General features: G+C 65.4%; 41 protein-coding genes and 1 pseudogene (1 of these 42 only partly in view). 21 read left to right on the plus strand and 21 right to left on the minus strand.

The window, feature by feature from the left end; translation table 11 throughout:
* The 8 genes from ACYCAX_RS09695 to ACYCAX_RS09730 form a co-directional block, all read left to right on the plus strand.
* Positions 1-649: the 3' portion of a type II and III secretion system protein family protein gene (locus ACYCAX_RS09695; RefSeq protein WP_460247871.1), read on the plus strand. 584 nt of this gene lie to the left of the window's left edge; the window shows 649 of its 1233 coding nt (coding positions 585-1233); the start codon falls outside the window, past its left edge; it ends in the stop codon at positions 647-649.
* A gap of 65 nt (positions 650-714) precedes the next feature.
* Entirely contained in the window at positions 715-1899 is a 1185-nt protein-coding gene (tadZ, locus tag ACYCAX_RS09700; protein WP_460247872.1) for a type 4b pilus Flp biogenesis protein TadZ, read from the plus strand.
* A complete protein-coding gene (tadA, locus tag ACYCAX_RS09705; protein WP_015475918.1) occupies positions 1896-3152 on the plus strand; it encodes a type 4b pilus Flp biogenesis ATPase TadA in 1257 nt (418 codons plus the stop codon). The genes tadZ and tadA overlap by 4 nt, the downstream gene beginning before the upstream one ends.
* Complete coding sequence (locus ACYCAX_RS09710) at positions 3149-4039, plus strand: type II secretion system F family protein (protein WP_015475919.1); 891 nt, start codon at positions 3149-3151, stop codon at positions 4037-4039. Before tadA ends, ACYCAX_RS09710 begins: the two co-directional genes overlap by 4 nt.
* 11 nt (positions 4040-4050) lie before the next feature.
* Positions 4051-4959, plus strand: a complete 909-nt coding sequence (locus ACYCAX_RS09715) for a type II secretion system F family protein (RefSeq protein ID WP_367275998.1) — start codon at positions 4051-4053, stop codon at positions 4957-4959.
* Positions 4956-5732: a tetratricopeptide repeat protein gene (locus tag ACYCAX_RS09720; protein WP_015475921.1), complete on the plus strand. Its 777-nt coding sequence runs from the start codon at positions 4956-4958 to the stop codon at positions 5730-5732. Before ACYCAX_RS09715 ends, ACYCAX_RS09720 begins: the two co-directional genes overlap by 4 nt.
* A 20-nt stretch (positions 5733-5752) precedes the next feature.
* A complete protein-coding gene (locus ACYCAX_RS09725; protein WP_015475922.1) occupies positions 5753-6034 on the plus strand; it encodes a DUF3613 domain-containing protein in 282 nt (93 codons plus the stop codon).
* Between the two features lie 17 nt (positions 6035-6051).
* Entirely contained in the window at positions 6052-7818 is a 1767-nt protein-coding gene (locus ACYCAX_RS09730) for a pilus assembly protein TadG-related protein (protein WP_460247873.1), read from the plus strand.
* Positions 7819-7832: 14 nt separating this feature from the next.
* Here ACYCAX_RS09730 and ACYCAX_RS09735 read toward each other — a convergent pair whose 3' ends face one another.
* Together ACYCAX_RS09735 and ACYCAX_RS09740 are read right to left on the minus strand one after the other, a co-directional pair.
* A complete protein-coding gene (locus ACYCAX_RS09735) occupies positions 7833-8654 on the minus strand; it encodes a response regulator transcription factor (RefSeq protein WP_294971415.1) in 822 nt (273 codons plus the stop codon).
* Between the two features lie 146 nt (positions 8655-8800).
* A complete protein-coding gene (locus tag ACYCAX_RS09740) occupies positions 8801-9280 on the minus strand; it encodes a prepilin peptidase (RefSeq protein WP_041711756.1) in 480 nt (159 codons plus the stop codon).
* Between the two features lie 207 nt (positions 9281-9487).
* Between ACYCAX_RS09740 and ACYCAX_RS09745 the strand changes: the two genes are divergently transcribed.
* Together ACYCAX_RS09745 and ACYCAX_RS09750 are read left to right on the plus strand one after the other, a co-directional pair.
* Positions 9488-9949, plus strand: coding sequence for a TadE/TadG family type IV pilus assembly protein (locus ACYCAX_RS09745; RefSeq protein ID WP_294971424.1), 462 nt, complete (start codon positions 9488-9490; stop codon positions 9947-9949).
* An 8-nt stretch (positions 9950-9957) separates the two neighbouring features.
* Entirely contained in the window at positions 9958-12741 is a 2784-nt protein-coding gene (locus ACYCAX_RS09750) for a PAS domain-containing sensor histidine kinase (RefSeq protein ID WP_460247874.1), read from the plus strand.
* 52 nt (positions 12742-12793) lie between these two features.
* Here ACYCAX_RS09750 and ACYCAX_RS09755 read toward each other — a convergent pair whose 3' ends face one another.
* Positions 12794-14263, minus strand: a complete 1470-nt coding sequence (locus ACYCAX_RS09755) for an inorganic phosphate transporter (protein WP_015475928.1) — start codon at positions 14261-14263, stop codon at positions 12794-12796.
* A 291-nt stretch (positions 14264-14554) separates the two neighbouring features.
* Positions 14555-14776 carry a hypothetical protein gene (locus tag ACYCAX_RS09760; RefSeq protein WP_015475929.1) on the minus strand — a complete coding sequence of 74 codons (222 nt, stop codon included), beginning with the start codon at positions 14774-14776 and terminating at the stop codon, positions 14555-14557.
* 400 nt (positions 14777-15176) lie between these two features.
* On the opposite strand from ACYCAX_RS09760, the gene ACYCAX_RS09765 reads away from it, so the two are divergent.
* Positions 15177-15482 carry a PsiF family protein gene (locus tag ACYCAX_RS09765; RefSeq protein ID WP_015475930.1) on the plus strand — a complete coding sequence of 102 codons (306 nt, stop codon included), beginning with the start codon at positions 15177-15179 and terminating at the stop codon, positions 15480-15482.
* A gap of 279 nt (positions 15483-15761) precedes the next feature.
* On the opposite strand, the gene ACYCAX_RS09770 is transcribed toward ACYCAX_RS09765, so the two are convergent.
* From ACYCAX_RS09770 to dmeF, 3 genes are all read right to left on the minus strand, one after another.
* The gene (locus tag ACYCAX_RS09770) at positions 15762-15896 is read right to left on the minus strand and encodes a hypothetical protein (RefSeq protein WP_015475931.1); all 135 of its coding nucleotides are present in this window, start codon (positions 15894-15896) and stop codon (positions 15762-15764) included.
* A gap of 77 nt (positions 15897-15973) precedes the next feature.
* The gene (locus ACYCAX_RS09775; RefSeq protein WP_294971435.1) at positions 15974-16903 is read right to left on the minus strand and encodes a pseudouridine synthase; all 930 of its coding nucleotides are present in this window, start codon (positions 16901-16903) and stop codon (positions 15974-15976) included.
* A gap of 85 nt (positions 16904-16988) precedes the next feature.
* Entirely contained in the window at positions 16989-17924 is a 936-nt protein-coding gene (gene dmeF / locus ACYCAX_RS09780; protein WP_460247875.1) for a CDF family Co(II)/Ni(II) efflux transporter DmeF, read from the minus strand.
* Positions 17925-17983: 59 nt separating this feature from the next.
* On the opposite strand from dmeF, the gene ACYCAX_RS09785 reads away from it, so the two are divergent.
* The gene (locus ACYCAX_RS09785) at positions 17984-18259 is read left to right on the plus strand and encodes a metal/formaldehyde-sensitive transcriptional repressor (RefSeq protein ID WP_015475934.1); all 276 of its coding nucleotides are present in this window, start codon (positions 17984-17986) and stop codon (positions 18257-18259) included.
* A gap of 8 nt (positions 18260-18267) precedes the next feature.
* Here the strand turns inward: ACYCAX_RS09785 and ACYCAX_RS09790 are convergent, their stop codons facing one another.
* Positions 18268-18498, minus strand: a complete 231-nt coding sequence (locus ACYCAX_RS09790) for a DUF2789 domain-containing protein (protein WP_294971442.1) — start codon at positions 18496-18498, stop codon at positions 18268-18270.
* Positions 18499-18689: 191 nt separating this feature from the next.
* Here ACYCAX_RS09790 and ACYCAX_RS09795 point away from each other — a divergent pair, with 191 nt between their 5' ends.
* Positions 18690-19892 carry an MFS transporter gene (locus tag ACYCAX_RS09795; protein ID WP_294971445.1) on the plus strand — a complete coding sequence of 401 codons (1203 nt, stop codon included), beginning with the start codon at positions 18690-18692 and terminating at the stop codon, positions 19890-19892.
* On the opposite strand, the gene ACYCAX_RS09800 is transcribed toward ACYCAX_RS09795, so the two are convergent.
* Positions 19893-20495 (minus strand): glutathione S-transferase, encoded by a 603-nt coding sequence (locus ACYCAX_RS09800; RefSeq protein WP_015475937.1) that lies wholly within the window; start codon positions 20493-20495, stop codon positions 19893-19895. It abuts the gene before it with no gap.
* A gap of 201 nt (positions 20496-20696) precedes the next feature.
* The gene (ppk2, locus tag ACYCAX_RS09805) at positions 20697-21515 is read right to left on the minus strand and encodes a polyphosphate kinase 2 (protein WP_460247876.1); all 819 of its coding nucleotides are present in this window, start codon (positions 21513-21515) and stop codon (positions 20697-20699) included.
* A gap of 266 nt (positions 21516-21781) precedes the next feature.
* Between ppk2 and recC the strand changes: the two genes are divergently transcribed.
* The 8 genes and pseudogenes from recC to ACYCAX_RS09845 form a co-directional block, all read left to right on the plus strand.
* A complete protein-coding gene (gene recC, locus ACYCAX_RS09810) occupies positions 21782-25249 on the plus strand; it encodes an exodeoxyribonuclease V subunit gamma (protein ID WP_460247877.1) in 3468 nt (1155 codons plus the stop codon).
* Positions 25246-28932 (plus strand): exodeoxyribonuclease V subunit beta, encoded by a 3687-nt coding sequence (gene recB / locus ACYCAX_RS09815; protein ID WP_460247878.1) that lies wholly within the window; start codon positions 25246-25248, stop codon positions 28930-28932. Before recC ends, recB begins: the two co-directional genes overlap by 4 nt.
* Positions 28929-30965, plus strand: a complete 2037-nt coding sequence (recD, locus tag ACYCAX_RS09820) for an exodeoxyribonuclease V subunit alpha (protein WP_460247879.1) — start codon at positions 28929-28931, stop codon at positions 30963-30965. Before recB ends, recD begins: the two co-directional genes overlap by 4 nt.
* 467 nt (positions 30966-31432) lie before the next feature.
* Positions 31433-34279 (plus strand): response regulator, encoded by a 2847-nt coding sequence (locus tag ACYCAX_RS09825; RefSeq protein ID WP_460247880.1) that lies wholly within the window; start codon positions 31433-31435, stop codon positions 34277-34279.
* Entirely contained in the window at positions 34258-35454 is a 1197-nt protein-coding gene (gene pvrR / locus ACYCAX_RS09830) for a response regulator cyclic di-GMP phosphodiesterase PvrR (RefSeq protein WP_460247881.1), read from the plus strand. Before ACYCAX_RS09825 ends, pvrR begins: the two co-directional genes overlap by 22 nt.
* Before the next feature lie 145 nt (positions 35455-35599).
* The gene (locus ACYCAX_RS09835) at positions 35600-38839 is read left to right on the plus strand and encodes a hybrid sensor histidine kinase/response regulator (RefSeq protein WP_460247882.1); all 3240 of its coding nucleotides are present in this window, start codon (positions 35600-35602) and stop codon (positions 38837-38839) included.
* 98 nt (positions 38840-38937) lie between these two features.
* Positions 38938-39588, plus strand: coding sequence for a response regulator (locus ACYCAX_RS09840; protein ID WP_041711761.1), 651 nt, complete (start codon positions 38938-38940; stop codon positions 39586-39588).
* A gap of 107 nt (positions 39589-39695) precedes the next feature.
* Positions 39696-39821, plus strand: a pseudogene (locus ACYCAX_RS09845) (IS5/IS1182 family transposase); the annotation flags it as partial.
* Between the two features lie 205 nt (positions 39822-40026).
* On the opposite strand, the gene ACYCAX_RS09850 reads toward ACYCAX_RS09845, so the two are convergent.
* The 11 genes from ACYCAX_RS09850 to ACYCAX_RS09900 all read right to left on the minus strand — a co-directional run.
* Positions 40027-42636: a T6SS phospholipase effector Tle1-like catalytic domain-containing protein gene (locus ACYCAX_RS09850; RefSeq protein WP_460247883.1), complete on the minus strand. Its 2610-nt coding sequence runs from the start codon at positions 42634-42636 to the stop codon at positions 40027-40029.
* Complete coding sequence (locus ACYCAX_RS09855; RefSeq protein WP_460247884.1) at positions 42621-43160, minus strand: DUF3304 domain-containing protein; 540 nt, start codon at positions 43158-43160, stop codon at positions 42621-42623. The genes ACYCAX_RS09850 and ACYCAX_RS09855 overlap by 16 nt, the downstream gene beginning before the upstream one ends.
* Positions 43145-43684, minus strand: a complete 540-nt coding sequence (locus ACYCAX_RS09860; protein WP_460247885.1) for a DUF3304 domain-containing protein — start codon at positions 43682-43684, stop codon at positions 43145-43147. Before ACYCAX_RS09860 ends, ACYCAX_RS09855 begins: the two co-directional genes overlap by 16 nt.
* Positions 43669-44208, minus strand: a complete 540-nt coding sequence (locus ACYCAX_RS09865) for a DUF3304 domain-containing protein (protein ID WP_460247886.1) — start codon at positions 44206-44208, stop codon at positions 43669-43671. The genes ACYCAX_RS09860 and ACYCAX_RS09865 overlap by 16 nt, the downstream gene beginning before the upstream one ends.
* Positions 44193-44732 (minus strand): DUF3304 domain-containing protein, encoded by a 540-nt coding sequence (locus ACYCAX_RS09870; protein WP_460247887.1) that lies wholly within the window; start codon positions 44730-44732, stop codon positions 44193-44195. Before ACYCAX_RS09870 ends, ACYCAX_RS09865 begins: the two co-directional genes overlap by 16 nt.
* Positions 44717-45256: a DUF3304 domain-containing protein gene (locus tag ACYCAX_RS09875; RefSeq protein ID WP_460247888.1), complete on the minus strand. Its 540-nt coding sequence runs from the start codon at positions 45254-45256 to the stop codon at positions 44717-44719. The genes ACYCAX_RS09870 and ACYCAX_RS09875 overlap by 16 nt, the downstream gene beginning before the upstream one ends.
* The gene (locus ACYCAX_RS09880; protein ID WP_460247889.1) at positions 45241-45780 is read right to left on the minus strand and encodes a DUF3304 domain-containing protein; all 540 of its coding nucleotides are present in this window, start codon (positions 45778-45780) and stop codon (positions 45241-45243) included. Before ACYCAX_RS09880 ends, ACYCAX_RS09875 begins: the two co-directional genes overlap by 16 nt.
* Positions 45765-46304 (minus strand): DUF3304 domain-containing protein, encoded by a 540-nt coding sequence (locus tag ACYCAX_RS09885; RefSeq protein WP_460247890.1) that lies wholly within the window; start codon positions 46302-46304, stop codon positions 45765-45767. Before ACYCAX_RS09885 ends, ACYCAX_RS09880 begins: the two co-directional genes overlap by 16 nt.
* Positions 46289-46852: a DUF3304 domain-containing protein gene (locus ACYCAX_RS09890; protein WP_460247891.1), complete on the minus strand. Its 564-nt coding sequence runs from the start codon at positions 46850-46852 to the stop codon at positions 46289-46291. Before ACYCAX_RS09890 ends, ACYCAX_RS09885 begins: the two co-directional genes overlap by 16 nt.
* Positions 46849-47628 carry a DUF4123 domain-containing protein gene (locus tag ACYCAX_RS09895; protein WP_460247892.1) on the minus strand — a complete coding sequence of 260 codons (780 nt, stop codon included), beginning with the start codon at positions 47626-47628 and terminating at the stop codon, positions 46849-46851. The genes ACYCAX_RS09890 and ACYCAX_RS09895 overlap by 4 nt, the downstream gene beginning before the upstream one ends.
* Before the next feature lie 22 nt (positions 47629-47650).
* On the minus strand, positions 47651-49728 hold a 2078-nt coding region (locus ACYCAX_RS09900), incomplete at its 5' end, for a type VI secretion system Vgr family protein (RefSeq protein WP_460247893.1).

The raw sequence follows: 49728 nt of genomic DNA on the forward strand, positions 1-49728 counted from the left end.
CAAATGGCTGGGCTTCATCAACGCCCTGGAGGGCAGCGGCTTCGCCTACACCCTGGCGCGGCCGAGCCTGGTGGCGACCAGTGGGCAGAGTGCCTCGTTCCTCGCCGGCGGCGAGTTTCCCATCCCGGTACCCAACGGCGACAACGACAACATCACCATCCAGTACAAGGAGTTCGGCGTCCGCCTGACCCTGACCCCCACGGTGATGAGCGACAAGCGGATCGCCCTGAAAGTGGCACCGGAAGTCAGCGAGCTGGATTTCAGCAGCGGCATCCGCACCAACGACATCGCGGTGCCGGCCCTGACCGTACGGCGCACCGACACCAGCGTGATGCTGGCCGATGGCGAGAGCTTCGTGATCAGCGGGCTGATCAGCAGCAGCACCATCAGCAACGTCGACAAGTTCCCCTTCCTCGGCGGCATCCCGGTGATCGGCGCGCTGTTCCGTTCCTCGAACCTGGACAAGGACGACCGCGAACTGCTGATGATCGTCACCCCGCACCTGGTCCAGCCGCTGGCGGCGAACGCCGCGTTGCCGACGTTGCCGGGCGAGGGCCTGCGCAAGTACGACCCCGGATTCGGCGAGTTCTATTTCCTCGAGGACGGCCGCTTCGACCAGCGCAAGGCCAGCAGCGGGATGTCGCGCTGATGGACAGCTATGACGCGGTATCCCGCCAGAGAGCGGGCCGCAAGGAACGGCAAGGGAGCGGCAGCATGAGTCAGACATTCGTGGCACTGGTCCAGCATCCCGGCGAGCAGGAGTGGTTGCAGAACAGCCTGGCCAACTGCGGGCAGGTGGTGGTGGCCAACAGCGGAACCCTGGAAGAGTTGCTGGCGCTGCTCGATGTGACGGGGGCCAGTGTCCTGTTCACCAGCCTGAACAAGGCCAACCTGGTGACACAGAGCTCGCTGATCGAGGGGCTGGTGTCGGCCCGCCCGCTGCTCTCGGTGGTGGCCGTGGGCGATGGCCTGGACAACCAGTTGGTGCTGGCGGCCATGCGCGCCGGCGCCCGCGATTTCGTCACCTACGGCGCCCGCGCCAGCGAACTGAGCGGGCTGACCCGCCGTCTTGGCGGACGCCTGCCCAGCGTGCCGGTGAGCGCCGCGCAACAGGGCGAACTGGTGAGCCTGGTGAGCGCCCGGCCGGACGCCGACGGTGCGTTCGTGGCGCTGCACCTGGCGCTGGCGCTGCAACGCCAGGCGGATCACCGCGTACTGCTGGTGGACATCGGCCAGCCCAGCGCTGAGGCCCTGGCGATTCTCGGCATGGAGTCGGCGTTCAGTTTCGCCGATGCGATGCGCAACCTGCGCCGGCTCGACCAGACCCTGATCGACAGCGCCTTCACCCGCCACGAGTCCGGGCTGCGCGTCCTCAGCCTGTCGGACGAGCCCGGCATCCTGGAGCGGGTCACCACCGCCGAGCTCTACCTGCTGCTGGGCAACCTGCGCAGTGCCTTCACCCACGTGCTGGTCAACCTCACCGGTGTCGCCGAAGGCGAACTCAGCGCGCAACTGCTGGCGCAGGCCAACCGCGTGCTGTGGCTGGTGGACCAGAGCGTGCCGTCCTGCAAGAAGGGCCTGGAGCGCCTGCGCCGGCTGCGCGAGCGCAGTCCCGCCCTGCCGCGCATCGAACTGCTGATCGAGCGCTACTGGCCGTCGGTTCCGCCGGATGCCCCGGCCCTGGGCAAGATGTTCGGCCTGGAACTGTTCGGCGTGCTGCCGGCCTCGCCCGAGGCGCGCCTGCGGGCGAAGAACATCGGCCAGAGCCTGTTCGACCTGTCGCCGCGCGACCCGCTGACGGTCAAGCTGCGCGACCTGGCGGACAACCTCGGCGCGAACGTCAGCGAACGGCCGCGACGCTTCGCCTGGCTCGGCTGGCCGAAGGCGGCGCGCCCATGAACTACGGCAGCGGCGGTGGCATCGGCCTGTCCGGCCATCATGACCAGGACCTGCAAGCGCTGAAGATGCGCCTGCACCGTTACATCATCGACGAGATCGACGAAGACGGCATGAACCTGCTGGAGGGCGCCCGCCCGGCAGTGGCCCAGTACGTCTCGGAAAAAGTCTGCGAATACGCCGCGCGCCGCCAACTGGCGATTTCCCGCTACGAGCTCGACCGCCTCGCCGAGGAGGTCGTGGACGAACTGACCGGCTTCGGCCCGCTGGAAATCCTCCTGCGCGACCCGAACATCTCGGAAATCCTGGTCAACGGCCCCGACCGGGTGTTCGTCGAGCACGAAGGCCGGCTGTACCAGAGCGACCTGCGCTTCATCGACGACCACCATGTACAGCGGGTGATCCAGCGCATCCTGGCGCCGTTGGGGCGGCGCCTGGACGAATCCAGCCCGATGGTCGATGCGCGCCTGCCCGACGGCAGTCGGGTCAACGCGATCATTCCGCCGGTAGCGCTGGACGGGCCCTGCCTGTCGATCCGCAAGTTCAGCAAGGAACTGCTCAAGAGCGCCGACCTGCTGGGTCACCAGAGCGTCGACGAGGCCATGCTGGCGTTTCTCCGCCAGGCGGTGGTGAACCGCTGCAACATTCTCATCAGCGGCGGTACCGGTACCGGCAAGACCACGCTGCTCAACGTGATGAGCAGCTTCATCGACGAGCGCGAACGCATCGTCACCATCGAGGACACCGCCGAGCTGCAACTGGGCCACAACCATGTGGTGCGCCTGGAGACCCGGCCGCCGAATGCCGAGGGGTTCGGCGAGGTCACCGCCCGCGAGCTGATCCGCAACGCCCTGCGGATGCGCCCGGACCGCATCATCCTCGGCGAGATCCGCGGCGTGGAGGTGCTCGACGTGCTGCAGGCGATGAACACCGGCCACGACGGTTCGATGAGTACCGTGCACGCCAACTCCGCTATGGATTCGCTGCTGCGCCTGGAAATGCTGGTCGGCCTCACCGGCCAGCGCGTGCCGGAGCAGACGCTGCGGCAGATGCTCTGCTCGGCGCTGGACATCATCGTGCAGATCACCCGCCTGTCCAGCGGCCGGCGCTGCATCAGCGAGATCATCGAAGTGCTGGAAGTGCGCGACGGAGTGTACGTCACCAACGCCTTGTTCAGCCTCGATCGCCGTGGCAGCGGACAGTTCGTTCGCACCGCCCAGCCATCCGGGCTGAAGTTCCGGCAGGTCCTGGTATGAACGGCACCTTGCTGCTGATCGCAGTCAGCCTGGTGCTGGGCCTCTTCGGCCTGCTGACCGGCGTCATGGCCTGGCGCACCCGGCACAACGAGCAGGTGCTGCGGCGCCTGAGCGGCAGCGGCGCGCAGCCGGCGGAGGCGGGGCGCGGCCGCAGCAGTCACTGGCTGGCCCGGCGCATGCGCCGGGCGGGCGTCGCCGATATGCGCCGCTGGCTGTTGTGCTTCGGCGCGGTGGCGCTGGTGCTGGGCCTGCTTGGCGCCCGCCTGGGTGGCGTGCCCGGAGCGCTGGGCGCGGTGGCGCTGGCGCTGGTTGGCGGACATGTGCTGCTCAACCTGCTGTACCAGCGCCGTCTGCAACGGATGATCCGGCAGATGCCCAACTTCCTCGACCAGGTGGTGCGCAGCCTGCATTCGGGGCGCACCCTGGGCGACGCCGTCGCCCAGGCGGTGAGCGCGTCGGACGACCCGCTGCGGGAGATCTTCGCCCTGGCGACCAACCATGTGCAGCTTGGCATCAGCCTGCCCGAGGCCCTGCAGGAAGTGGCGGAGCTCTATGACCAGGAAGAGCTCCACGTGTTCGCCCTCGGCGTGGCGGTGAACCACCGCTACGGCGGCAACACCACCGACCTGTTGGAAAACATCATCAAGGTCATCCACGAGCGGGAAAAACTCAGCCGGCAGTTGCGCGCGATGACGGGCGAGACCCGTCTCAGCGCGCTGGTGCTGGCGGTCCTGCCGGTGGGGCTGGGAGGCTACATCCTGGTCACCAACCCGGGCTACCTGATGAACATGTGGCTCGACAGCGGCGGGCGTTGGCTGCTGCTGACATCCCTCGGACTGCAAGTGCTGGGCTGCTACACGCTCTGGCGCATGCTCAAGAGCGTCTAGGAGGCCGGAAAATGCCCATGACCTACGGTCTGCTGGTGGTGATCCTGGTACTGGCCGCGGTGCTGCTGGCGCTGTCGCAAAGCCGGGCCGCCGGACGCGAGCAGCGGCTGATCGAGCAACGCCTGGGCGGCGGTCCCTTGCCGCGCTCCGGTGGCCGGCACCTGGCCGGTCTGCTGGAACGCCTGGGAGGCAGCGGTCTGGCCCAGCGCCTGCAACTGCGCGACGACGAGGTCCGCCTGTTGCTGGAGCAGGCCGGCTGGAGCGGCAACACGCCACGCAGCATCTACCTGATGGCGCTGCTGGTGTGCCCGCTGCTCCTGGCCGGCCTGGCGCTGGCCGCGAGTCTGGCACCCAAGCCGCTGTTCGCTTCGCCACTGCTGCCGGTGGCGTTCGCGGCAGGCGTCGGCTTCCTCCTGCCCAAGCGCGTGCTGGCCCATTTCGCCGGCAAGCGCCGCGAGCGGCTGGCCGAAGAAGTGATCGTGTTCATCCAGTTGATCCGCATTCTGTTCGATTCCGGCCTGACGGTGGAACAGAGCCTGCGCGTGGTGCGTCAGGAAGGGCAGGGCATCGTCCCGGTGTTGGTCGAGGAGCTGGAAACCGTGCTGGCGCACATCGACAGCGGCCTGGACCTGGCCGACGAACTCGACCTGCTCAACAAGCGCCTGGGGGTGAGCGAACTCAGCGACTGCTGCAACGTGCTGCGCCAGATGGTGCGCCAGGGCGGCAGCGCGCGCGGCTCGCTGCAGACGCTCAAGCAACTGTTCGAGGACCGCCGCTTGACCAGCATGCAGGAGAAGGTCAGCAAGCTGTCGGCGAAGATGAGCCTGGTGATGATGCTGCTGCTGTTTCCGGCGTTGCTGATCATCCTCGCCGGGCCGGGCTTCCTCGCGATTACCAAGGCACTGGGGGGCATGAGATGAGAAACGCAATCGCAGTCGGCCTGCTGAGCCTGACGCTCGGCGGCTGCGCCAGCCTCGGCGCGCTGGGCGGCGGCCAGGTCGGCCAGGCGTGCAGCGAGCACCTGGGGCAGTCGGTAGAACTGCAACTGAACCTGGCGCGGGAAATGCTCGACCAGGGCCGCGCCCACGCCGCGCTGGCCAACCTGGAAACCCTGCCGCAGGACGCGCTGGACGTGCGCGAGAGCAAGGCACTGGCGTTGCGGCGTATCGGCAGCCCGCTGGCGCGGGTCGAATACCAGGCACTGCTGGGCACCTGCAAGGCCGGCGAGGCGCACCACGGCCTGGGCCTGATCGCCATGCGCAACGGCAACCGCATCGAGGCCGAACGCGAGTTGCGCGAAGCCGCGCGGCTGCAACCGACCGATAGTGACTTCCGCAATGACCTGGGCGTGGTGCTGCTGGAGCGTGGCGAGCGCAGCGGGGCGCGCTTCGAGTTCATTACCGCGCTGGAGCTCAGTGAAGGCGGCAAGCTGCCGGCCACCAACCTGCTCAGCCTGATGTACCTGGAGGGCGAGAGCACCCAGGCCGAGGGGCTGATCCAGCGTGTCGGCCTGTCCGCCGACGACGTGCGCGAAGCCCATGAGCGTGCCGATGCGCTGCGCTCGCCGGGCTCCCCGCCGGCACCGGCGGAGAGCCTGAGCCGGCAAACGCCGCCGACGGACGCCAGTCCGCTGGCGCAGGCCAACCCCCCTGCCGCGGCGCGGGACGCCGGGCTGCTGGTCAAGGCCCGTTGACACGGGCAAGGAGGACGACGATGAACGCATGGATTCTCGCCGGCGCGCTGCTGGCCGCTCCCGCCCTGGCCCAGGCGGTGGACACTCCCGCCGCGCAACCGGGCACCGTCGCCGGCGACCAGCGGGAGGTGCTCACCTGGCTGGACCTGCAGCGCAGCGGCCGCGCCGCCTCGCCCTATCCACAGAGCGCCACCCCCGCCGAACGTGACCGCGCCTACCAGCGCTACCTGAAGAGCTACACCCGCGAAATCCCCGAATACCTGCTCGACGACAGCAACGATTTCAGCACCGGGAAGAACTGATTCATCGGGAGCGGAGCATGGGACGCGAACGGCAGCGAGGCGCAATCGGCATCATGGCGGCAGGGACGCTGCTGCTGGCGCTGGTCTGCCTGGCGCTGGTGATCGACACCGGTCGCCTGTACTACGAGCAGCGCAAGTTGCAGCGGGTGGTGGACATGGCGGCGCTGGAGGCGGCGGCGCAGAGCGGTCTATGCGGCTCGCAGAGCACCGGACAGATCAACGCCTACGCCATGACCAGTGCAGCGTCCAACGGGTTCGTGCCGGGCACCGGCGATTCGCTGGTTGCCACCTTGGGGACTGTCGGCTTCAACAATGACAATACCCGTCGAGTGTTCTCCGCGGGCGGAGTACTGGCGGACTCCGTGGAAGTGCAGGCTGCGCACATGGTGCCATCGAGTCTGGTGCTCAATGTCGCCAGCCTCTTCAGTGGTGCGTCGGCACAGACTCTTCTCCGCGCCCGTGCGGTGGCGCGACGCACCGCAATGGCAGGTATCTCGGCGGGAAGTGGGGTGCTTGCGCTGAACTCGGGCAACTCGGCGTTGCTCAACGCCCTATTGGGCGGCCTGTTGGGTACTGATCTCAATCTGGATCTGGTGACCTATCAGGGCATTGCCGGGGCGAACATTTCCCTGCTTGCGCTGAGCGAGCAGCTCCAGGCGGCAGGGGTCAATCTGGAGCTTGGCAATATCGATAGTCTGCTGGGGGCCAACGTAACTGCTGCCCAGTTGCTGAACGCCGTGGTCAATGCCGCCGATGGCTCGCAGTTGGCGGGGGCGGACGCGTCGCTTCTGCGCACGGCGCTGGCCAGCATCACTGTCTCGGGCGCGCAATTGAGCCTGCAACAGATCATCACCGTCGTTGCGCCTGGCAGCGTTCGCGACAGCGCACTCAACGCCGATATAAATCTGTTCGACATGCTGATGGCCACAGCGATGTTGGCCAACAAGAACCATGCGGTGACGATTCCGGCTCAGAAACTGTCAATCAAGGGCTTGCTTACCCAGGAGCTCTCGCTCGATGTGATCAGCCCGCCGCAGATTGCCATCGGCTATCCCGGACGAAACTCCGATGGCAGTTGGCGAACACAGGCGTATTCCAGCCAGGTTGATCTGACGCTGAAGACGAGATCCGATCTGCTTGGGCTTGGGCTGGTGCAGGCGGATGTTACGCTGGGGGCAAGTGTCGCTCGGGGGTATGCTGCCCTGGACAGCATCAAGTGCGGTGGGATTGGCAAACCCGTTGAGGTGACGGTTCAGGCTCATCCTGGTGTGGTTACCCTGAGTCTGGACGCCTCGGTGAAGGCGTTGACGACTCCTACAGGCTACCTCGCCTCCGCCACTGCAAAGACCCCCAATGGGCCGATTGAAGTCGCCGGGCTAGGCGAGATACCGTTGTATTTCGAGGTTGACGACCCAAGCAAATTGCCCAGCGACGTCCAGCGTACTCAGAGTCCGCTGGGGGCGTCATTGGGAGAGGGGCTGGACAATCTGAACAGTCAGTTGGATATCGACGTGGAGCTGGGGACCAAGGGCTTGCTGTGTGAGGCGCCACTCGTGGGCTGGTTGCTCTGTTCGCTGGGAGATCTTGTCGATTCGCTGGCAGGAGCTGTATTGCATTCGGTCGCTGATCTGGAGGGGCTGTTGACTCAGGCCCTAGCGGACCTAGTGACGAAACTTGGCATATCGCTGATCGACCCGCTATTGGAACTGCTGGGAGTTCAGACTGGCGTCCTTGATGTCCGCCTCATCGACCTCCAGACCAGCAGCACGGCGCTGCTGATCTGACGGTCCGCGCGCCCTCAGTGCACCGCGCTGCTGGGCGAGGCGCTGGGGGAGAGTGCCAGGGCCAGTTGCGTGCGGTTGTGCATGTGCATCAGGCGCAGCACCTGGGAGACGTAGAGCTTCACGGTGTTTTCCGTGATGCCCAGGTCGTAGGCGATCTGGTAGTTGGTCAGGCCCTTGCTGACCAGCCGCGCCACCGCCTGCTGGCGGGGGGAGAGCTTGTTGAACAGCGGGTTGTTCACCACCGGCGCGATCTGCTCGGCGCTGCTGGGCAAACTTTCCGGCGCCTCGGACGCTTCCTGCTTGAGGACGCTGGGCTGGCCGCCACCGTGCACCTCGTACTTGATCTTGTGGATGTCCCGCGAGATCGAGTTGAGCGATTCGGCGAGGTACTCCAGGCGCTGGTTCACCTGGCTCAGGCTGAGCTGGCTGCGGATGCGCTCGTGCAGGCGCGCTTCCAGGCGCTCCAGGCCCTTGAGCAGGTCCACTGGCGCGACCGGCTTCTGGTAATAGTCGGCGACGCCGACGCGCATCGCCTCGATCACTTCCTGGCTGCCCTGCTGACCGGTGAGGATGATGGTTTCGAAGAAGCGCCCGTTGCCGGCGATCTCCTTGAGCGCCTCGACCACGCGGATGCCGTTGTCCCGTCCCAGCCCCAGGTCGCAGATCACCAGGCCGATGGAGCTGTCGTTGCGGAACTTCTGCAGTGCGCTGTCCTTGTTGTCGCTGACGACGCAGCGGTAACCACTGTTTTCCAGAAGTTCGGAAAGCTCGGCGGTGACCTGGGGTTCGTCGTCGATAACCATCACGCTGAAGCGACGATTGGCCGGTTTGTCCATGACTGCACGCTCCTTGAAGGCATATTGCTTAGTTCTTATCGTCCGGCCATCGAGGTTCCGCAGCCGGTTTTTATATCAGGTGACGGATGGTATTAACCCATAGCATATAGTCGTTAAGTTTGAGGGGCGCCATGTGAAGAATTTGTTCAATGGAAAAATGAGAGGTACGTCAGAAGTCCGGCGAACAGGGAAAATATAAAAGGGAATGCCTTGAACCTTGACGGTAACAGTCGCGCCAGTTTCGTCTGGAAATGAGCCGGAAGCCGATCCGAACCGATCAAGAGTTTGCTGACAAGCATCAGTACCAGGCTGATCAGGCTCGCCAGTGCCAGCACGTAGAGCAGCAGTTGCGGGTGGCTGGCCAGGGCCAGGGCGACCAGCGCCTTGACGTCGGCGGCGCCCAGTTTGCCCAGCAGGTAGCCCGGTACGCTCAGCAGTAGCGCCAGGAGGGTCGCAACCAGTGCGGCCTGCGGTGTGTGGCCGGTCAGCGTGTGGCCTTCGACCAGCAGGAAGGCGGCGGCGAGCAGCGCGCCGCCGAGGGTCAGCAGGTTGCTCACGCGCAGACGCGTCAGGTCCTGGTAGGCGCACACCGCGAACCAGCCCAGCAGCAGGAGTTTGGCCAGCATCGGGAACATCCCTATTCACACCAAAGAATTAATACCTTATACCGGGAATGTCTCTTCGCCAGCAGCATCTAGTATTGATCGATAAGTGTCGGTGTCCGCCAGAAGTTTCTTCAGGAATCTTTCCCGCGGCCGATAAGCTGAATGAACGATCAATTATAAAAACCGAGCGATCGATCAACTATCGAAGTTATTCGAGGAGTGCTGCGCATGAAAGGAATCGGAAGTTCCCAGGGGCAGCGTGGGGCGGTGGCGATCGAGTTCGCCGCGGTTTTCGTATTGTTCTTCGCGGTACTCTACGGTTTGCTCGGTTATTGCGTGCCACTCTTGATGCTCCAGGCCTTCAACGATGCCGCCGCCTCCGGTGCGCGCGTGGCCATTTCAGTCAATCCGCCGGGCCAGTCCGAGGACTACCAGGTCCTGTTGCAGGAGGCGGTCAGAAAGGAAGTGGACCATCGCCTGGGATGGATGCCGACCGACTGGCACCAAGGGTGTTTCAACGGCGACTACCTCGGTCCGCTGGCCAGGGAGGGGGACTTCACCCGTATCCAGGTGTGCGTCAGCTATCCCTATGCCGAATCGCCCATCGTGCCGTTGCTGAGCTTGCCGGGCATCGGCACCATTCCGCGTCTGCCGGCGGTGCTGACCGCCCGGGCCAGCCTGCTGCTCTAAGGACCGCGATGTTCGATTTCTTCCGCTCCCTGACGGGCTCCCGGGACGATGAGCCTCCGGCCCCCGCGCCGAACCGCCCGCTGGCCGCGCGGCGGCGCCCGGCGCTGACGGCCGAGGAAGTGGCACCGCCGACGGCCGCGGCGCACTGGGATATCTGGCTGGAGCTGGACGGCCGTGATCGCGTGGTGGCCCACGGCGGTCGGCAGGTGCATCGGCTGCTGTTGCCCGCCGGCGGCTCCCTGGCGTTGCCCGTACTGGGAGACTATCTGGAGCGCCGGGTGCCCGGCAGCATGCCGTTGACCGGCCTGCGGGGCGGCGAGCGGGTCGACCTGGCGCTGCGCAGCACCGGCGATCTGCCGCTGGTGTGCCGCTTCCAGGCGGTCCTGCAGGCCGACGAGCACTGCCTGTTGCTGGGCACCGACATTTCCGACCTGAACTGGCAGTCCGACAACCAGCAGCACAAGCTGCAATGCCTGAACCTCAGCAAGCTGCTGCTGGCGCGCCTGCGCCATAGCTCGCAGCGGCGCCTGAACGACGCGGTGGGCGAGGTGCTGGAGTCCTTCTGTGGGGCGTTCCAGATGCGCTCGATGGCGTTGGCGCTGGAGTCGGTGGAGGGCGTGCTGAAGGTCTTCGCCTGTCATCTCCAGCCGGGTGTCGACAGCCTGCTGCGCGAGGGCCTGACGCTGCCCGATGGAGAACTGAGGCGGGCCACCGGCGCTTACCTGCTGGAAACCGCTGCAGGCCCCTCCGAACTGTTGCGGATGCTCTGCTGCGAGTGCCTGTACCTGGTGCCGGCGCCGGTCCGTGGCGGCCGCCTGGCGGGGTTGCTCGCCGAACCCGCGGTGCCGGGCGGCAGTGGGGCAGGGCCGCAGCCCGGCGACTGGCAGTACCTGGCGGAAATCCTCGCCAACCTGGTGCATGAACGTTCCGAGCTGCACAGCCTGCGCGACAGCAGCCGGCGTCTGAACCTGCTGCAGGACATGGTCGGCGGCGGCTGGTGGCGGATGCGCATGGCCGAGGGAGTGTTCGAGTTGTCGCCGGCGGTGGCGACCTGCCTCGGGCTCGCCGCCGGGCAGGGCGAGCTGGCCCTGGCCGACCTGCTGCCGATGCTGCACCCGGCCGATGCCGATGAACTCAGCCTGCGCCTGCGCAACCTGCAGCCCGGCGCGCGACTGGTGCAGGACCTGCGCCTGCGCGCCCGGGCGTCCACGCAGACGCGCCGCTGGCTGCGCCTGCAAGGTCGGATGCAGGCGCGGGCCGGCGACCAGATGATGGATGGCGTGCTGCTGGACATCAGCGAGGGCAAGCTGCAGGAAGAACAGGCCCTGGCGGCCCACGCCCGGCTGCGCAACCTGATCGATAGCGCCCCGGTGGTGATCTATGTGCAGCGGGTGGAGGAGGGTCACCTGATCCCCGAGTTCTACAGCGAGAGCGCCGGCAACCTGCTGGGGCTCGACCTGCAGGGGCAGAGCTGGCAGGCGCTGGCCGAACGGGTGCACCCCGAGGACCTGGAAATCTTCCTCGCCCGTGGTCGCGAGCTGCTGCGCGAGGGGCGGGTCCGCAGCGAATACCGCCTGTGCGACAGTGCCGGCGAGTGGCACTGGCTGTATGACGAGGCCAAGCTGCTGCGCGACATCCAGGGCCTGCCGCAGGAGGCGGTCGGCCTCTGGCTGGACGTCACCGAGCAGCATCTGGCGGCGCTGCAGATCGCCGAAAGCGAGGAGCGCTACCGGGTGCTGGTGGAAGACTCGCCGGCGTTGATCTGCCGCTACGCCCCGGATCTCACCCTGACCTTCATCAACCACACCTTCGCCCAGGTGCTGGACGAGCCGGTGGAGGCGCTGCTCGGGCGGCGGCTGGACGAATGGGTGTCCGCCCAGGATTGCAGCGCCCTGCGTGCCCGCCTGGTGGGTGGCGACGTGCCGGCGGCCGGCGATGATTCCTGGGAACTGCGTTTCAGCCTGCCGGGCCAGCGCAACCTCTGGCTGGTGTGGGCGGATCGCCCCTTGCTGGATGCCGACGGGCGCCTTCTGGAGGTCCAGGCCGTCGGGCGCGACAACACCGCCGTGCGCCGTGCCCAGCAGCAGTTGGCGCAGGGTGCGAAGATGGCCAGCCTGGGCGAGATGGTCAGCGGCATGACCCATGAGATGAAGCAGCCCCTGCACGTGATGCGCATGGCGCTGTACAACGCCCGCCAGCGCCTGGAGGATGTCGGGTACCTGACGGAGAAGATCGAGCGGGCGGATGCGCAGATCGACCGGCTGTCCCGGGTGGTCGGCCACATGGGCGTGTTCAGCCGCACCTCCGAACTGGAAATGTCGCCCTTCGATCCCTTCCAGGCCTGCGAGGGCACGCTGGAGCTGATGGGGGACGGCCTGACGCAGCAGGGCATCCTGCTGGAATGCCGGCCACCGGCGCAGCGAGTGACGGTCTGCGGTTTCTCCGATCAGTTGGAGCAGGTGCTGATCAACCTGCTGGCCAACGCGCGCGATGCGCTGCTCGGTCGGGAAGGCGAGGGCGCGCGCTGGATCGGCCTGTCGCAGGAGCCCTGTGCCGATCCGGGATGGGTCGAACTGCACGTACGGGACAACGCCGGCGGTATCGACGAGGCCCTGATGGAGCGGATCTTCGAGCCGTTCTTCACCACCAAGCCGATCGGCAAGGGCACCGGCCTCGGGCTGTCGGTGAGCCATGACCTGATCCGCAACATGGGTGGCAGCCTGTCGGTGGACAACTACAAGGGCGGGGCGCGCTTCAGGGTGCGCCTGCCGCTGCAGCCAGCGATCGGCTGAGCAAAAAAAAACGCCTGCGGATGCAGGCGTTCTTCCGGGTGCCGGGGCGGGCTCAGACGAACTTCGAGGTGAGCCAGAACAGACCGGCGGCCAGGCTCATTGACGCGGGCAGGGTCAGCACCCAGGCCAGGACGATGTTGCGGACCGTGCTGCCTTGCAGGCCGCTGCGATTGGCTACCATCGTGCCGGCCACGCCCGAGGACAGCACGTGGGTGGTGGAAACCGGCAGGCTGTAGATGTTGGCCAGGCCGATGGCGGCGGTGGCTGTGAGCTGGGCGCTGATGCCCTGGGCATAGCTCATGCCCTGCTTGCCGATCTTCTCGCCGACGGTGAGCACCACGCGCTTCCAGCCGACCATCGTGCCGATGCCCAGGGCCAGGGCGACGGCGATGATGACCCAGAACGGCGCGTATTCGGTGGTGCTGGTCAGGTCCTTGCGCAGCTTCTCGAGGTCCGCCTTCTCACGGGACGGCAGCTCGGCCAGCTTGCCGACCTTCTTCGCGGTGTCGTCCAGGCACAGCAGGTAGCGGCGTACCTGCACGCGGGCGTCGCTGCTCAGGTCGGCGTAGCTGGAGATGCCGCGCAGGTCGCCCAGCAGGCCATTGAGGGTGGCCTCGGTCTGCTTCGGATCGCAGCGGTAGAGGTCCGGCATGTCGGAGCCGCTGGTCTTGCCCAGGGCCAGCATTTCGCCGAGGGTCTCGGAGTGGCGCTGGTAGAACTGCTGCAGGTGGGTGGCGGAGTCGCGGGTACGCTCGATCTGGTAGGTGGTGCTGTTCAGGTCGAGCACGAACTGGGCCGGGACGATGCCGATCAGCACCAGCATGATCAGGCCGATGCCTTTCTGGCCGTCGTTGGAGCCGTGCACGAAGCTCACGGTCATGGCCGAGATCACCAGCACCAGGCGGTTCCAGAACGGCGGGTGCTTCTTCTCGTCGACGTCGCGACGGGTTTCCGGCGTCTTGTGCATCTTCGACAGCGGATACATCCACTTCAGGCCGATCAGCAGCGCGGCGGCGACCAGGAAGCCGGCCAGCGGCGAGAAGATCAGCGACAGGCCGATGTCGATCGCCTTGCCCCAGTTGATCCCGTCGGCCAGCGGCACGTCGGTGATCAGTGCATTGGCCAGGCCCACGCCGAGGATCGAGCCGATCAGGGTGTGCGAGCTGGAGGCGGGGATGCCGAAGTACCAGGTGCCGAGGTTCCAGGTAATGGCGGCGGCGAGCAGCGAGAACACCATGACCAGGCCGTGGCCGGTGTTCACGTTGATCAGCAGCTCCACCGGCAGCAGGTGGACGATGGCGTAGGCGACGCCGACACCGCCGAGCAACACGCCGAGGAAGTTGAAGATGCCGGAGAGGATCACCGCGCGGTAGGGCGACATGGCCTTGGTGTAGATGACCGTGGCCACCGCGTTGGCGGTGTCATGGAAGCCGTTGATGAACTCGAAGGCGAGTACGAACGCCAGTGCCAGCACCAGGCTGACACCCACCCAGATATCGAGTCCGCTGAAGAGATCGAACATGAAGTTTCTATGACCGGTCGGAGACGGGGCGGCGATTATGCCAGAAGCGATGAGCACCGTATTCAGCCTGAAACGGTTTCTCGAATTTGCGCGACGCCACGTCGCACGGCGCTTTCAGGCAGGGTGGAAAAAACTTGCAATGCTTCCACACCGGGCCGCCGGCCCGTCGAATGAATGTTTTGAGGTCAGTACCGGACTCCCCCACGGAGTCCTCCCCACCCGGTAGCGACGACCTTCCCACGGTAAAGAATCGGCTGGGTCGGCTGGCCACGGGAGCGTTCGTACCCGGACCTACGGTTTAAGGGAAGTAGCTTCCTGTTCCTTTTTCAGTCGTTGTTCTTCGATCTTTTCCAGTTCCCGGTCGAAGGCCTTGTCGAGCAGGTTGCGGCGCTTGCGCCACGGCTTTCGTTCGGGGTCCGGCTGGGCGGCATACAGTGTGACTTCGCCGCCGTACACATCCTTGTAGCGTTGCTCCTGGCGCTCCAGTTCCGCGCGCAGTTCGTCTTTGGTCACGATGTGTCCTGATGACAGAGATAGGTCGTTGCCGGTGGGCATCCCGCCTGGACACCGCCCGAGGCAGTGTAGACGGTGGCCATGACAGCGCCGGGACGACCGGAAACGGCGCGGATTATAACCTCTCGCAGGGGTCGCCCGGACGAATACCGCCGACGGACGGCGCCAGGCCAGGAACGGCGGGCCCTGCAGAGAGGCTCAGTCGGGTGCGCTTGCAGCCCGGGCGCTGACAGTGTTCCTCAAGGAGGAACTCGGCGACGACCGCGTCGGCCAGGTTGACGTTGGTGGCCGCGCCTCCGCACGTTGATCGGCGCCGAGGTGCCAGCATTGGCCCCTCGGGTCGCCAATGTGGGCGTGCGAGCTACGCTGAGAAAGGCAATCCATCCTGGGAGACCTCTCCATGACCATCGTTCGCATTCCGCTGCTTGCACTGGCCCTTCTGTTTTCGGTGCAGGGTTTCGCTGCCACCGCCGCGCAGACCGCGCAGCAGGAAAAGATGAAGACCTGTAACGCCGATGCCACCACCAAGGCACTCAAGGGCGATGAACGCAAGGCGTTCATGAGCAAGTGCCTTTCGGCCGGCAGCGATGCCAAGGCGATGACGCCTCAGCAGGCAAAGATGAAGACCTGCAACGCCGACGCGACCGCCAAGGCGCTCAAGGGCGACGACCGCAAGGCGTTCATGAGTACGTGTCTGAAGAAGTGAGGATGGCGCGCGGCAGTGCCGCGTGGGACGTGACAAGGGCAGCCTGGGCTGCCCTTTTTCTTTCTTGGGGAAAGCCCGGAGCCGGGTTCGCGCGCAAGAACTAGGTGCTCCCTCGTTCCTGCGAAGAGCGCCGGAGTAAGGCCCACCTGCAGGAGCGAGCTTGCTCGCGAACCCATCCGATCGCTCAGATGCCGGAAAACACCAGCCAGACGCTGATCAGGGCGTAGGCCACGGTCTCCGCATCGTTCCGCAGGCCGGGCGACAATCGCCGGAGCAGGTTCATTTCCTGGCCACCGCGGACCAGAAGCCCTGGGCATTGCGGAACGGCTGGCGAGCCATCTGTTCGGGGCGGGTGATGCCATCGGCCAGCAGGGCGTTGACGAGGGCGGAAAAGGACTTGGCGCTGTAGCTCATGTTCGGCTCCTGATGCTTTCTCTCCGTTGCTGGAGCTATGAAAACACCGGAGCCACTATCGACGGAAATGGATAGCCTTAACGGTGACCATCGATGAAATTGATGGAAGGCCAGGACAGCTCGAGCTGGCTCTGGAAGAAGCGCGGCTCGCCCGTGAGCGGGTCGATGAAGGCCAGTTGGCGGGCCAGCAGCTTCAGCGGTCTCTCGTAGTCCTCCGGCGGACGTTCGTCACGCGGTGGCAGGGTGGGGTAGAGGGGATCGAAGCACAACGCCGCGCCGAGGGCCGACATGTGCACGCGCAACTGGTGGCGCTTGCCGGTCAGCGGATGCAGGCCGTAGCGCCATAGCGCGCCGCGCTGCTCCAGCACCTCGATGCGCGTTTCGCTGTTGGGCACGCCTTCCACTTCCTGCATTCGGATGAAGGGATCGCCATCCACCATCCGCGATTTGCGCACATGGGGGAACGCCAGCTGCGGCAGCGCCGGGGCGATGGCCTCGTACATCTTGTCGATGCGCCGTTCGCGGAACAGCGCCTGGTAGGCGGCGCGGCTGTCGGGGTTGGCGGAGAGCAGCACCAGTCCGGCGGTGAGCCGGTCGATGCGGTGCAGCGGCACCAGCAGCGGGTTGTCCAGGCGCCTGGCGAGGCGGGCCAGCAGGGTGTGCTCGACGTACTGGCCGGAGGGCGTTACCGGCAGGAAGTGCGGCTTGTCCGCCACGACCAGGTGCTCGTTGGCGTACAGGATCGATTCCTGGAACGGCACCGGCGTTTCCTGCGGCACTTCGCGGAAGTAGTGGATGCGCAGGGCTTCGCGGTAGGGATGCTCGGGGCCGATGGGCTGGCCGTCGCTGTCCAGCACCTTGCCGCGCGCCATGCGGTCCAGCCAGGTATCGCGGCTGATCGCCGGGAAGCGTGCGCACAGGCAGTCCAGCACGGTCGCCCAGGGGCCGGCGGGCAGGTGCAGGGTGCTGGCGCGTTGCTGAGCGGCGGAGAAGCGGGGACTGGACATCTTCGGAAGCGACCGGGGTTCGACAGGCTGCGCATTAGGCCGCAGCGGCGTGGCGGTCGTCAAAGCCGCCACGACCTCCGGTCGGTCAGACGTGGACCGGGTTGATCTCCACCGTGATGTGCGCCAGTTCCTCGTGTACCTGCAGGCGCTGGCGCACCAGCTCGGGCGTCAGGTCGCCGGCACTGGCCAGGCTGAGGATGCAGGCATAGCGCGATTTGCCCACGCGCCACAGGTGCAGGTCGGTGATGCGTGCCGGCTGCGGCAGTTCGGCGACCACTTCGCGGATTTCCTCCACCACCGGGTCGTTCATCTCCGCATCCAGCAGCACCCGGCTGCTCTGCTTGAGCAGGCCGACCGACCAGATCGCCACCAGTACCGCGCCGACGATGCCCATCAGCGGGTCGAGCCAGGCCGCGCCCCACAGCCGTCCACCGATCAGCGCGACGATGGCGGCCACCGAGGTGGCGGCGTCGGCGATCACATGCAGGTAGGCGGCGCGCAGGTTGAGGTCATGGTCATGGCCGTGGTGGTGATGAGCGTGTCCGTGCCCGTGATCATGGTGGTGGTCGCCGCGCAGCAGCCAGGCGCAGACCAGGTTCACCAGCAGGCCGAGCGCGGCGATGGCGATGGCTTGCTCGTAGTGGATCGGCGAAGGGGAGAGCAGCCGCGCCACCGACTCGAAGAGCATCAGGCCGGCCACGCCCAGCAGCAGAATGGCGCTGGTATAGCTGGCCAACACCTCGATCTTGAAGGTGCCGAAGGCAAAGCGCGCGTCACCCTTGAAGCGCCGCGCCGCCACGTAGGCGAAGAAGGCCAGGCCCAGCGCCAGGGCGTGGGAGCTCATGTGCCAGCCGTCGGCGAGCAGCGCCATCGAGTTGAAGATCCAGCCGCCGACGATCTCCACCACCATCATCACCACGGTCAGCAACGCGGCGCGCAGGGTGTTGCGTTCGGCCAGGGGATTGTCTTCGTGGAACCGGTGGTCGTGGCGACCGTCTTGCGAGTGGGTGGCGTGCTGCATGATGATGGTCCGTAAGAGAAGCTTGGATACTATACCCCAGTATACTTTGGAGTGTTGACGTGGGACATACGATCAAGGACCAGAAGAAGCTGTTGACCCGGGTGCGCCGCATCAAGGGGCAGAGCGAGGCGCTGGAGCGAGCGCTGGAACAAGGCAGCGAATGTGCGGCGATCCTGCAGCAGATCGCCGCTATCCGCGGCGCGGTGAACGGCCTGATGGCCGAGGTGCTGGAAGGCCACCTGCGAGACCACCTGGGCGCCGAGGACCGCACGGCGGCGCAGCGCCAGGAGGATCTGGAGCAGGTGGTGGGTGTGCTGCGCTCCTACCTGAAGTGAGCGATGGCTCAGCCGGACAGGCGCACCGCCAGTTCGTCGACTTCCTCGGCCCAGTCCGAGTCGTCCGCCAGGGCCTCGCGCAGGAACTGCGCCTGGGCCGGGCTCCAGAACGGCGCATCCGCCAGCGCCTGGCCTGCGGCCAGCCGATGGCTGCCGAGAAACGCATCGATGTCCTGCCGCCCGTTGGGCAGGCCGAGTTGCTTGAAGAGTGCGCCGAGCGTGTGCGGGCTGGTATCCATAGGGACCTCCTGTGAACCCGTTGGGAACGAGGGACGCGTCGCGCGGACGCGGGTGGCTGCAACAACTATAGGTGCATCTGCCACGTGGCAGCACCGTAATCGGGCGGCTTGCGCGGAAATAGATAGCCAGCTTTCAATTTTCCCGGTGCCGCGTAATCATGGGTGCCGCCCACCCACCGCCAGGTCTGTCCATGAGCTCTTCCGAGCAGCGAACTGCCTCCGTCACCCTGCGGATACTCGCCACCGTCGTCTTCACCTTCATCCTGTTCCTGAGTATCGGCCTGCTGCTGCCGGTGCTGCCCGGTTTCGTCCACGAAGGCCTGGGCTATTCCACGGTGGTCGCCGGCGTGGTGATCGGCCTGCAGTACATCGCCACCCTGGTCTCGCGCCCGCTGGCGGGTTACCTGACCGACACCTGCGGCGCCAGGCGTGCGGTGCTCTACGGCCTGGTCGTGCTGGGCGCCGGCGGCCTGCTGGTGCTGGCGTCCACCGCCCTGGCGTCCGTGGCCTGGCTCAGCCTCGCGCTGCTGCTGGGCAGCCGCCTGCTGTTCGGCCTGGCGCAGGGGCTGCTGGGGATCGGCACGGCAAGCTGGGGCATCGCCCTGGTCGGCACGCAGAACACCGCCAGGGTGATTTCCTGGAACGGCATCGTCAGCTACGGCGGCATCGCCATCGGTGCGCCGCTGGGCGTCTCCATGTCCGCTTCGCTGGGGCTGTGGAGCCTGGGCATGAGCATCCTGCTGCTGACCGCCCTGGGCCTGCTCGCCGCCCGCGGCCGGGAGGAGGTGCCGATCATCCCTGGCGCCCGCATGGCCTTCCATGCCGTGCTGGGCCGCGTATTGCCCTACGGGATGTGTGTGATGCTCGGCTCCATCGGCTTCGGCACCCTGGCTACCTTCATCACCCTGTATTACGGCAGCCAGGGCTGGGCCAATCCGGCGTGGTGTCTGACGGCGTTCGGCGTCTGCTTCATCGGCGCGCGGCTGTTGTTCTCGGGCATGGTCAACCGTTTCGGCGGTTTCGTCGTCGCGGTGGTCTGCCTGGCGGTGGAAACCGGTGGCCTGCTCCTGCTCTGGCTGGCGCCCGGACCGGGCTTTGCCTTGCTGGGCGCGGCGCTCACCGGTTGCGGCCTGTCGCTGGTCTATCCGTCGCTGGGCGTGGAGGCGGTGCTGCGCATCCCGGCCAGCAGTCGCAGCGCCGGGCTGGGGGCCTACGCGCTGTTCTTCGACCTGGCGATGGGCGTGGCCGGCCCGCTGATGGGGCTGGTCGCCGCCCGCCACGGTTACGCTGCGATCTTCCTCGTCGCCGCCGGCCTTGCGACCTGCGGCTTTGTCATCTGCCTCGGCCTGCTGCGCTGGACGCGGCAGCGCCACGAGGAACTGCCGCAGGAGTGATCACACCGGCGGGAAGGCCTTGAAGGCCTCCAGCGACTCGGCGTAGGCGGTCCAGTCGTGCAGGGCGGGGTAGGTATCCGCCGGAATGTACTGGACATGCAGCAGCTGGATGAAGGTCCAGGCCACGGCGATGCTCAGGCCGGCCTGATCGAGGCGCCCATCGCGCGGCAGCGGGTGTTCCTCGAGGTCACGCTCCAGCGCGGCGCAGGCGGCATGCAGCTGTTCCTCGACCCGCCCTTGCCACGGCATGTGCTGCTTGTCCTCCGGGCGCTGCTGTTCGTAGTAGCGCTGTACCGCCTTTTCCATCGCTGCTAGCGCCAGGCCCAGCAGGCGGGTGGTGCGTATCCGCGCGGTCGATTCGCCGGGCATCAGGCTCCGCCCGGACTCATGCTCGATCAGGTCGATGATCAGGGTGGAATCCATCAGCGTCTGGCCGTCGTCGAGGATCAGCGTCGGTGCCTTGACCACCGGGTTGATCCGGCGGAAGTCCTCGTAGGTGCTGAACACCGAGAGCGGGCGATGCTGGAAATCGACGTCCAGCAGACGCAGGGTGATGGCGACGCGGCGGACGTAGGGGGAGTCGAGCATTCCGATCAGTTGCATGGGCGCATCCTGTGATTGGCGATGACATGGCGGTGGCGCGTGAATCCGCGCAATGGCCTTGAATCGGCTGGGGCGGAACCGGTCAGGCGAGCTTTTCGTGGCCGGATGGCGTTCGCGCGGTGCGGCGGGAGCGGCGGTCGAAAGCGCCGCTCGACGCGGGTTGATCCAGGGGCGGCGCGGTGGGCGCGCCGGCCCCTGGGATCAGTAGACGTCCTCGACGTAGCGGTAGGGGTAGTCCGGGCTCTTGTAGCGGCCGATCTTGCCGCGCTTGGGCAGTTCGACCTTCTCGCGCGGCACCTCCTTGTACGGGATGTGCTGGAGCAGGTGGTCGATGATGTTCAGCCGTACGCGCTTCTTGTCCTCGGAGTGCGCGACGAACCAGGGCGCCCAGGGCGTGTCGGTGCTGGCGAACATCAGGTCGCGGGCGCGGGTGTACTCGTCCCAGCGGGTGAAGGATTTCACGTCCATCGGCGACAGCTTCCAGATCTTGCGGCCGTCGTTGATGCGATCCTCGAGACGGCGCGCCTGCTCCTCGGGCGTCACCTCCAGCCAGTACTTGAGCAGGATGATCCCCGACTCGGTCATCATCCGCTCGAACAGCGGCGTGACGGCAAGGAACTTGTCGGCCTGCTCCTCGGTGCAGAAGCCCATCACCCGCTCGACCCCGGCGCGGTTGTACCAGCTGCGGTCGAAGATCACCACCTCGCCGGCCGCCGGCAGGTGGGAGATATAGCGCTGCACGTAGAGCTGCGATTTCTCGCGCTCGGTGGGCGCCGGCAGCGCCACGGTGCGGAACACCCGCGGGCTGACGCGTTCGGTGATGGCCTTGATGGTGCCGCCCTTGCCGGCGCCGTCGCGCCCTTCGAAGATGATGCAGACCTTCAGGCCCTTGTGCACGACCCACTGCTGGAGCTTGACCAGTTCGACGGTGAGTTTCTTCAGCTGTTCTTCGTATTCCTTGTTGCCAAGTTTCTTCGGCTTCTCCGCCGCAGAAGCGCTCGACTTGCTCTTCTTGCCCATCATTTCCTCCGTTTCCGGTCTCAGGCGACCGTTGGCTGAGCATAGCTGCTCGCCAGCGGGAAAAGCCTTGCCCGAGTCGATTTCGAAGATATAGGAGGCCGCCGGTTACCGGGGCGTATGTGCGGGGCGACGGGCAGGTCGATTCGTGCCTCGGATGGGAATCCGCGGGGAGGATGGGAAAAAGGCTGCTCCGGCCCGCGCTTTTTGGTGAAATGCGGAGCATTCCACGCGGGCCCCCACGATGTCCGCCCGAACCAGGAGAGACGATGAGCGAGCAGCCACTGACCCCCGGCCTGATGGTGATCCACGGCAACCATCCGGAAGCGCTGCGCGACCTGCTGGTGCAGTGGATGAGCCTGCACCCGCTGGGGCCGCTGGAGAACGAAGTCATCCTCGTGCAGAGCAACGGCATCGCCCAGTGGCTGAAGCTGGCGCTGGGCCGCGATGTGGAGGAGGGCGGCTGCGGTGTAACCGCCGCGCTCGACGTGCAGTTGCCCGCGCAGTTTCTCTGGCGCGCCTATCGCGCGGCCCTGGGGCGCGACGAGATTCCCGAGGTTTCGCTGCTCGACAAGGGCCCGCTGACCTGGCGCCTGATGCGTCTGCTGCCGACTTTGCTGGAGCAGGACGCGTTCGCCACCCTGCAGCGCTTCCTCGCCGACGACGCCGACCTGCGCAAGCGCCATCAACTGGCCGAGCGCCTGGCCGACCTGTTCGACCAGTACCAGGTCTACCGCGCCGACTGGCTGGAGGACTGGAGCCGGAACCTCGACCAACTGCGCCTGGCCAACGGCAGTGTGCGCGAACTGGATGCCGACAATCGCTGGCAGGCCGCCTTGTGGCGCGCGCTGCTCGACGACGTCGGTGCCGAGGGCCTGGCCACCAGCCGCGCCGGCGTGCACGGACGCTTCATCGAGCGCCTCAAGGCCGCCGGGCATCCGCTGCCGAACCTGCCGCGCCGGGTCGTGATATTCGGCATCTCCGCCATGCCGGCGCAGACCGTCGAAGCCCTCGCCGTACTGGCGCGCCATGCCCAGGTGCTGCTCTGCGTGCACAACCCCTGCCGTCACCACTGGGCCGACATCGTTGCCGACAAGGACCTGCTGCGCCACGAATACCGCCGCCAGCGCCGCCGCGCCGGCACCCCGGAACTGCTCAGCGACGACCAGCAACACCAGTACGCCCAGCCGCTGCTGGCCGCCTGGGGCAAGCAGGGCCGCGACTACATCAACCTGCTCGACCAGTACGACGACCCGGACAGCTACCGCGCGCGCCTGGGCGCGGTGAGCAACGGGCGCATCGACCTGTTCAGCGAGGAGGCGCCGCGCAACCTGCTCGGCCAACTGCAGGACGACATCCTCGAACTGCGTCCCATCAGCGAGAGCCGTGAACACTGGCCGGCGCTCGATCCGCAGGCCGACGACTCGATCCGCTTCCACGTCGCCCACAGCGCCCAGCGGGAAGTGGAAATCCTCCACGACCAGCTGCTCGCCCGCTTCGACGCCGACCCGACGCTACGCCCGCGCGACGTGATCGTCATGGTCCCGGACATCAACCCCTACGCGCCGCACATCGAAGCCGTGTTCGGCCAACTGTCGCGCGACGACAAACGCTTCATCCCCTACACCCTCGCCGACCAGGGCCAGCGTGGCCGCGAGCCGCTGCTGGTCGCGCTGGAGCACTTGCTGCGCCTGCCCGACAGCCGTTTCGCCGTGAGCGAAATCCTCGACCTGCTGGACGTGGCGGCCCTGCGCGAGCGCTTCGGCCTGGCCGAGACGGAGCTGCCGCTGCTGCGGCGCTGGATCGATGGCGCCGGCGTGCGCTGGGGCCTCGACGGCCAGCAACGCGAACGCCTCGGCCTGCCCGCCGCCGCCGAGGCGAACAGCTGGCGCTTCGGCCTGCGGCGCATGCTGCTGGGCTTTGCGGTGGGCGAGGGCGAGGCCTTCCAGGGCATCCAGCCCTACGCGGAAATCGGCGGGCTCGACGCCGCCGCGCTCGGCCCGCTGGCCGGGTTGCTCGGCGCCCTGGAGCAGGCCTGCTCCAGCCTCGCCGAGGAAACCGCGCCGCAGCTCTGGGCGGAGCGCCTGCGGGCACTGCTCGATGCCTTCTTCCGCGTCACCGACGACCACGATGAGCTGCTGCGGGAGAAACTGCTGGGCTTGCTCGATGACTGGTTGCAGACCTGCGAATACGCCGGTTTCAGCGATCCGGTACCGCTCTCGGTGGTGCGCGAGGCCTGGCTTGGCGGCCTGGATGCGGGCGGTCTGAACCAGCGTTTCCTCGCCGGCGCGGTGAGCTTCTGCACCCTGATGCCGATGCGCGCGATTCCCTTCCAGGTGGTCTGCCTGCTGGGCATGAACGACGGCGACTACCCGCGCCCGCAATCGCCGCTGGACTTCGACCTGATGCGCAACGACTACCGCCCCGGCGACCGCTCGCGCCGCGAGGACGACCGCTACCTGCTGCTCGAGGCACTGCTCTCGGCGCGGCGCCAGCTCTACGTCAGCTGGGTCGGGCGGAGCATCCGCGACAACAGCGAGCGGCCGCCCTCGGTGCTGATCGGCCAACTGCGCGATCACCTCGCCGACGGCTGGCGGCGCGCCGATGGCGGTGACCTGCTGCATGGCCTGACCCTGGAACATCCGCTGCAACCCTTCAGCCGCGCCTACTTTGCCGGCGCGCCGGGCCAGGGTGTGGATGGCCTGTACACTTACGCCCGTGAATGGCGCGACGTGCACCATGAGCACGACGCCGAGACGGACGACACGCCACTGCCGCCGCTGGCGCTCGATGCGCCCATCGGCCTGCGCGTGCTGGCCGACTTCCTCGCCAATCCGGTCGGCGCGTTCTTCCTCCAGCGACTCAAGGTGCGCTTCGCCGAGCAACAGCTCACCAGCCAGGATGAAGAGCCGTTCGAACTCAATGGGCTGGATGTCTGGCAACTGCAATTCGAGCTCTGCGAGCGCATGCGCCCGTGGGTTGAGCAGCACTGGCAGGACGATCGACTGGCCACGCAACTGAGCGAACAGGTGGAGCGCCTGCGCCGCGAAGGCCGTCTGCCGCTGGCGGCCTTTGGCGAGTTCTCCGCCCAGTCGCTGGTGGCGCCGCTGCATGACCTGCTGGCGCGCTACCGCGAACAACTGGAGCACTGGTCGCAGGTCGAGGACGAGCAACGTGAACTCGGCCACGTCCATGCCGGCATCGAGCTGGCCGACTGGCTCGGCGGCCTGCGCCGCAACGCCGCTGGCCAGCTTGCCAGCCTGCAACTGGTCAGCGGCAAGCTCCATGAAGGCCGGGGCTACAAATGGCATGGACTGGTGCGTCCCTGGGTGCGTCACCTCGCGCTGCAACTGTGCGGTGAGCCGGCGACCAGCGTGCTGGTCGGTCTCACCGGCACCCTGGAGCTGCCGCCGCTGCCGGCGGAACAGGCCCGTGCCGAACTCAATGGCCTGATGGATGCCTGGTTCCAGGGCATGAGCCGGCCGCTGCCGGTGGCCTGCAAGACCGCTTTCGCCTGGCTGGCGGCCGGCGAGGATGAGGACCGCGCCAGGCGCGAGGCTGCCAAGCGCTATGACGGCGGCTACAACCTCAGCGGCGAGGCGGCGTCCTCGGCGGCGCTGGCGCGGGTGTACCCGGACTTCGCCCGCCTGAATGCCGGCGAAACCTTTGGCGCCTGGGCCGAAGCGCTCTACGGACCGTTGTTCGAAATACTCCAGCGCAAGGAGGACGCCGCATGAGCGCCGTCGAGCTCGACCCGCTGGGCTTCCCGCTGCACGGCAGCCGGCTGATCGAGGCCAGCGCCGGCACCGGCAAGACCTTCACCATCGCCTTGCTCTACGTGCGCCTGGTCCTCGACCACGGCGGCGAACAGGCCTTCGGCCGGCCGCTGAGCCCGCCGGAAATCCTCGTGGTGACCTTCACCGAGGCCGCGACCCAGGAACTGCGCGAACGCATCCGCGCGCGCCTGGGCGAGGCCGCGCAATGCTTCGCCGAACCCGAGGGCGAGCACGATGGCCTGTTGCTGAAGCTGCGCGCCAGCTATCCCGCCGAGCGCTGGCCGGGCTGCGCGCGCCTGCTGCGCCTGGCCGCCGAATGGATGGACGAGGCGGCCGTCTCCACCATCCACAGCTGGTGCTACCGCATGCTGCGCGAGCATGCCTTCGACAGCGGCAGCCTGTTCACCCAGGACCTCGCCGCCGACCAGAGCGAACTGCTGGCCGAGGCGGTACGCGACTACTGGCGGCGCAATTTCTATCCGCTGGGTGCGGCGGCGGCCAATGCGGTGCGCCATTGCTTCGCCGGTCCCGAAGCACTGATGCGCGCCGTGCAGCCGCTGCTGGCGGCGCAGGAAGCCGGCTTCCGCTACGGCGACCGGCCACTTGACGCCCCGGCCTCGCTGGGCGAGCTGCTGGAGTCCACCGGCCAGTGGTACGACCAACTCGCCGCCGCCGAAACCCATGCCCGCGCGGCCTGGGCCGCCGACCGCGCGAACCTCGCCGAACTGTTGCGCAACCTGCGCGGGGACCTCAACGGCAACAGCTATCGCGGCAAGGACGACGATGCCGTCTTTGGCGGCTGGCTCGATGCGCTGGACGCCTGGAGCGAGGGCGCCGACGCGCCGGACAACCTGGCCAGGTTCGGCCAGACACGGATCAAGGTGAAGGCCAAGGCCGTGGTGCCGGAACACCCGGCATTGCGGGCCATCGACGCCTGGGCCGAGCGTGCCGAGCAGCGCCCGGACATCGCCCCGCAACTGTTGCTGCACGCCCTGGGCGAGGTGCGCCAGAGCCTGGAGGCGGAGAAGCAGAAACGCGCCGAACTGGGCTTCGACGACCTGCTGGCGCGCCTCGACCGCGCCCTGGCCGGCAGTGGCGGCGAGCGGCTGGCCGAGCGCATCCGCGAGCAGTTCCCGGTGGCGCTGATCGACGAATTCCAGGACACCGACCCGCTGCAGTACCGCATCTTCGAGCGCGTCTACCGCATCCCGGAGAGCCCGCGGAGTCTGGGCCTGTTCATGATCGGCGACCCCAAGCAGGCGATCTACGCCTTCCGTGGCGCCGACATCCACACCTACCTGCGCGCCCGCGCCGCCACCGCCGGGCGCCACTACACCCTGGGTACCAACTTCCGCTCCACGCGGGCGATGGTGCGGGCGGCCAACCGCTGCTTCCTGTTCGCCGAGGAACATCCGCGCGGCGCCTTCCGCTTCGCCGAGGACGGGCAGGACAATCCCGTGCCGTTCCTCGAAGTCGGCGCGCGCGGGCGTGACGAAACGCTGTGGCTGGAGGGGGCCGCGGCCCCGGCCATGACCTTCTGGCAACTGGACAGGAACGGGGAGGTCTGCCGCTCCGGCGAGTACCGGGATGAGATGGCCGCACGCAGCGCCAGCGTCATCCGGCGCTGGCTGAGCTCGGCGCAGAGCGGCTTTCGCGGGGACGATGGCCGCTGGCGCGCGTTGCGTCCGGCGGACATCGCCATTCTCGTGCGTGGCCGCAGCGAGGCCGAGGCGATCCGCGCCGAGCTGGCGGCCCGCCGGCTGGCCAGCGTCTACCTGTCCGACCGCGACTCGGTGTTCGACAGCCCGGAAGCCGCCGACCTGCTGCACTGGCTGCGCGCCTGCGCCGACCCCGGCGACGACGGCGCGCTGCGCATTGCCCTGGCCACCCGCAGCCTGGCGCTGGACTGGACGACCCTGGAACGGCTGAACCAGGACGAGCGCTTCTGGGAAGAGATGGTGTTGCGTTTTCGCGGCTACCGCCTGCTCTGGCAGCAACAGGGCGTGCTGCCGATGCTGCGTCGCCTGCTCGCCGACTTTGCGCTGCCGGCGCGCCTGCTGCGACAGGTCGACGGCGAGCGCAGCCTGACCAACCTGCTGCACCTGGCCGAATGGCTGCAGCGCGAGGCGGTGGAGCTGGACGGCGAACACGCGCTGCTGCGCGTGCTCGCCGAGCAACTGGAAAGCCCGTCGAGCGAAGAAATCCTCCGCCTGGAAAGCGACGCCGACCTGATCAAGGTGGTGACCATCCACAAGTCCAAGGGCCTGGAATACCCGCTGGTGCTGCTGCCCTTCATCTGCAGCTGGCGCGAGCTGGACGGCAAGAGCGCCACCCCGCCGAGCTTCCAGAGTGGCGAGACGCGGGTGGTGGAGCTGTCGCGCGACAAGGAGCAGGCCAAGGCCGCCTATCAACTGGCCAACGACGAACGCCTGAGCGAGGACATGCGCCTGCTCTACGTGGCCCTGACCCGCGCGCGCCACGCCGTGTGGCTGGGCGTGGCGCCGCTGGTGATGAGCAACAGCAAGAGCCCTGAACTGCACAGGGGCGCGATGGGCTACCTGCTTGGCGGCGGCAACGCGCTGGGCGTGAACGACCTCGCCGCGCGGCTGGGCGAGTTGCAGGCCGGCCACGCCGACATCGTCCTCGATGCGGCGCCCGTCGCCGATCTGCAGGCGTTCGTCGGCCCGCCGGCGGGTGAGCTGGGCGCGGCCCGCGAGCCGCGTCGGCGGGTGGCGGAGAAGTGGTGGATCGCCAGCTATTCCGCCCTGGCGACGCTGGCCGGCGATGAGGACAGTGAGTCGCCCGCAGCCACGCCGGCGGCGGATGAGCCCACCAGCGCCGGCGAAGACCTGCTGCGCGAAAGCAGCCTGGAAGAGGCCCGCGAAGCCGACGCCGTGCCGGCGTCAGGCAGCCTGCACGCCTTCCCCCGTGGGGCCAATCCCGGCAGCTTCCTCCACGGTCTGCTGGAATGGGTGGCGGACGAGGGCTTTGGCAACTGCGCCCCCCAGCAGTTGCGCGACCAACTGGCGCGGCGTTGCCAGGTGCGCGGCTGGGAGGCCTGGATCGAGCCGCTGCACGCCTGGCTGACGCAACTGCTGCACACCGGCTTCCGTCTGCCCGATGCGGCGCCGGTCAGCCTCGCCGGGCTGGCCAGCTACCAGAAGGAAATGGAGTTCTGGTTCGCCACCCGCCGGGTGGACAGCCAGCGCCTGGACCGCATCGTCACCCGCCACACCCTCGGCGGCGCGGCGCGCCCGGCGCTGCAGGCGAACCAGCTCAACGGCATGCTCAAGGGCTTCATCGACCTGGTATTCGAGCATGAGGGCCGCTACTACGTGGCCGACTACAAGTCCAACTGGCTCGGCGCCGATGACGAGGCCTACACCGAACCGGCCCTGCGCGAGGCGTTGCTGGAGCACCGCTACGACCTGCAGTACGCGCTCTACCTGTTCGCCCTGCACCGCCTGCTGCAGGCGCGCCTGCCGGACTACGACTACGAGCGGCATGTCGGCGGGGCGATGTACCTGTTCCTGCGCGGCAGCCAGTCGGCGACCCAGGGCAGGTACCTGGAGCGCCCGCCGAAAACCCTGATGGAGGAACTGGACCGCTTGTTCCGCGCGGTCGACGAGGAGATGCCGGCATGAGTGCGCCGTTGAAAACCGCCGGTGAAATGCTCGAACTGATCGGCCGCTGGGCCGAGCGCGGCTGGCTGCGCGAGCTCGACCGCGCCTTCGCCGGCTTCCTGGTGGAGCGCGTGCCGGACGCGCATCCGCTGCTGATCCTGGCCGCCGCGCTGGCCAGCCACCAGCTCGGTCGCGGGCACGTCTGCCTGGACCTGGCGGCGACCCTGGCCGACAGCCGCTTCGCCCTGTCGCTGCCGCCGGAAGGCGATTCCGCCAAGGACGCGCCCGAGCTGCCCGACGTGCTGCTCGACGGCATGGTGCTGGAGGCCTGGCAGGCGGCACTGGCCGACCCGCGCCTGATCGGCGAAGGTGCCGGCGATACGCCGCTGGTGCGCGTCGGCCGGCGCCTGTACCTGCGGCGTTACTGGCAATACGAATGCGCGGTGCGCGCCGGGATCGACCAGCGCCTGCGCCAGGGCGAGGCGTTGCGTGCGAAGCTGCCCGCCGCGCCATTGCGCCAGGCGCTGGACGCGCTGTTCCCGAAGAAGCCTGGCGCGCCGGCGGACTGGCAGAAACTGGCCTGTGCGCTGGTCGCCGGCAACGCCTTCGGCATCGTCACCGGCGGCCCCGGTACCGGCAAGACCACCACCGTGGTCAAGCTGCTGGCGCTGTTGCAAAGCCTGGCGCTGGGGGAGGGTGGACGGCCGCTGCGCATCCGCCTGGCCGCGCCTACCGGTAAGGCCGCCGCGCGCCTCAATGAATCGATCGCGGGTGCGGTGAAGAGCCTGGCGCTGGACGCCCTGCCCAACGGCGAGGCGGCGCGGGAGGCGATCCCGACGGAAGTCACCACCCTGCACCGCCTGCTCGGCAGCCGCCCGGACAGCCGCCAGTTCCGCCACCATGCCGGCAATCCGCTGGCGCTGGAGCTGCTGGTGGTGGACGAGGCGTCGATGGTCGACCTGGAAATGATGGCGGCGTTGCTCGCCGCGCTGCCGCCGCGTGCACGCCTGATCCTGCTGGGCGACAAGGACCAGTTGGCCTCGGTGGAGGCCGGCGCGGTGCTCGGCGAGCTGTGCAGCCGCGCCCGCGAAGGCCATTACCGCCCCGCCAGCCGCGACTGGCTGCAGGCGGTGACCGGCGAGCACATCGATCCGGTGCTGCTGGACGAGCAGGGCAGCGACCTCGACCAGGCCGTGGCCATGCTCCGTCACAGCCATCGTTTCAGCGTCGACAGCGGCATCGGCCAGTTGGCCGAGGCGGTCAACGCTGGCGATATCCCGGTCTTGCGCGAAGTGTGGAAGGCCCGTCACGAAGACCTCGCCCGTATCGCCGTGGACGCCCAGGACACCCGCAACCTGCGGGGCCTGGTGGTGGACGGCGGACGTGGTGGGGACCTGTTCGGGCCGGTCGGTTACCGTCATTACCTCAGCGTGCTGGCGGCCAGGCGGCCAGCCGAGAATGCCGGCCAGGCGGCGCTGGATGAGTGGGCCCGGCTGGTGCTGGATGCGCATGGGCAGTTCCAGCTGCTCTGCGCCTTGCGCCGTGGACCCTGGGGCGTCGAAGGGCTCAATACACTGATCACCGAACTGCTGCATGGCGAAGGGCTGATTCCCTCGACGCACGCCTGGTTCCTCGGCCGTCCGGTGCTGGTGACGCGCAACGACTACGGCCTGGGGCTGATGAATGGCGACATCGGCATCACCCTGGCGCTGCCGCAGACCGCGGCCGACGGCAGCGTGCACTGGGTGGCGCGCGTGGCCTTCCCGGCGGGCGACGGTAGCGACGCCATCCGCTGGATCCTGCCCAGCCGCCTGCAGGCGGTGGAGACGGTGTTCGCCATGACCGTGCACAAGTCCCAGGGCTCGGAGTTCACCCACGCCGCGCTGCTGCTGCCTGACAGCCTCAACCCGATCCTCACCCGCGAGCTGGTCTACACCGGTATCACCCGCGCGCGGAAGTGGTTCACCCTGGCCAGCGCCGGGCGCGGCTGGCAGGTACTGGAGCAGGCGACGGAGCGGCGGGTACAGCGGGCGAGCGGATTGCTGGAGCGTTGAGCGCCCGTTCATGAGCTGCCGCGCGCCTGCTTGGCCGCGTTGCAAGGCAGGCTCGTGCGCGCGTCCGATCGGAGTGCTCATTTGCAGTTCGTAAATTGCGCTTCGCCATCCGTCCGGTTCGCTGTCACTTGTCCTTCGGGCCAGCCTCTGGCTGATGCTGCCATTGACCGTTGCGCCGTGCTCCGGGGTTCTGAACTGGCGCCGAGGGAGGCTGCAGGTAGACGGGGCCTCGATCCACTGCGCCGAACAGCGGTGGGCGCGGCAATGGGGCGACGGTCGCGAGTGTTGCCCGTGGGTGAACGCTCCGTGCCGCAGCTGGGCCATGCGCCGGACTTCGCTCTCGGAGAAGGAGGGCAGGCGTGGCGGGAAGCACGAATCCGGCCAGGCCCTGTGTGTTTGCTCCCGATTTTGAACTTTTTAGATTTGTCTGATGTTCCTCTCGCTGGCGATCCACGAGGCTGGCGACCATGAAGCTCAAGCAGTTCCTTCGACCCCAGGATTCGTCGTTCTCCACTCCAAAGGCTGCACGCAAACTGTTATTCCTGCTGGCCTGGATGGTTCTGGTCTGTTTGATCTGTGCATTGGGTCTCTTTCTCAATTCGGCGCTGAACAACGAGATATCGCAACTGCGCCGGCAGATGAATGCCGCCATGTACGATGCCCAGGAGTATTTCGACCAGCGCGAGTCATTGCTGGAGCACATCAGCCACGGCGCCGCCTACGGGGCGCGCGAGCCGCAGGTGCAGTGGCGCCAGTTGGGCGCGCCGGTGCCTGCCCACGAGCATATCTACGTGAACCTCGGCGATCCGCTGCGGAGCTGGAGCCTGTCCCTGTCCGGCCGCGACATAAGCGAGCTGGAGCAGGAACGCCTCAACCTGCTCTACGTCTCGCCCGGCGTCGACCGCGAGGTTTCCTGGCTCTACAGGTCGCCAGCGCTCAACGCCGTGGTGCCGGCCCTGGTGCTCGCCGCCCTGGCTACGCCCGGCACGGAAAAGGAAGAGCGGACGGTACGCTGGCTGGCGGACCCGGCCGACCCTCAGTCCCGGCAGTACCTGTTCACCCGCGTGACCAGCGAACAGGACGCCGGCTGGCTGGGCCTGGAAATGCTCGGCTCCGACCTCGGCGCCGCCTTCAATGTGCCCGGGGCCGGGTGCTTCCTGCTGATGGACCGCGAGCATCGGGTGATCCTCGGCAGCGCCGTCACGCCCCACCTCGGGGAGCAGTTCAGCGACCTCTGGGAACGGGACAGTTTCGCCTTCAGCGGGCCGGGCCTGATCCCCCGGCATCTGGCGCTGCTCAAGCACCTGGGCAGCTCCGACTGGTCGCTGATCTACTACTTCGACCTCTCCAGCGTACTGGTACCGCTTTGGCCGAAAGTGCTGGTCTCGCTGCTGCTGTTCATGGGCGGGAGTCTCACCGCCTGGGGTCTGTACCGGCGGATCAATCGCCGGTTGATCGTTCCGGCGCAGCAGCGCCTGGAGGCGCTGGTGGATAGCGAGCGCTTTTCCCGCGCGATGATCCAGACCGCCCCGGTCGCTCTCTGCGTACTGCGTCGCCGCGACGCCGCGGTGGTGCTGGAGAACCGCCTGGCGCAGCAGTGGCTGGGCAGCGGCGAGGCGCGCCGGCAGTGGAGCTGCGGCTGGCTCGAGCGCGCTTTCGAGAAGGACAATGAAGGAGGTTTCGAGGAGATCGATACCTCCACCGGCAAGCATCTCTATCTGTGTTACATGCCAACCCGCTACAAGGGGGAGGAGGTACTCTGCTGCGCCTTCAGCGACATCAGCGCGCGCAAGCAGACCGAAGAGGCGCTGGCCGAGGCCAAGCGCCTGTCGGATGCCGCCAACGAAGCCAAGACCCTGTTCCTGGCCACCATGAGCCATGAGATCCGCACCCCGCTGTACGGCGTGCTGGGCACCCTCGAACTGCTCGGCCGCACGGCGCTGGACCACCAGCAGTCCGGTTACCTGCGGGCCATCCAGCGCTCCTCGTCGACCCTGTTGCAACTGATCAGCGACGTGCTCGATGTGTCCAAGATCGAAGCTGGCCAACTGGGCCTGGAACCGGTGGAGTTTTCGGCGCTGGAACTGACCCAGGATACCGTGCAGTCCTACGCCGCCGCCGCGCGGGCCAAGGGCCTGCAGATCTATGCCATCTGCGATCCGCAGATGCCCGAGCGGGTATATGGCGACGCCCCGCGTATTCGCCAGGTGCTCAACAACCTGCTGAGCAACGCGGTGAAGTTCACCGACAGCGGACGCATCGTCATGCGGGTACGCGCCGAGCCGGGAGAGGGCCGCCAGATGCTGGTGCACTGGCAGGTCACCGATACCGGTATCGGTATCCCGCAGGCGCTGCAGTTGCGCCTGTTCGACCCGTTCTACCAGGTGACCAATCCCTCCCGCATGGACGGTGGCACCGGCCTGGGCCTGTCGATCTGCCGACGCCTCACGGAGCTCATGCATGGACAGCTGCGGGTGGTCAGCGACATGGGCTTGGGCAGCAGTTTTTCCCTCAGCCTGCCGTTGCTGCGAGTGGATGTGCTGCCCAGCGCCGAGCCGCGCCTGTGCGCCTCGCCGGTCTGGGTCCACACGCCGATCCGCGAGCTCTCGGAAAACCTGTGTAGCTGGATCAACCGCTGGGGAGCGCGGGGACGGGTGGCGCCGCTGGACCAGCTGTTCGACGAGGACCCCGAGGCGGTGCTGCTGGACCTGCGCTTCAATCCCCACGACCGGACGCCGTTCCCGGCCTGGAAGGGCTGCCGGGTGGTGGTCTCCGACCTGAGCGGCGAGCAACCGCGCAAGGAAGACTGCGACTGGCACGTCGGACGCTACAACATCAGCGGGATCTGCCGCGCCATCGGCCTGGCCCAGGGGTGCTGCGCCGGCGATTCCCTGCGCCAGCTCGAATCGCCCAGCGATGGCCCGCTGGGGCTGCGGGTAATGCTGGTGGAGGACAACCCGATCAACCAACTGATCCTGCGGGACCAGTTGGAGACCCTCGGCTGCAGCGTGGAGCTCACCTCCGATGGCAAGCAGGCCCTGGGGCGTTGGCGCGATGGTGAGTTCGACGTGGTGCTGACCGACGTCAACATGCCCAACATGAACGGCTACGAGCTGACCCGCACGCTCCGCCGGCGTGGCTGCCGGGTGCCGATCATCGGCGCCACCGCCAATGCCATGCGCGAAGAGAACGAGCGCTGCCTGGCGGCGGGCATGGACCTGTGCCTGCTCAAGCCGGTGGACCTGCGGACCCTGCGCCAGTGCCTGACCACCCTGCCCACGGAGGCGCACGCATGCGATCCCAGCGAATCCTGATCGTCGAGGATCAGCCGTTCCAGCGCGAGTACCTGCTCAACCTGTTCCGCGAACTGGGCGCGGAGGACCTGCGTGCCGCCGAGGATGGCGACGACGCCTTGCGCTGCCTGGCGGAGGAGCGTTTCGACCTGGTGCTCAGCGACCTGATGATGCCCGGCCTGGACGGCGTGCAGCTGATCCAGCGCCTGGCGGCGCTGGAACGCCCGCCGCTGCTGGCGATCATGACCTCCGCGCCGCGCCGGCTGATGGGCAGCGCCTGCATGGTGGCGCGGGCGCACGGCATCAGCGTACTGGAACTGATCGCCAAGCCGGCTCGCGCGCCGGCCATCCGCCGGCTGCTGGAAAAGCTCTCCGCGCGCCTGGAGCGCTGTGAGCGCCGTGCCCGGCCAAAGCTGCCCCGATTCGGCGGCGAGGAGCTGGAGCGTGCCTTGCGCGAGGGGCAGATGTGCGCCTGGTTCCAGCCCAAGTCATCGCTGATCGACGGCCGTATCGTCGCCGCCGAAGCGCTGGTGCGCTGGGAGCATCCCGATTACGGCGTACTGCGCCCCGGCAGCTTCATGGGCGCGCTGACCGAGGCCGGGCTCGACGAGGCGTTGCTGTGGCATGTGCTGGAACAGGCCATCAAGACGCAGCTGGAGTGGGCGCGGCTGGGCTTTCGCCTGACGATGGCGGTGAATCTGCCGACTCACCTGCTGGACGATCCGGAACTGCCGGACCGGTTGGCGCTGTTCGTCGCCGAGCAGGGCGGGGTCCCAGCGCACATCGTTTTCGAGCTGCTCGAATGCAGTTGCACCGTGACCCTGGCCAACTACTACGCCGGCACCTGCCGCCTGCGCATGAAGGGGTTCGGCCTGGCCCAGGATGACTTCGGCCAGGGCTACAGCTCGTTGTACAACCTGGTCTCCACGCCGTTCACCGAGCTGAAGATCGATCGCGCGCTGGTCCACGGCTGCGTGGACGACGAGGGGCTGGTGGCAGCACTGGAAAGCATCATCAAGCTGGGGCGCCAACTGGGCCTGGAGGTGATCGCCGAAGGCGTCGAGCATCCCGAGGAGCTGGCCTTGCTGCGCCGCCTGCGCTGCGACTGCGCGCAGGGCTACCTGATCTCCGAACCGGTACCGCCCGCCGTGTTCACCCGCCTCCTGCGCCAGGAGCGGCAGGCGATGGCCCGGTGATGCAGAACATGAATCAGCGGATTGCCTGACGCGGCCCCCCTGCCAGAGGCCGGGCAGGTCGCCGAATTACCCTCCCACATCTACAGTTTTCGGGTAGTTGGCGATCAGCCTCCGCCATTTTCCGCCAGACCGGATGCATTTCTGCATGAAGGAACATGACCACGGTTCGATCCGCAAGTTGGCGAGCAATTCGCTGCGCCTGAACATCGCTCTGCTGGGGGTCGTGTCCCTGGCCTTGCTGCTGGTCGGTGCCTGCTACTGGGCGCTGGGCCGCGTCGTGCAGGAAGAGCGCGACAAGGTGTACTTCCATTTCAGCCGCCTGGTGGGCGATATCCACGAACACGAGGCTTTTCTCTACCGTATTGCCCAGCAGAGCGACGAGTCGACCCAGCGCCTGGATCTGGATGTGATCCCCCTGCAGCGCCGTCTGCTGATCCGCGAGGACGGCATGGAAATCCACGAGGGGCGCGAGTTCTCCTTCGCCCTGCCGTTCACCCTCGCGCAGCAAGTCCGCGACCTCGACACGCGGGAGAAGCCCGGCACCTTCTCCTTGGGAGTGCTGCTGGCGAATTTCTACAGCAGCTACTGGAGCGGCTCGGCGTTTCCCGCGCCGCAACTGCTGGTGATCGACCTGCATGGCCCGACCAGCATCGCCGTGCCCTCCATTGGCAATTCCCGCGATCAGCGCCCGCTGACGCGGCGCAGCTACCTGCCGGTGATCGAGCGCGTGCGCCAGGTTCTGGAGGCGCACAAGCCGCAGCGCAGCGATGCCCAGGTGCACTGGGCGCCGGCGCAGAGCTATACCGGCGGCGCCAGTCGGGAGTTGCTGGCGTACGTCAGTCTCGACCTGCCCGATGCGCTCTGGTGGGAGTCCGACCTGGATCGCCGGGTCGTGGCCGTATCGGTGCTGGACCTGGAACGGATCAACGATTTCGAGCAGGTTCTCGAGCGCCCTGTGTTCGACGAACTGGAACTGATCTCCCCGCGCGGCGACCTATTGATCGATATCGTGGGGAAGGCGGATGACTACGAGGATGGCCTGAACATCGGCACCAGCGGGCTGGTGATCAAGGTGCGCAGCGAGTTCGACGGCGGCTGGACCGGACTCTACCGTCTCAATTACCGGAACTACTTCCGCTATGCCAAGTGGCAGTTCCTGGGTGGTCTGGCGCTGATCCTCGGCAGCCTGGCCGGCGGCTGGCTCGCCATCCGCTGGTACGCGCGCCGGGTAGTCGGGCCGGCGCGCCAGGCGCACCTGGACATCGTCGAGAGCGACATCTTCAGCCGCGCGGTGATCCAGACCGCGCCGGTGGCCCTGTGCGTGCTGCGCCGCGATAACCACCAGGTGGTGATGCAGAACCGCCTGGCCGAACTCTGGCTGGGGGATGCCGAGTCGATCACCCGCCTGAGCCGCGACTGGGATCTTTCCGGTAACGCCGAGGAGGTCGCCAACGAGTTCGTCCTGCAGGTCGAGGAACGCTACCTGCATGCCATCTTCGCCCTGACCCGCTACAAGGGCGAGGCGGTAGTGCTCTGTACCTTCAACGACATCAGCGCGCACCAGCAGGCGCAGAAGGTGCTGTTCGAGGCCAAGCATTCGGCGGACGCCGCCAGCGCGGCCAAGTCGGTGTTCCTCGCCACCATGAGCCACGAGATACGCACGCCGCTGTACGGCGTGCTGGGTACCCTGGAACTGCTCGGCCTGACCGAACTGAGCCGCCAGCAGTGCGATTACCTGAACACCATCCAGCGCTCCTCATCCACCCTGCTGCAACTGATCAGCGACATCCTCGACGTATCGAAGATCGAGGCCGGGCAGATGGCGCTGGAACCGGTGGAGTTCAACCCGCTGGAGCTGGCCGAGGATGCGGTGGCCGCCTACGCCGCGCTGGCCGATGGCAAGGAACTGCAGCTCTACGCCTGCATCGATGCCGACCTGCCCGGCCTGATGCTCGGCGATGCGGCGCGTATTCGGCAGATTCTCAACAACCTCCTGAGCAATGCCGTCAAGTTCACCGATATCGGCCGCGTGGTGCTGCGCCTGAAGGTGACCGCCAGCGAGATCGACCAGGTCACCCTGCAATGGCAGGTGACCGATACCGGCATCGGTATTTCCCAGGAGCAGCAGCGCCGCCTGTTCGAGCCCTTCTACCAGGCGCACGGCCAGGAGCATACGGTGAGCGGCACCGGTCTGGGCCTGTCGATCTGTTCGCGGCTGAGCGAGCTGATGGGCGGCCAACTGCGGGTGGTCAGCGAGACGGGGCTGGGCAGCAGCTTCACCTTCACCCTGTCGCTGCCGGTACTGGACGCGCGCCAGCCGGTGTGCCGGAACACGCAACTGCTGCAGGACTCCATCTACATACGGGCGCCGGTCAAGGAGCTGGCACAGAGCCTGGCGGCGTGGATCGAGTGCTGGGGGGCGCAGGTGCTGGTGGTCGACACGCTGCCGCTGGAGACGCCACCCAACGCGGTACTGTTCGACCTGCTCGGTTGCGATATCGAGCCCCGGTGGCCGGCAGCGCGGGTCTGCGCGCTGGCCGAGCCCGGCCTGCCGCTGCAGGCGACTCCGCAGGGCTGGACGGTAAGCCTGTATCATCTGGCGGGTATCGCCCAGGCCCTGTACCTGGCGCAGCAGGGCGGTGTTGGCGAGGCGGAGCCGGCGCCGCGGCCGACGCGTCTGGGCAAGCTGGGTCTGCGTGTCCTGGTGGCCGAGGACAACCCGATCAACCAGGCGTTGCTCAAGGAGCAACTGGAGGAGCTCGGTTGCCGCGTCACCCTCACCGGCAACGGTCGGGAAGCGTTGCTGCGTTGGCAGCCGGGGGCGTTCGACGCGTTGCTCACCGATGTCAACATGCCGATCATGAATGGCTATGAGCTGGTGCGGGAATTGCGCCAGCAGGACGGCGAGCTGCCGATCATCGGCGTGACCGCCAACGCCTTGCGCGAGGAGGGCGAGCGCTGCATGGCGGTGGGCATGAATGCCTGGCTGGTCAAACCGATGAGCCTGCGCACGCTGTACGACGGCCTGCTCAAGGTCAGTGGCCATCTGGTGGAGGTGCTGGAGGAACCGGTGGCGGAACCGGACGAGAAGCCGCCGATGAGCGATGGCATCCAGGTGTCGGAAAAGATGCGCGATCTGTTCATCCGAACCATGCGCCAGGACATGCACGGCGTGCAGCAGGCTCTGCAGGATAACGATCTGGCCACCGTCCGTCAGCAGGTCCATCGCCTGCGTGGTGCGCTGGCGGTGGTACAGGCCCATGTCCTCAGCGACGCTTGCAGTGCGGTGGAAGAGGCGCTGGTCACCCAGCCCGCCGGGCCGGAGCTGACCGCGGCGGTGACGATGTTGATGGAGCGTATCGAGAGCGCGCTGGCGCACCTCTGAGAGCCGGATACGATCAGGGACTACTCTAAAGAAGAAGATTAGCCGTTCCTGCAAGTGTCCAGGTACCGATATCCAATGTTGGAACCCAAGAAGAACTCATGGACAAAGTCAGAATAATAGTGGCGGACGACCATCCCATCGTGCTGATGGGCGTGCGCGAGATGATAGAGCGGGATGATCTCTTCGAGGTGATCGGCGAAGCCCACAACTCCAGCGAGCTGGTGGCGTTGTGCCGTGACCTGCGGCCGGCCATAGCGATCACCGATTTCAACATGCCCGGCGACCAGACCTATGGCGACGGCCTCAAGCTGATCGAGTACCTGCTGCGCAATTTCCCCGATACCCGCATCCTGATTCTCACCATGCTGTCCAACCCGCTGATTCTCTCCAGCCTGTACGACCTGGGCGTGCAGGGGGTGATCCTGAAGAACGGCGACCTCAACGAGATCCTGGTGGCGCTCAGGGCATTGTCCCAGGGGCGGGTCTACCGTGGGCCGAGCATGCAGTCGGCGAACAGCGTGCTGGCCAGCAAGGACGACGTGGATGGCCGTATCGCCAGCCTGTCGGTGAAAGAGTACGAGGTACTGCGCCACTTCGTTTCCGGCCTGAGCGTGCGGGATATCGCCCAACTGCTCAACCGCAGCATCAAGACCGTCAGCGCGCAGAAGATTTCCGCCATGCGCAAGCTCGACGTGGATACCGACCAGGCACTGCTGACCTTCTGCGTGAAGGCCAACCTGTTCCAGTGAGTACCCGAGGCCCGGTACGAAAGCCGCCGGCTTTCGTACCGGGCTTGTTGCAATCCCTTGACCGAAGCTCTCTATCCCATGCGGCTCTATTTCTTACAACCTTTTCAAGGGGCGACCGGGGTTTGTCGCTGCGCCAAGGCACGGTCGTCAACGCGGCGCTGATCCACGCGCCCAGTTCGACCAAGAACAACGCCGGCAAGCACGATCCGGAAGTGCACCAGAGCAAGACGGGAACCAGCACTACTGCGCGAATTTGCCCTATCGAATCTGTGGATGGCCCGCCGGCATCTGCTAACCAGTACAGGAGAAGTGCACCTGTAGGGCGCCTCCAGGAAACGGCCCCTTACTGTAAAGTCGCCGCGCCCCCGGTCCTCCGGAGTCTCGCCCATGCCCAGTCTGTTTGTGCTCGTCACTGCCTGGCCAGGATGCACTCCGGCATCAAGCGTCAATGCCGAGCCCTTTGTGGATCGCCTTTTCGAGAATGGAAGGCTGAAGCGAGGGCAAAGAATTATCAGTCGATCCCGCTACCTCGCCGAGCAATGCTCCGGCTTGATCGAGCCAGCCAGATTCTTTCGGTTCCTGGGCATCCGCAGTGGTGTTCCGAGCGTCGTCGGCTTGTTGGTGAGCCTTGAGAATTTCCTGCAAGGCCGGCGTAACGGCGGTCGCAGCCGTGAGAGCGACGGGGGCAGGCAGCGCAGCGGCCATCTGCTGTGCAGTTGAAGTGTCTTTGCTGAATGCCCGCAGTTCGCTGGCGACCTCCACCATCGGCAGCGCAAGGCCGGTAAGCGGATCGAAGGCGCTGATCTCCGGGAAGCCGACTTTTCCACGCATCACCGGAATCCCCAGGGAAGGCAGGAAGAGCCCCACCAGGTACTTCGGATTACGGCGTTTGACGCTCAAGCCAATACTGGCGAGAGCGATCCCCACCCCGACAACCTGCATTCCCCTAGCCAGCAGGGAAAGGTTCCGGTTGGACTCCTGATCGAAGAAGATGCAGCGATAGCGGAAGTAGTCGCTCCAGAATTCGCGCTCGTTCATCTGGGCATTCATGAACCAGGCCCGCGAGTCGTGCACCTGATCATCGAACAATGCGATGAGCTGAGCAGCCGTCTCGTTGACCGGGAAGCCAGCCGGGGTGAAGAGCTTCTTGTAGGCTTTCTCTCCACCTTCACGCAGCGTGGCGTATTCCTCGGCCTCGTCCACATCGTTGGTCATGTAGATCAAACCACCCAACAGCACGTTCATTGCCGTGCCGGTACTCCAGCCACCGTCACCACCGAATGACCACTCCGGGATATAGTCGCGGCGAAACTCCTTGGCGGCATTCGCCAGTTGGCGCTGTTCGAGGGGCGGATCGAAGGTCTTGTTGGTGTTCAACGGAGCATTTGCATCACCGCCGACATCCGCTTCATACCGAGCCCGGATGGCCTGTGCATCGTCTCGCTTCTTCTGGTCAGCAGGGCTGAGTACAGGCAAATCCTTACCGGCACGGGCAGCGGCATCTTCGGCCAGTTGATACTTGTGCAGTGTTTCGAAGGCCTCGACTTCCGCTGGGGTCATATCGCGTTGTTTACCGCGCGGCTGGGCATATGCCTGGCGCACCTGGCCGCCGTAGGCAAATCGATCGATACGCCAGCCGGTGATCAGGCACAGTTCGTTGAACATGACGCGTTCGAGCGGGCCGCTGCTCAGTTGGTCGACCCAGGTGTTGAAGCGAGTTACGAGCCCATCGGCGATTTCAAATTCCTTACTTGTACTCAAACTCATTGCGAGCCAAGACCATTTGTCGTGCTGCTCTGGATTAAGGGCAAGCTGAGGGACCTGCAATGGTGCTCCAGCTTGGTAGGCGGCGTTGTACATGTGGTGCAGTGCCACCTGAGACAAGACGAATTTTCCACCGGCGACGGCCTTCCCCTGATCACCTGGGGGATAGCCCCCACCGACATCGGAATGCATGCCGGGATAGATGAACTCCTGGGTACCTGCGCGGTAGGTCGAAGGGCAGGCAGAGTCGTCGGGGCGCGCCTTTCTACGGATCGAGTCGAGTGGGAAGCAGGCCCGTTGCTCGTGGGCGGCGACCAGGTGTACGCAGCGCTTCAGGAAATTTTCGTCGTCAGGCAGTCGCTGCGAGTCATTGGCCCAGCCCATGTGCCCATCAGCGAACGGAGCCAGATCAGCGATACCTACCGAGGCGACGGTATCGAAGATGCCCAGGAACTCCACACTCAGATCGATGCCGGCAAAGCGGTAGCTGCCATCGGCCTGCTGGGTCAGTTCGGCCAGCCAGTTGACGAAGGTACGGGCTTCAGCGGCTCCACGCGAGAAACCGTAAACATACAACTGAATACCCAGTAACTCTGGTTTCGGGCGTGCCGCAATGGCCTGCTCTAACTCCAGCATTTTCGGCTGCATGGCGGCGGCTCGGTTGCCTTTGCCATCATTGGCTTGACCCAGGCTCACCCATTCCAAGATTGGGCTGGCGGCCATCTGCTCGACCAGGTCCCACGCATCGCTCTGCTCAAGAAAGTCAACGGACAATTCAAGGGAGAAAACATCCAGAAGACGTGTCAGCCCCCAGTTGATCCGGTTCTCCCCGCCAGTGGCATACATCAGCCCGCCGTCGGATGGCTCAAATTCTTTGATTTCAGGAAACACGGTACCGACACCGGCCATGTAGTAGCGGTAAAACCCGTTCTCGCTGGCGACTTTGCCCTCCATACCATTGCCGGCGCCAAGGGTTGCGTGATAAAGCCGGGCAACGTTCGTGGTTGTTCTCGGGTTGGCTGTACTGTCCGAGGGCTCATGGTTGTTGGTGCCATCAAAAAACAGGCTGACATGCAACACCTTCGCGCAAGGGGGCATTGGCGGAGAATCCCCGGCCTTCTGCGCAGCTTCTTTGTCCCGCACGATAGCCTGCGTATAGAGTCGATCAAGCATTCTGCGGTTGGCGGCTACTTCTTTTGGTGTACGCGGTAGCAGCCCTCCTTCGACCATGTGTGGTGGTTTGCTGATGGCTTGTGCGGAAGTATTTTTCAGCGGGCTGGGCATGTCGTGGGCTCCTCCATATTGAGAGGTTCTTTTATGGCGTACTGCGGATGCCCGTATGCGTGGAGCGTCGCAATAACTTTCACCTGATCACAGGGGAAGAAGTGCACGACAACAGCACCGACTCTGTCGTAGGGAGGGAGCTCCACCACTGCGCGATGATGGGTGTAGTGCGTCTCGTGCTCTGCTGCGCGCTTGCTCCAAGCATCGCTATATAGGCGTTCAGGCCACTTGGCGTAAGCATAGGGATCAGGGTCTTTTTCCCATTCAATGACTACCTTCAGACCGGGACGCCATTTCGTCGGTAGAGAAACGCAGCAGGTCTGACTCCCGCCACCTAGATGCGGGCCGAAGTTGGAGCCGCCAGCTCCGTTGACGGTGAATCTGTTGATCGCCGCCGAGGTGTGGTTGTAGCCCTCGATAGGGGTAGGCAGGTTTTCAGGCGGGGCTGCCGAGCAGCCGCTGATCCAGACCGCTATTGCGATCAGCAGTGCGTGTTGTGCGAGAGAACTCAACCGTTTTGACATGTCTTGGGCTCTTCCATGTTGAGCGGTTCGTTATGGGGGTAGTCAGGCTGGCCATAGATGGTATTGCTGGTGGCGACCTTCACCACGTCGCAGGGGAAGAAGTGGACATCGAGTGAGCCGAATTCGCCGTACGGCTCCAACTCCACCACGGCACGATGATGGGTGTAGTGACTTTCGTGCTCTGCCATGCGCTTGCGCCATGCATCTGAAAACAATGGTTCCGGCCAATTGCGTGAAGCACCGGCATTAGGGTCCTTCTCCCACTCAATCACTACCTTCAGGCCGGGACGCCATTTCGTTGGCAGAGAAACGCAGCAGTTTTGCTTTCCCCCTCCCTGATGTGGACCAATGTTGGGACCACCGCCGCCGTTAACGGTGAATCGGTTGATCGCCGCCGAGGTGTGGTTGTAGCCCTCGATGGGCGTCGGCAGGCTTTCGGGTGGAGCTGCCGAGCAGCCACTGATCCAGACCGCTATTGTGATCAGCAGCGCGTGTTGTGCGAGAGAACTCAACCGTGTTGGCATGTCTTGGGCTCTTCCATATTGAGCGGTTCGTTATGGGGGTAGCCAGGCTGGCCATAGATGGTATTGCTGGTGGCGACCTTCACCACGTCGCAGGGGAAGAAGTGCACATCCAGCGAGCCAAACTCACCAAAAGGCTCCAGCTCCACCACCGCACGATGACGGGTGTACTCCGCCTTGGAGGCTTCCATCCTCCGATTCCATGCATCGCTAAAAGGGCGCTCAGGCCATTTCGCATAGGCATAGGGATCAGGGTCTTTCTCCCACTCAATCACTACCTTCAGGCCGGGACGCCATTTCGTCGGTAAAGAAACGCAGCAGTTTTGCTTCCCCCCCCCTTGATGGGGACCAATGTTGGGACCACCGCCGCCGTTAACGGTGAATCGGTTGATCGCCGCTGAGGTGTGGTTGTAGCCCTCGATAGGGGTAGGCAGGTTTTCGGGCGGGGCTGCCGAGCAGCCGCTGATCCAGAACGCTATTGCGATCAGCAGCGCGTGTTGTGCGAGAGAACTCAGCTGTTTTGACATGTCTTGGGCTCTTCCATGTTGAGCGGTTCTTTTATGGCGTACTGCGGATGCCCGTATGCGTGGAGCGTCGCAATAACTTTCACCTGATCACAGGGGAAGAAGTGCACGACAACAGCACCGACTCTGTCGTAGGGAGGGAGCTCCACCACCGCGCGATGATGGGTGTAGTGTGTCTCGTGCTCCGCCGCAGCTTTACTCCAAGCATCCGAATACCTTGGCTGTGGCCAGTATTGGCTCGCATAGGGATCAGGGTCCTTTTCCCATTCAATGACTACCTTCAGGTCGGGACGCCATTTCGTTGGCAGAGAAACGCAGCAGTTCTGCTTGCCTCCACCTTGGTGAGGGCCAATGTTGGGACCACCGCCGCCGTTTACGGTGAATCGGTTGATCGCCGCTGAGGTGTGGTTGTAGCCCTCGATAGGGGTAGGCAGATTTTCTGGCGGGGCTGCCGAGCAGCCACTGATCCAGACCACTATTGCGATCAGCAGCGCGTGTCGTACGCGGGAACTCAACCATTTTGGCATGTCTTGGGCTCTTCCATTTTGAGCGGTTCGTTATGGGGGTAGCCAGGCTGGCCATAGATGGTATTGCTGGTGGCGACCTTCACCACGTCGCAGGGGAAGAAGTGCACATCCAGCGAGCCAAACTCACCAAAAGGTTCCAACTCCACCACTGCGCGATGATGGGTGTAGTGCGTCTCGTGCTCTGCTGCGCGCTTGCTCCAAGCATCGCTATATAGGCGTTCAGGCCACTTGGCGTAAGCATAGGGATCAGGGTCTTTTTCCCATTCAATGACTACCTTCAGACCGGGACGCCATTTCGTCGGTAGAGAAACGCAGCAGGTCTGACTCCCGCCACCTAGATGCGGGCCGAAGTTGGAGCCGCCAGCTCCGTTGACGGTGAATCTGTTGATCGCCGCCGAGGTGTGGTTGTAGCCCTCGATGGGCGTCGGCAGGCTTTCGGGTGGGGCTGCCGAGCAGCCGCTGATCCAGAACGCTATTACGATCAGCAGCGCGTGTTGTGCGAGAGAACTCAGCTGTTTTGACATGTCTTGGGCTCTTCCATGTTGAGCGGTTCTTTTATGGCGTACTGCGGATGCCCGTATGCGTGGAGCGTCGCAATAACTTTCACCTGATCGCAGGGCAGGAAGTGCACGACGACGGCACCAACCTTGTCGTAGGGGGGGAGCTCTACAACTGCTCGATGTCGGGTGTAATGCGACCGATGCTCTTCCATTCGTTGGTTCCAAGCGTCGCTGAATGGAGGCTCTTTCCAGAACCGAGAAGCCCCAACATTGGGGTCCTTCTCCCATTCGATGACTACCTTCAGGCCGGGACGCCATTTCGTCGGTAGAGAAACGCAGCAGTTTTGCTTTCCACCCCCTTGATGGGGACCAATGTTGGGACCACCGCCGCCGTTAACGGTGAATCGGTTGATCGCCGCTGAGGTGTGGTTGTAGCCCTCGATAGGGGTAGGCAGGTTTTCGGGCGGGGCTGCCGAGCAGCCGCTGATCCAGACCGCTATTGCGATCAGCAGTGCGTGTTGTGCGAGAGGACTCAACCGTTTTGACATGTCTTGGGCTCTTCCATTTTGAGCGGTTCGTTATGGGGGTAGCCAGGCTGGCCATAGATGGTATTGCTGGTGGCTACCTTCACCACGTCGCAGGGGAAGAAGTGCACATCCAGCGAGCCAAACTCACCAAAAGGTTCCAGCTCCACCACAGCCCGATGATGGGTGTAATGCGAGCGGTGCTCTTCCATTCGTTGGTTCCAAGCGTCGCTGAATGGAGGCTCTTTCCAGAACCGAGAAGCCCCAACATTGGGGTCCTTCTCCCATTCGATGACTACCTTCAGGCCGGGACGCCATTTCGTCGGCAGAGAAACGCAGCAGGTCTGACTCCCACCCCCCAGGTGCGGGCCAAAGTTGGAGCCCCCAGCCCCGTTGACCTTGAACCAATTGATCGCCGCCGAGGTGTGGTTGTAGCCCTCGATGGGCGTCGGCAGGTTTTCGGGTGGGGCTGCCGAGCAGCCGCTGATCCAGACCGCTATTGCGATCAGCAGCGTGTGTTGTGCGAGAGGACTCAACCGTTTTGACATGTCTTGGGCTCTTCCATGTTGAGCGGTTCTTTTATGGCGTACTGCGGATGCCCGTATGCGTGGAGCGTCGCAATAACTTTCACCTGATCACAGGGGAAGAAGTGCACGACAACAGCGCCGACTCTGTCGTAGGGAGGGAGCTCCACCACTGCACGATGACGGGTGTACTCCGCCTTGGAGGCTTCCATCCTCCGATTCCATGCATCGCTAAAAGGGCGCTCAGGCCATTTCGCATAGGCATAGGGGGCTGGGTCTTTCTCCCACTCAATCACTACCTTCAGGCCGGGACGCCATTTCGTCGGCAGAGAAACGCAGCAGGTCTGACTCCCTCCCCCCAGGTGCGGGCCAAAGTTGGAGCCCCCAGCCCCGTTGACCTTGAACCAATTGATCGCCGCCGAGGTGTGGTTGTAGCCCTCGATGGGCGTCGGCAGGCTTTCTGGCAGAGCAGCAGTACAGCCGGCAAGCCAGATACCGGTGATAACGGCCAGAGCAGCCTTGCGGATACGCATCACGCACATGCGAGGGCTGCCACCGAAATGACGAGTCATGTCAGGGGCCTTTGTTGTTGCTGTCCAATCCAGCCGAGCAGGAAATCATCCCGGTCCGAGTCCAAGACCTGCTCCCGTTGTGCGGCCCGGATTCCGCTCGTGACATGACGATGCAGCGCATCCTGGCTTGGCAACCCCGCATCCCGGTGAGTCAGTGCGTGGGTGTCGCAAAAGCGGACGGCTTCGCTCCAGGCCACCAGCTCGAACAACTGCGAATCGCTCAGGTGAAGTGCTGGCAAAGGTGAAGGGGTATCTTCCGGGCGCTGCGGCTGTCCGGCCCACTGCTGAGGCTGTCCGGCGCTATCACGCCAGTACCAGGCGATTGCAGGGGAGTGGAACCAGGCTGACTGGTTCGGCAGCAGGGCCTCGCAACAGGTGCGGAACAGCCTCGGATCGTAGAACCGCAACAGCCCGCTATGCTGCTCCTTGCCCCAATGGGCTTGGGTGCAGTGCCGCAGATGTGCCACGAGAGGTTCAAATGGCCATTTGCTGAACAGGGCGAGTACTCGACCTGCACCCAGGGCGTCGCTGAGAGCGTGCGCTGCGGTTCGCTGCACGGGGTCATCCAGACTGATCCGCCGCAAATGTGCTCCTTGCTGAGATAGGGCGTGCTCCGGCGTGTTATCGAATAGCCGTGCGTTCAACTGATGAGCTGGAGTCACCGGAAGCGGTGAGGCCAGGCCCGTAGCGTCGAGCAACAGGTCAATATGACTGAGTCTGTTCACTTGAGCTTCTTCGATCAAATGATCGAACCAGGCCGAGTTTCTGGGTTGCATAGCAGAGTGCTCCTGCCTGAACTTATCGAGGTACCAAGGCTTGCTGCTTGGCGCGTGCCTGCTTCAAGCATTCTTCACAGACCGCAGGCTGCCCGAGCTTTTCCTCGCAGTTGTTCACCAGGGCCAGCAACGGTGGTGCCCCGGGCTTGTCGCTGTCCGCGGCGTTGGGAAGGATGGGTGGTTTGATGGCGATGCCAGACCCGCTACCAGGCGATCCACCGCTGTTGATCCTGGCCGTCGCGCCACTGATGGTAACGCCGCCAGGATCGAGCTTGATGAAGCTGCCTCCGGCCTTGATGGTCAGATCCATTCCCGCTTCGACGACCACTTTGTCACCGGCCTTGATGTGGATTTCGTTGCCGGTTTCGACGAACTGGGCGGTGCCGATCCTGATGTGCTGGTTGTTGCCGACAGTGAGGTGGTCGTCGCTGCGCAGTTCCACCTTGCGGTCACCGTGGGTGGTGCGGTGTTCCTCGGCCTTGAACTCGCTGTAGCTGTTGGCTTCCACAGTGTCGTGGCGTTCGTGGCCGATACGGATACGCTGGTCGTGCTCGATGTTCTCGTCCCAGTCGCGCTGGGCATGGACGAATATCTGCTCCTGGCCTTTCTTGTCCTCGATACGTAGCTCATTGAAGCCGCCACCACCGGGGTAGCTGTTGGTCTTGAACAGGCTGCGCGTCTTGTTCTCCGGCAATGCATAGGGCACCCGGTTTTCGGCGTGGTACAGGCAACCGGAAACCAGCGGCTGGTCGGGATCGCCTTCCAGGAAGCTCACCAACACTTCCATGCCGACGCGGGGAATGGCAATACCACCGTAGCCTTTGCTTGCCCAGGAAGACGCCACGCGCAGCCAGCAGCTGGTTTTGTCATCGGCCTGGCCTTGGCGATCCCAGAAGAACTGCACCTTCACCCGCCCGTATGGGTCGCAGTGGATTTCTTCCCCTTCCGGACCGGTCACCACGGCAGTCTGGCTGCCCAATACGCGAGGCTTTGGATGCCTTAATGCAGGGCGGAAGTGGACGTTCCAGGGAATCGCGACAAAGTGGTTGCGATAGCCTTGCTGGAAATCGCCAGGATGAGCGCGCTGGTCTCTGGTAACGGACTCTTCCAGCACCTGTGGCTGGCGACCTTCATGGTGGATTTCGGTGAGCAGCCAGAGGTCGTTCCATTCCTGCCTGGGATGATCGGACAGCGGAAGGAAATGGCCTGTCACCAGCATGGGTTGGTCGCTATTGCCTTCGGCTTGCAGGTAATCGCTGCGATGGCGTTCCAGTGCGCGTTGGCTGAGGTGCTTGCCTCGCTCGCGGTCAACGAAGCGGCCAGGGTAGTCGTAGTCCTCCAGGTCAGGCTGCGGTGACTCCAGGGATGGGCGGTATGCCGCTTCCATTTGCACGGTGGGCTTTTCGAAGTCGTAATCACGCCGGGTGACACGGCTGGTTCGGGTATTGAGCTGCACCCCGAAGCGCTTGACGACCGGCTCGTCGGCAACCATTCCGGTGTCCTGCACGTAAGCAGTCGGGCGGCTCAGTTTCGGGAAGGAGGTCTGGTCGTCACCGAAGACCAATAGGTGCTGATCGGGCGAAAAGACGTGGTGAAAATGGATACCCTCTTCCTCGCACAGCCTGTTGACGAACGCCAGATCGGTTTCGTCGTACTGCGTGCAGTAGTCGCGGGCGGGGTACACCGTAGGACCAAGCTGGAAGCGATAGGTATTGGCCAGGATGCCGTGCCCCTCCAGTACCTGAGCAATGATTTCCGGAACCGTAAGATGCTGGAATATGCGTTGATTAACGTTGAAGGCCAGGTACGCCAGTCGGGGAACGATGGTCACCTGATAGCGGGTCAGGCGCTTGCCGGAATCGCCTTGGGCCGCACGGAAAATCTGCCCGTGAATGCCCTGGCCTGACTGAGCGAATGCCAGGTACGCGGGCTTGTGCAGCAACGCTTCCAAGTCCAGATCAGACCGTTCGCTCACCAATTCAAGGTCGAAGCAATACGGCTGATTGAGGGCTTCATGCCCTGAAAAGCTGAGCACCTGAAGGTCATGCTGGACGCCTTCGATGCTCAGGCTGAAATGAGTCTGGTTGGCCGGGGCGAACA

Source organism: Pseudomonas sp. MT3, assembly GCF_054720805.1.

Coding starts and splice junctions, on each gene's coding strand:
- ACYCAX_RS09860 (WP_460247885.1), bottom strand. CDS start 43,684: ATGCCAACACGGTTGAGTTCTCTCGCACAACACGCGCTGCTGATCACA.
- ACYCAX_RS09770 (WP_015475931.1), bottom strand. CDS start 15,896: ATGAGCTACAGCGCCAAGTCCTTTTCCGCCCTCGTCAACGCCCTGCTG.
- recC (WP_460247877.1), top strand. CDS start 21,782: ATGAGCGAGCAGCCACTGACCCCCGGCCTGATGGTGATCCACGGCAAC.
- tadZ (WP_460247872.1), top strand. CDS start 715: ATGAGTCAGACATTCGTGGCACTGGTCCAGCATCCCGGCGAGCAGGAG.
- dmeF (WP_460247875.1), bottom strand. CDS start 17,924: ATGCAGCACGCCACCCACTCGCAAGACGGTCGCCACGACCACCGGTTC.
- tadA (WP_015475918.1), top strand. CDS start 1,896: ATGAACTACGGCAGCGGCGGTGGCATCGGCCTGTCCGGCCATCATGAC.
- ACYCAX_RS09870 (WP_460247887.1), bottom strand. CDS start 44,732: ATGCCAAAATGGTTGAGTTCCCGCGTACGACACGCGCTGCTGATCGCA.
- ACYCAX_RS09725 (WP_015475922.1), top strand. CDS start 5,753: ATGAACGCATGGATTCTCGCCGGCGCGCTGCTGGCCGCTCCCGCCCTG.
- ACYCAX_RS09745 (WP_294971424.1), top strand. CDS start 9,488: ATGAAAGGAATCGGAAGTTCCCAGGGGCAGCGTGGGGCGGTGGCGATC.
- ACYCAX_RS09885 (WP_460247890.1), bottom strand. CDS start 46,304: ATGTCAAAACGGTTGAGTCCTCTCGCACAACACACGCTGCTGATCGCA.
- pvrR (WP_460247881.1), top strand. CDS start 34,258: ATGCGATCCCAGCGAATCCTGATCGTCGAGGATCAGCCGTTCCAGCGC.
- ACYCAX_RS09840 (WP_041711761.1), top strand. CDS start 38,938: ATGGACAAAGTCAGAATAATAGTGGCGGACGACCATCCCATCGTGCTG.
- ACYCAX_RS09765 (WP_015475930.1), top strand. CDS start 15,177: ATGACCATCGTTCGCATTCCGCTGCTTGCACTGGCCCTTCTGTTTTCG.
- ACYCAX_RS09800 (WP_015475937.1), bottom strand. CDS start 20,495: ATGCAACTGATCGGAATGCTCGACTCCCCCTACGTCCGCCGCGTCGCC.
- ACYCAX_RS09755 (WP_015475928.1), bottom strand. CDS start 14,263: ATGTTCGATCTCTTCAGCGGACTCGATATCTGGGTGGGTGTCAGCCTG.
- ACYCAX_RS09735 (WP_294971415.1), bottom strand. CDS start 8,654: ATGGACAAACCGGCCAATCGTCGCTTCAGCGTGATGGTTATCGACGAC.
- ACYCAX_RS09750 (WP_460247874.1), top strand. CDS start 9,958: ATGTTCGATTTCTTCCGCTCCCTGACGGGCTCCCGGGACGATGAGCCT.
- ACYCAX_RS09720 (WP_015475921.1), top strand. CDS start 4,956: ATGAGAAACGCAATCGCAGTCGGCCTGCTGAGCCTGACGCTCGGCGGC.
- ACYCAX_RS09880 (WP_460247889.1), bottom strand. CDS start 45,780: ATGTCAAAACGGTTGAGTCCTCTCGCACAACACGCACTGCTGATCGCA.
- ACYCAX_RS09835 (WP_460247882.1), top strand. CDS start 35,600: ATGAAGGAACATGACCACGGTTCGATCCGCAAGTTGGCGAGCAATTCG.
- ACYCAX_RS09895 (WP_460247892.1), bottom strand. CDS start 47,628: ATGCAACCCAGAAACTCGGCCTGGTTCGATCATTTGATCGAAGAAGCT.
- ACYCAX_RS09795 (WP_294971445.1), top strand. CDS start 18,690: ATGAGCTCTTCCGAGCAGCGAACTGCCTCCGTCACCCTGCGGATACTC.
- ACYCAX_RS09740 (WP_041711756.1), bottom strand. CDS start 9,280: ATGCTGGCCAAACTCCTGCTGCTGGGCTGGTTCGCGGTGTGCGCCTAC.
- ACYCAX_RS09855 (WP_460247884.1), bottom strand. CDS start 43,160: ATGTCAAAACGGTTGAGTTCTCTCGCACAACACGCACTGCTGATCGCA.
- recB (WP_460247878.1), top strand. CDS start 25,246: ATGAGCGCCGTCGAGCTCGACCCGCTGGGCTTCCCGCTGCACGGCAGC.
- ACYCAX_RS09850 (WP_460247883.1), bottom strand. CDS start 42,636: ATGCCCAGCCCGCTGAAAAATACTTCCGCACAAGCCATCAGCAAACCA.
- recD (WP_460247879.1), top strand. CDS start 28,929: ATGAGTGCGCCGTTGAAAACCGCCGGTGAAATGCTCGAACTGATCGGC.
- ACYCAX_RS09715 (WP_367275998.1), top strand. CDS start 4,051: ATGCCCATGACCTACGGTCTGCTGGTGGTGATCCTGGTACTGGCCGCG.
- ACYCAX_RS09730 (WP_460247873.1), top strand. CDS start 6,052: ATGGGACGCGAACGGCAGCGAGGCGCAATCGGCATCATGGCGGCAGGG.
- ACYCAX_RS09865 (WP_460247886.1), bottom strand. CDS start 44,208: ATGTCAAAACAGCTGAGTTCTCTCGCACAACACGCGCTGCTGATCGCA.
- ppk2 (WP_460247876.1), bottom strand. CDS start 21,515: ATGGGCAAGAAGAGCAAGTCGAGCGCTTCTGCGGCGGAGAAGCCGAAG.
- ACYCAX_RS09875 (WP_460247888.1), bottom strand. CDS start 45,256: ATGTCAAAACAGCTGAGTTCTCTCGCACAACACGCGCTGCTGATCGTA.
- ACYCAX_RS09775 (WP_294971435.1), bottom strand. CDS start 16,903: ATGTCCAGTCCCCGCTTCTCCGCCGCTCAGCAACGCGCCAGCACCCTG.
- ACYCAX_RS09825 (WP_460247880.1), top strand. CDS start 31,433: ATGAAGCTCAAGCAGTTCCTTCGACCCCAGGATTCGTCGTTCTCCACT.
- ACYCAX_RS09890 (WP_460247891.1), bottom strand. CDS start 46,852: ATGACTCGTCATTTCGGTGGCAGCCCTCGCATGTGCGTGATGCGTATC.
- ACYCAX_RS09710 (WP_015475919.1), top strand. CDS start 3,149: ATGAACGGCACCTTGCTGCTGATCGCAGTCAGCCTGGTGCTGGGCCTC.
- ACYCAX_RS09790 (WP_294971442.1), bottom strand. CDS start 18,498: ATGGATACCAGCCCGCACACGCTCGGCGCACTCTTCAAGCAACTCGGC.